This is a genomic window from Neisseria sp. 19428wB4_WF04 (genome assembly GCF_015235335.1).
In the GTDB taxonomy this organism is placed as follows: Bacteria; Pseudomonadota; Gammaproteobacteria; order Burkholderiales; family Neisseriaceae; genus Neisseria; species Neisseria musculi.
Window position 1 is genome coordinate 1 of record NZ_JADGLG010000017.1, and the last position, 41389, is coordinate 41389.

General features: G+C 56.6%; 30 protein-coding genes and 1 pseudogene. 15 read left to right on the forward strand and 16 right to left on the reverse strand.

Annotation, left to right across the window (positions count from 1 at the left end; genetic code table 11):
- Both IR141_RS05460 and IR141_RS05465 read right to left on the reverse strand, forming a co-directional pair.
- A pseudogene (locus IR141_RS05460) lies at nt 1-220 on the reverse strand (IS1595 family transposase); the annotation flags it as partial.
- Between the two features lie 210 nt (nt 221-430).
- Nucleotides 431-1021 (reverse strand): nucleoside triphosphate pyrophosphatase, encoded by a 591-nt coding sequence (locus IR141_RS05465; protein ID WP_135034642.1) that lies wholly within the window; start codon nt 1019-1021, stop codon nt 431-433.
- 51 nt (nt 1022-1072) lie between these two features.
- Here IR141_RS05465 and IR141_RS05470 point away from each other — a divergent pair, with 51 nt between their 5' ends.
- The 4 genes from IR141_RS05470 to plsX all read left to right on the forward strand — a co-directional run bounded on the left by IR141_RS05470 (nt 1073) and on the right by plsX (nt 3625).
- Nucleotides 1073-1576, forward strand: coding sequence for a DUF177 domain-containing protein (locus IR141_RS05470; RefSeq protein WP_135033320.1), 504 nt, complete (start codon nt 1073-1075; stop codon nt 1574-1576).
- A gap of 36 nt (nt 1577-1612) precedes the next feature.
- Nucleotides 1613-1789 carry a 50S ribosomal protein L32 gene (gene rpmF / locus IR141_RS05475; protein WP_135034643.1) on the forward strand — a complete coding sequence of 59 codons (177 nt, stop codon included), beginning with the start codon at nt 1613-1615 and terminating at the stop codon, nt 1787-1789.
- 178 nt (nt 1790-1967) lie between these two features.
- Nucleotides 1968-2495: a phosphoribosyltransferase gene (locus IR141_RS05480; protein WP_135034664.1), complete on the forward strand. Its 528-nt coding sequence runs from the start codon at nt 1968-1970 to the stop codon at nt 2493-2495.
- Nucleotides 2496-2560: 65 nt separating this feature from the next.
- Entirely contained in the window at nt 2561-3625 is a 1065-nt protein-coding gene (plsX, locus tag IR141_RS05485; protein ID WP_135034665.1) for a phosphate acyltransferase PlsX, read from the forward strand.
- 651 nt (nt 3626-4276) lie between these two features.
- On the opposite strand, the gene IR141_RS05490 is transcribed toward plsX, so the two are convergent.
- Both IR141_RS05490 and recJ read right to left on the reverse strand, forming a co-directional pair.
- Nucleotides 4277-4900, reverse strand: a complete 624-nt coding sequence (locus IR141_RS05490) for a nucleoside triphosphate pyrophosphatase (RefSeq protein ID WP_135034644.1) — start codon at nt 4898-4900, stop codon at nt 4277-4279.
- 451 nt (nt 4901-5351) lie between these two features.
- Nucleotides 5352-7073, reverse strand: coding sequence for a single-stranded-DNA-specific exonuclease RecJ (recJ, locus tag IR141_RS05495; RefSeq protein WP_135034645.1), 1722 nt, complete (start codon nt 7071-7073; stop codon nt 5352-5354).
- Nucleotides 7074-7382: 309 nt separating this feature from the next.
- On the opposite strand from recJ, the gene IR141_RS05500 reads away from it, so the two are divergent.
- From IR141_RS05500 to orn, 3 genes are all read left to right on the forward strand, one after another.
- Nucleotides 7383-7871 carry a GAF domain-containing protein gene (locus IR141_RS05500; RefSeq protein ID WP_135034646.1) on the forward strand — a complete coding sequence of 163 codons (489 nt, stop codon included), beginning with the start codon at nt 7383-7385 and terminating at the stop codon, nt 7869-7871.
- A gap of 735 nt (nt 7872-8606) precedes the next feature.
- Nucleotides 8607-8798 (forward strand): hypothetical protein, encoded by a 192-nt coding sequence (locus tag IR141_RS05505; protein ID WP_228068173.1) that lies wholly within the window; start codon nt 8607-8609, stop codon nt 8796-8798.
- A 298-nt stretch (nt 8799-9096) separates the two neighbouring features.
- Nucleotides 9097-9654 (forward strand): oligoribonuclease, encoded by a 558-nt coding sequence (gene orn, locus IR141_RS05510; RefSeq protein WP_135034647.1) that lies wholly within the window; start codon nt 9097-9099, stop codon nt 9652-9654.
- A gap of 724 nt (nt 9655-10378) precedes the next feature.
- On the opposite strand, the gene IR141_RS05515 is transcribed toward orn, so the two are convergent.
- Entirely contained in the window at nt 10379-11368 is a 990-nt protein-coding gene (locus IR141_RS05515; RefSeq protein WP_135034648.1) for a hypothetical protein, read from the reverse strand.
- 1448 nt (nt 11369-12816) lie between these two features.
- Between IR141_RS05515 and IR141_RS05520 the strand changes: the two genes are divergently transcribed.
- Nucleotides 12817-14064 (forward strand): M23 family metallopeptidase, encoded by a 1248-nt coding sequence (locus IR141_RS05520; RefSeq protein WP_228068174.1) that lies wholly within the window; start codon nt 12817-12819, stop codon nt 14062-14064.
- A 941-nt stretch (nt 14065-15005) separates the two neighbouring features.
- Here the strand turns inward: IR141_RS05520 and IR141_RS05525 are convergent.
- The 3 genes from IR141_RS05525 to pgi all read right to left on the reverse strand — a co-directional run bounded on the left by IR141_RS05525 (nt 15006) and on the right by pgi (nt 18495).
- Complete coding sequence (locus IR141_RS05525; RefSeq protein WP_135034649.1) at nt 15006-15686, reverse strand: OmpA family protein; 681 nt, start codon at nt 15684-15686, stop codon at nt 15006-15008.
- Between the two features lie 194 nt (nt 15687-15880).
- On the reverse strand, nt 15881-16735 hold the full coding sequence (locus IR141_RS05530; RefSeq protein WP_135034650.1) for a YoaK family protein: 855 nt from the start codon (nt 16733-16735) through the stop codon (nt 15881-15883).
- A 128-nt stretch (nt 16736-16863) separates the two neighbouring features.
- On the reverse strand, nt 16864-18495 hold the full coding sequence (gene pgi / locus IR141_RS05535; RefSeq protein WP_135034651.1) for a glucose-6-phosphate isomerase: 1632 nt from the start codon (nt 18493-18495) through the stop codon (nt 16864-16866).
- Nucleotides 18496-18943: 448 nt separating this feature from the next.
- Between pgi and IR141_RS05540 the strand changes: the two genes are divergently transcribed.
- Together IR141_RS05540 and IR141_RS05545 are read left to right on the forward strand one after the other, a co-directional pair.
- Nucleotides 18944-19996 carry a LacI family DNA-binding transcriptional regulator gene (locus tag IR141_RS05540; protein ID WP_135034652.1) on the forward strand — a complete coding sequence of 351 codons (1053 nt, stop codon included), beginning with the start codon at nt 18944-18946 and terminating at the stop codon, nt 19994-19996.
- 435 nt (nt 19997-20431) lie between these two features.
- Complete coding sequence (locus tag IR141_RS05545; protein WP_135034653.1) at nt 20432-21757, forward strand: MFS transporter; 1326 nt, start codon at nt 20432-20434, stop codon at nt 21755-21757.
- 564 nt (nt 21758-22321) lie between these two features.
- On the opposite strand, the gene secA is transcribed toward IR141_RS05545, so the two are convergent.
- Nucleotides 22322-25078 (reverse strand): preprotein translocase subunit SecA, encoded by a 2757-nt coding sequence (gene secA / locus IR141_RS05550; RefSeq protein WP_135034654.1) that lies wholly within the window; start codon nt 25076-25078, stop codon nt 22322-22324.
- A gap of 342 nt (nt 25079-25420) precedes the next feature.
- Between secA and IR141_RS05555 the strand changes: the two genes are divergently transcribed.
- The 4 genes from IR141_RS05555 to kdsA all read left to right on the forward strand — a co-directional run bounded on the left by IR141_RS05555 (nt 25421) and on the right by kdsA (nt 28821).
- Nucleotides 25421-25843 carry a DciA family protein gene (locus tag IR141_RS05555; RefSeq protein WP_135034655.1) on the forward strand — a complete coding sequence of 141 codons (423 nt, stop codon included), beginning with the start codon at nt 25421-25423 and terminating at the stop codon, nt 25841-25843.
- Between the two features lie 149 nt (nt 25844-25992).
- Nucleotides 25993-27138: an aminotransferase class V-fold PLP-dependent enzyme gene (locus tag IR141_RS05560; RefSeq protein WP_135034656.1), complete on the forward strand. Its 1146-nt coding sequence runs from the start codon at nt 25993-25995 to the stop codon at nt 27136-27138.
- Between the two features lie 397 nt (nt 27139-27535).
- A complete protein-coding gene (gene panD / locus IR141_RS05565) occupies nt 27536-27919 on the forward strand; it encodes an aspartate 1-decarboxylase (protein WP_135034657.1) in 384 nt (127 codons plus the stop codon).
- Nucleotides 27920-27978: 59 nt separating this feature from the next.
- Entirely contained in the window at nt 27979-28821 is an 843-nt protein-coding gene (kdsA, locus tag IR141_RS05570) for a 3-deoxy-8-phosphooctulonate synthase (protein WP_135034658.1), read from the forward strand.
- Nucleotides 28822-29129: 308 nt separating this feature from the next.
- Here kdsA and guaA read toward each other — a convergent pair whose 3' ends face one another.
- From guaA to recC, 5 genes are all read right to left on the reverse strand, one after another.
- On the reverse strand, nt 29130-30695 hold the full coding sequence (gene guaA / locus IR141_RS05575; protein WP_135034668.1) for a glutamine-hydrolyzing GMP synthase: 1566 nt from the start codon (nt 30693-30695) through the stop codon (nt 29130-29132).
- Nucleotides 30696-31123: 428 nt separating this feature from the next.
- Nucleotides 31124-32443, reverse strand: a complete 1320-nt coding sequence (locus IR141_RS05580; protein WP_368665549.1) for a glycerate kinase — start codon at nt 32441-32443, stop codon at nt 31124-31126.
- Nucleotides 32434-32571, reverse strand: a complete 138-nt coding sequence (locus tag IR141_RS05585) for a hypothetical protein (RefSeq protein WP_167743061.1) — start codon at nt 32569-32571, stop codon at nt 32434-32436. The genes IR141_RS05580 and IR141_RS05585 overlap by 10 nt, the downstream gene beginning before the upstream one ends.
- Nucleotides 32572-32603: 32 nt before the next feature.
- Nucleotides 32604-33980 carry a DEAD/DEAH box helicase gene (locus IR141_RS05590; RefSeq protein ID WP_135034659.1) on the reverse strand — a complete coding sequence of 459 codons (1377 nt, stop codon included), beginning with the start codon at nt 33978-33980 and terminating at the stop codon, nt 32604-32606.
- Between the two features lie 559 nt (nt 33981-34539).
- Nucleotides 34540-37749, reverse strand: a complete 3210-nt coding sequence (gene recC / locus IR141_RS05595) for an exodeoxyribonuclease V subunit gamma (RefSeq protein WP_135034660.1) — start codon at nt 37747-37749, stop codon at nt 34540-34542.
- A gap of 110 nt (nt 37750-37859) precedes the next feature.
- Between recC and IR141_RS05600 the strand changes: the two genes are divergently transcribed.
- Entirely contained in the window at nt 37860-38057 is a 198-nt protein-coding gene (locus tag IR141_RS05600; protein WP_135034661.1) for a hypothetical protein, read from the forward strand.
- Between the two features lie 45 nt (nt 38058-38102).
- On the opposite strand, the gene IR141_RS05605 is transcribed toward IR141_RS05600, so the two are convergent.
- The gene (locus tag IR141_RS05605) at nt 38103-39764 is read right to left on the reverse strand and encodes a sigma-54 dependent transcriptional regulator (protein WP_135034662.1); all 1662 of its coding nucleotides are present in this window, start codon (nt 39762-39764) and stop codon (nt 38103-38105) included.
- Nucleotides 39751-41343 (reverse strand): nitrogen regulation protein NR(II), encoded by a 1593-nt coding sequence (locus IR141_RS05610; protein WP_135034663.1) that lies wholly within the window; start codon nt 41341-41343, stop codon nt 39751-39753. The genes IR141_RS05605 and IR141_RS05610 overlap by 14 nt, the downstream gene beginning before the upstream one ends.
- Nucleotides 41344-41389 lie beyond the last annotated feature (46 nt).

The window sequence follows — 41389 nt, forward strand, 5'->3', positions numbered from 1 at the left end:
AATAGCTCTCATCCAATTCTATAGCGCCCTCAAAAACCTGATCTGCTTCCAAAGCCAAATGATGGCTGATAACAAGACGGATTTTACGGTAGAAGAGAATAGCCGTATTGGGCTGAATACCTAAGATATCGGCAGCAGAACGTGCGGTTACTTCCAATACAAAATATTCAAGCAGTTTTCTTTGCAGACTCTTCTTTAACTTACAGTGGGTTATCTTCATTTTGGCAGCCTGTCATGACTGCTAATCTACGTCAGCCCCAAAATATTTCAGACAGCTTAGCGTTAGGGCGAATGCGCTTGGTTTCCGGCGGCGTGCAGGGCGCAGGCGGTTCAGGTTCAGGCCGCCAGCCGTCTTGGTTGCCGCTTGGGCAACCGATAAACCGTTTTCCTTGCGCCGGTATGCAGTAATGCCGCAGGTTTGCGGTGGCCGCTAAACCACTGCCACGCCTTCTGCCGCCAAAAATTCCACCAGCTTGAAAACCGGCAGGCCGATCAGGGCGTTGGGGTCGGTGCTGTCGATCCGCTCCAGCAGCGCCGCGCCCAAACCTTCGCTTTTGGCCGCGCCGGCGCAATAGACGGCATCAGGTTCGTGCTCCAGATAGCGGCGGATTTGTCCGCTGCCCAGTTTGCGCATGGTAACCACGGTTTTATCGACATGGGTGTGCAAGCCGCCTGAAGCAGTGTTGAGCAGACAGAGCGCGCTGTAAAACACGATGCGCTGCCCGCTCGATTGCGCCAGCATCTGTTGTGCGTTTGCAACGCTCATCGGCTTGCTGAGCTGCAGACCGTTGCACCAAGCCACTTGGTCTGCGCCGATAATCAACGCCTGCGGAAATCTGCCGGCCAGCGAGCGGGCTTTGCCGACAGCTAAACGCAGGGCAGTTTGTTCTGCGGTTTCGCCGGGTATCGGCGTTTCATCGAAATCGGGACGGGCCGTCTGAAAAGAAACGCCCAAGCGTTGCAGTTGGGCTTGGCGGAACACCGAACCCGAGCCTAAAACAAGCGGCAGATTTGTATTCATATGTGTAAAAACATTGACGTTAAAGCAATGAAATTATATCATACCCCGTTTATGTCAGACCTTAATTTGATTGACCCTGCCGCTTTCGCCGCCGAAAAGCAGAGCCTTCAAGGCCGGTTTTTACTGAGCCGGTTGGACGAGCGCGTTTGGTCGCACGAATATTTTGCCGACAAGCAGGCCGAGGTGTGGTTTGCCCTCAAAGGCGGGCAAGACCGCTTCGGGCGGTTGTTTCTCGATTTGACCGTAACGGGCAGCGTGCCGCTGGTGTGCCAGCGTTGTATGCAGCCGATGCCGTTTGATTTCAACGAAGCCGGCCGTATCGTGTTATTCGACAGCGAAGCCGGTTTGGACGAAGCCATGCTCTCCGATGAGGATTTGGAGGGCATGGTGGCGGAAGAGACGCTTGATGTGCGCACTTTGGTGGAAGACCAAATCCTGATGGCTCTGCCGTTTTCTCCGCGTCATGAAAACTGCGCCCATGCCGTTGCCGGAGAGGTCAACCGAGACAAACCCAATCCGTTTGCCGTTTTGGCAGGGCTCAAAAGCAGCCGCTGACCCGGCTTTACCGTTTTATATTTTTAGGAGCTTGAAATGGCCGTTCAACAAAACAAAAAATCCCCTTCCCGCCGCGGTATGCACCGCTCGCACGATGCTTTGACCGCGCCCGCCCTGTCGGTTGACGGCGCAACCGGCGAAGTACACCGCCCCCACCATATTTCGCCCAACGGTATGTACCGTGGCCGCAAAGTGGTGAAAGCCAAAGGATAATCCGCTTTGCCCCAATGATGAACGAAAGCCAGAAGATTGCCGTCCAACCGCAATTGCTGGCTTTTTTGCGTTAAACACCGCAGGTTGGGTGCGTCAGTAAAAATCAGGCCGTCTGAAAGCCCGGTTATCTGAAACCTTCACAAAAAAGGTGGCCTGCGGCATTGCCGGTATTGATATGATGAAAAAGAAAGTCTGGTACACCTATGACGATATCCACCGCGTTATCGGGCAGCTTGCAGAAAAAATCAAGGCATCAGGGGTGCGTTACGATGCCATGATTGCCATCGGCGGCGGCGGTTTTATCCCCGCGCGGATTCTGCGCTGCTTTTTAGGCATTCCGATTTACGCCGTAACCACCGCATATTACGACAGTGATAGGCAGGGTCGGGCAACCGAGAGTGTGAAAAAAATCCAATGGCTTGATCCCGTTCCCGAAACCCTGCGCGGAAAAAACGTGTTGGTGGTGGACGAAGTGGACGACAGCCGCGTTACACTCGAATTTTGCCTAAACGAGTTGGAAAAAGAGCCGTTCGGCACGGTGGGCATTGCCGTGTTACATGAAAAAATCAAAGAAAAGCAAGGCAGGCTGCCTGGAAATATGCCTTATTTCAGTGGTTTGACCGTGCCTGATTGGTGGATTAACTATCCGTGGGATGCCGAGGATATCGATGAACACAACCGCCTGGCAGCGCAGGCCGCAGAGTAGGCGGCAGGTTTCGCGGCCGGATATCAGGCCGTCTGAAGCATTGATACAGCATGGAGAAACATATAATGATTACTTTGGCCGTTGATGCCATGGGCGGCGATGCCGGATTGAGCGTTACCGTTCCCGGTGCTGTGGCTTTTTTAAACCGGCAGAGCAACGTCAATCTGATTATGGTTGGAGACGAGGTGCCTTTGAAAGCCGCGCTGGCTGCCGCGCACGCGCCGATGGACCGCATTACCGTGCAACACGCCGCGCAAGTGGTGGAGATGGACGAAGCACCCCAGCTTGCCTTGAAAAACAAAAAAGATTCTTCGATGCGCATCGCCATCAACCAGGTGAAAGAGGGCTTGGCGCAGGCTGCCGTATCGGCGGGCAATACCGGCGCGCTGATGGCAACGGCACGTTTCGTGCTGAAAACCATTCCCGGCATCGAGCGGCCGGCGATTGCCAAATTTCTGCCGTCCTCCAGCGGCCACATGACCCTGATGTTGGATTTGGGGGCGAATGTCGATTGCACCGAGGAGCAATTGATGCAGTTTGCCGTTATCGGCAGCGAGCTTTATCAGGCGCTTTATCCGGCCGGCGGCCGTGCGCGCGTGGGTCTGCTGAATGTGGGCACCGAAGACATCAAAGGCACCGAAACCGTTAAGCGGGCTTTCGAACTGCTCAAAGCGGGCAATCTGAATTTTGTCGGCAACGTTGAGGGTAACGCGGTATTTTCAGGCAAGGTCGATGTGATTGTGGCCGATGGTTTCGTGGGGAATATCGTGCTGAAAACCATAGAGGGCGCAGTGAAATTTATGGGCGGAGCCATCAAGCAGGAATTTCAGGCCAATATGTTTACCAAAGCCGCCGCGTTGGTTTCGATGCCGGCATTGAAAGGCTTTAAAAACAAATTTGATCCCCGCCGCTTCAACGGCGCCATTTTTCTCGGTCTGCGCGGCGTGGTGGTCAAAAGCCACGGCGGCACCGATGCGGCCGGTTTTGCCTTCGCGCTGGAAGAGGCCTACCACGAAGCCCACGCAGACAGCTTAACCAAAATAGAGCAAGGTGTGGCCGCACAACTGGCGGTTATCATGGAGAAAAAGCCGGAAAACGAACAGGCAGCGATGGCGGACAATATCGGTTAGAGCGGTTTGCAGCATCCCGCCGGATAAAAAATCGGGCCGGCGCCATGCCGGCCTGTTTTTTTATCCGGCATCCGGGCGGCATCGGATCAGAGGCCGTCTGAACCTTTTTTAAAGGCCGCGCCGAAATACGCGGCCTGGGGCTTTTGTCAAAATCAAACCATGCTCCCGAAAACCTGAATCCCGTCATTCCTGCTTAGGAGGGGAATTCGGCATGGGAATAATAAATCATTTTATTTCAGTAGCTTATGAAATAAAGGCTGATAACGGCTCAAACATTTCAGACGGCCTTTTTAAGATATTTTTGCAAAAGTCCCGGACGGCTGTTACATCGGGGCAGATGCTTCGGCGGCACTCCGGTCCGATTTAAAATAATCACGGTTTCAGCCCGGCCGGGTTGTTCCATCCTCTGCAGACGGTATCCCGTTTTGTTTTTGCGGATTAACCGTATGGTTCGGCTGCAGAGCGTGCGTGCCGGTTAAAGGCGGTATCTGCGGCGGACAATACCGATGCTGCGAGGGCCGTCTGAATATCTTTTTCAGACGGCCTTCGGCCTTTGCCGAAATACCTTAATCATGAATGATGCCGTTTAAAAGGCCTTTTCACGATGCTTTTTCAGACGGCCGGGTTTATCTGTTTGGCAGATAAACGCGCTCAACCGGCGGATGCCTGCAGGCCGTCTGAAAAGGGCGGGGTGTTCAAACCCAGGCTTTTCAGAAGCGACACGGTTTCAAACACAGGCAGCCCCATCACGCCGGTAAAGCTGCCGCGCAGATTTTCCACAAACACTCCGCCCAGCCCTTGAATGCCGTAGGCGCCGGCCTTGTCCATTGGCTCGCCGCAGGCAATATAGGCAGCAATTTCGGCTTCGCTCAGGGTTTTGAAGGTAACATCGCTCTGCTGCAGCAGGGCATGGGTACTGCTTTGCCAATAAACGCATACGGCAGTCAATACCTGATGGGTGGTGCCGGAAAGCCGGCGCAACATATCGGCGGCATCGGCTATAGATTGCGGTTTGCCGAGAATGCGGTTGTGCAGGGCCACGGTGGTGTCGGCGCTTAACAGTGGGTATTCGGGAGCGAAAGGGCGTTGTGCCTGCCAATGGGCAACGGCAGCGGCGTTTTTTTCAAACGCCATTCGTGCCGTATAAGCGGCGGCGGCTTCGTGCAGATAAGGAGTTTCATCGGTTTCTGCGTGCAGGCGGGCAACGCGGTAGCCGAGGTTTTCGAGAATTTCCCGGCGGCGCGGGCTGCCGGAAGCGAGATAGATGGTGTTCATTTGCTTTACCTTTTACGGCACAGCCCTGCCTTACGGCACAGCCCTGCCGAAACAGTACGGCAGGAAAATAACGGTTGCGCTTTCTTTATAGTAACCCCGCTTATTTCTGCTGCGGCGTTGCTGCGCTTGGTTGGGAAAAGTAGTTTGCAGGCCGCCCAAACGGCGTATGGTTTATGCTGCCCAAGCCTGTGTCGGTGCGGAAATAAGGGGCACGATAAGTCTGAAATGCTTCAGACGGCCTTTATTTGGCTGTGCCTTGTGCCGGAAACAGAAGGGCACGATAAGTAGCGGGCTGCAACCTTCCCAAAACACTTAGGCCGTCTGAAAGGTTTCAATACTGCATTTGCGGCAATGGGTCGGCCAATAAACTTCTTGCGGAGTTGCAAGAGCGTCAGGCCGTTTGCAAACGGATGCGGCATTTGTTTTCAGACGGCCTTTCCATCAAGGCCGGCTAGGCCGCTTCCCAATAATCGATATAAAGCTGCAATTCAGTGTTGTTGCGCCATTCGTTGGCCACGGGGCGGTAAACCGTGCGCACGCGCGCGGGAATCTCTTCGGTGCAACGCCAAAACATGGCTTCAAATTCGCGGCCTTCTTTTTGCAGCCATGCTTTTTTGTGGTTCACGCCCATGGGCTGCTGGCGGACAACGGCAAATTCATCGGTGAAGCTCGGCGGTGCAAACCCCTGCCCCCACACATGGCGGGCGAGGTTTTGCGCCTGCTCGAGGGTGAGCTCGGCGGCGGGCAGGCTGCCGTCTGTGAGGTAGGTTTGCGACAAATCGTCTTCGCAAACCAGCCCGCGCACCACGTTTTCAAAGGCCGTCTGAAAAGCATCGATATCGTGTTCGCGTATGCTCAAACCCGCCGCCATGGCGTGCCCGCCGAACTTTAAAATCAAATCAGGGTGGCGTTTGCTCACCAAATCCAACGCATCGCGCAGGTGCAGGCCGGCAATGGAGCGGCCGGAGCCGCGCACTTCGCCGTTGCCGGCGGGGGCGAACACGATGGCGGGGCGGTAGAAGCGCTCTTTCAGACGGCCGGCAACAATGCCTATAACGCCCTGGTGGAAGTCGCTGCGGTAGGCCACCAGCGTGGTTTGGCCGGGGGGCAGCGCGGCGGGGCAGGCATCGAGCGCGTCTTGCAGCATCGATTGCTCGATTTCGCGCCGCTCGATGTTCAAGCCGTTTAGGCGGGCGGCGAGGGTTTGCGCTTCGGCATCACTCTCGGCCAGCAGGCAGGCGATGCCCACCGACATATCGTCCAACCTGCCGGCGGCATTGATGCGCGGCCCCAGTGCAAAGCCCATATCGAAAGGCTGTGCTTTGCGCCAGTCGCGCCGCGCCACTTCAAACAGGGCGCGGATACCGGGACGCATTTTGCCCGAACGCATACGCTTCAGCCCCTGCGATACGAGAATGCGGTTGTTGTGATCCAGCGGCACCACATCGGCCACCGTGCCCAGCGCCACCAAATCCAACAGTTCGCCCAAATTAGGCTCGGGCAGGCCGTCTGAAACAGAATGGGCGTGTTCAGACGGCTTAAACCAGCCGCGTCGGCGCAATTCGGCGCGCAGAGCCACCAACACATAAAAAATCACGCCCACGCCCGCCAGGCTTTTGCCGGCAAACGTGCAGCCTGCCTGGTTGGGATTGACGATGATGCAGTCGGGTGTGCGCTCGGCGGGCAGGTGGTGGTCGGTGATGACAACATCGATGCCCAATGCCTGCGCGCGCGCCACGCCGGCGAGGCTGGCGATGCCGTTGTCCACCGTTAAGATTAAATCCACATTTCGGGCGGCGGCGGTTTCAGACAGCTCGGGCGTGAGGCCGTAACCGTGTTCGAAACGGTTGGGCACGAGAAAATCCACCGTTGCACCCATTGCGCCCAAACCCTTCATGCCGACCGCGCAGGCAGTGGCGCCATCGGCATCGTAGTCGGCCACAATCAGGATTTTCTCGCGTCGCTGCATCGCATCGGCCAACCGCGCCGCCGCCGCCGTGCAGTTTTTCAGGCTTTGGTAGGGCAGCAGCGCGGCCAGTTTGTCGTCAAGCTCGGCCGGCGAAGCCACATCGCGCGCCGCGCACAGGCGCGCCAGCAAAGGGTCGGTGCCGGCTTCGATCAGGCTTTGGCAGATATTGGGGTTGAACGGGCGGGTTTGGATTTTGGCAGACATGAAACGGGAAAATGCGGGAAAAGCCCGTATTGTATCGTAAAACAAAATAAAAGCGGTACGGCATAGCCCCCGCCTGCATCAGAGCGTACGGGCAGGCTTGCCCTGCCCCGCCCCTGATTATCCGGCTGCCGCTATAGATGCGGGGATATGGGGCAGAGTGTTTCAGACGGCCGGCAGTTTTGAAAAAGGCGGCCGTCTGAAAAAAACAAGATGCGGCAAAGTTTGGCTGTTGATTGCAACCGTAATACTTGACCTGCCGCGCGGCTGTGCAACAATAGCGGCTGTTTTTTGACACAGGCAGCCCGCACCATGCACACCATTCAAACCGGCGGCACCACCAAAGTGGAAATTTATCAGGAAATCCTGCCGCAAATCGAAAGCCTGATTCGGGGCGAACCCGACCTGAGGGCCAATCTCGCCAACATCAGCGCGGTGTTGAAAGCATCGTTCGGCTGGCTGTGGGTGGGCTTTTATCTGGCCGACCACAACCGCCGCGAACTGGTGTTGGGGCCGTTTCAGGGGCCGCCGGCCTGCACGCGCATTGCCTACGGGCGCGGCGTGTGCGGCCGTGTTTGGGAAAAAGGCAGCACTATTGTGGTGGAAGACGTGAACCGTTACCCCGGCCATATCGCCTGCTCGGCACTGTCGCAATCCGAAATCGTTGTGCCCGTGTGGGACAAAACCCGCCGCCTGATGGCCGTGCTCGATGCTGATGCCGAAACCACGGGCTGTTTTAACGGCACCGATGCGCATTATCTGGGCAGGCTGGCCGAAATCGTCATGCGCTACCACGGCTGACGGGCCGCAGTTTCTATAAAAAGTAGATGTACCTTAGCGGGCATAAATATGCCGTCAGGCACACAGGCGCAAGCCCTTAGGGCTGTCTGAAAAAAGTTTTCAGACAGCCTGATAGCATAAACAACTATTGTTTTTTTTATCCGAGCCGCCAGTTTCTTCAAACACTCCGCAAAGAGGTTCTACTTGGTTTTTTAAAATCTGCTCATCATATTATTATGCTTTCGCTATATGCGCGTTTAACCCAACCATGCCTATCTAACTTCATCATGGACCTTTGTTCCGCTTTTCGTTTGTATTTTCTCGCCTTTTACACTTCTGCTGTTGTTCCTGTGTCGGGGCGGGCTGCCGGCTGTTATCGGGCGGAGGCAGTCCACAGCCAAAGCATAGGCTTTGGGCGCGAGGTTCTCAGTCGGAGCAGCACCAACCACAGTGACATCGGTACCCACAACATTTCCATCGGTAAAGGCCAAACAGGCGGATAGGCCTGATCTGTCTATACCGCCATACGCACCGAAACCGCGGAAGTCAACTCAGGCCGTTTGAACAGCCGCTTCGACCCGGAGCGGGCGCGGTGAGAGTTGGATGTGCAGCGGGTAACGCAGCAGTTCGGACAAAACATCGCCTATCTACAGGGTCAATCAACAGGTCAATTAGCTAAGCGCAAAAAAGCAGCTAGAAAATCAGCGGAGTCGACTATAACGATAAAGTACAGAAGCTGTAATGTAATACCTGAATGTGGGCATCAGCAGCATAGCCAGCGCATTGGCCGCCCCGGCTAACAGCGGTTTGAGCATTGCTGCAGCCGCACTTAACCCTATCGGTGCTTATGCTATAGGACAATACTTCAAAGACTTGGTACAGGAAAACCTGCTCAGCGGCAAAACCCCGACCGCCAAACTGACTGCCAAGAAACCGCCTGGATTCTGACACACGGCATTTTGGTCGCTGCCACTGTAAAAGCAGCAGATGCTTCAGGTGCGGCCGTTGCAACGGGCGGAGCGGAGACAGCGATCCGTATCTGTCGGAACGGCTGTACGGCACTTGCAATGTGGAGAAACTGAGTGCGGAGCAGAAAACCGTTTTAGATATTATTGCGCAACTGGTAGGTGCGGGCGCGGGAATGACCGCAGGGTAGCGGCCGTCTGAAAAACCGTTCAGACGGGCTTGCCGTAAAATTCTTGTATAATCATGTTTCGACAAAAACAGTAAACAGGCCGTCTGAAAAATGACTCAAAACGCAAATAATCTCTGTTGGCTTGATATGGAAATGACCGGGCTTAATCCCGATGCCGACCGCATCATCGAAGTGGCGATGATTATTACCGATCAAGATTTAAACGTGCTGGCGCAGTCGGAAGTGTATGCCGTGCACCAAAGCGATGAGCTGCTGGACAATATGGACGCATGGAACACCGCCACCCACGCGCGAACCGGCCTCACGCAGCGCGTGCGCGAATCGCGCTTGGGCGAAGCCGAGGTGGAGCAGCGGCTGTTGGATTTTATGAGCCGGTGGGTTCCTGAAAAAGCCACGCCGATGTGCGGCAACACCATTCATCAAGACCGCCGTTTTATGGTGCGCTATATGCCGCGCCTGGAAGCGTATTTCCATTACCGCAATCTCGATGTGTCCACCCTGAAAGAGCTCGCCCGCCGCTGGCATCCGGCCGTGTATAAAGGCGTGGTGAAAAAAGGCTCGCATCAGGCTTTGGACGATATTCTCGAAAGCATCGAAGAGATGCGCTATTACCGCGATAATTTTCTCAAACTGCCTGAGTCCGTCTGAAAAAGGTTGCGGCAAAATACGCCGGCCCGGGGCGTTTCCAAAATCAGGCATCATCAGCAGAGCGCAGAGCATCTCAAAAAAATGGGTTGCCGTTATCTTCGCGAAGGCAGAAATAACAAGGCATAGACTGTTGTAGAAAATCATACTTTTCGTGTTTGCCTGAAGCTTGTTTTGAGATTTTGGCGGGTGCCGAGAATGCCGCAGGGCAGGGCAAAACCGCGCCGTTGGTGAAAATAAAAACACTCAAAAACCACAAAATCATTATTTTGGCAAAACACAAGCCAACCCGCATAAAAGGCAGGCAACCCGGCCTTTTCAAGCCTCGCCCGCAGTGTGCGGCACACAACGGGGCAGGGTGAAGTGCCCGGCAATGCAGCATGGGTGGAACACGTTTCAACAGGGTTGTAAAACCTTGCTTTCGGGGCAAGGTTGGGTGCGGTATGGTTTTTTGCTGTTTTACAATATTTTCAGACGGCCTGATGCTTTTGCCAAAGATCAAAAACACTGCAAGAAGTCGGCCGCCGTTCCCGCAAAGACGGGGTGCGGGAGTTTGTTATCCAATTATTTGTTTAATCCATACTTGAATATTTCAACCCAAGTTCCCGCCTGCGCCGGAATAACGGTATTTAAGCTTTTTAGACGGCATTTCATTTAAGATATTTTTGCAAAGACCTCGGTCAAAGCGGGTTTTGCCGGAACCCCGGTTACACAAGCCTTGTTTTTGCTAGCCGCCTAAATTTCCTGCAAAGGTTTTCTTTTTCTTCCAAAACGCCCGCGCTGCTTTGGGGTTGAGCGTGAGGCTGCCGCCCTGAGGGCCGTCTGTGGCGATGGTGAGGCTGTTCAGACGGCCTTGCTGCAAAGCCTGCCACAATGGGGCAAACCAGCGTTGTTCCCAGCTTTCCAAAATCTCTTTATATGCCCACGCATCATCGGTATGCCGGGTAACGGCCAGGTCGTCTAAAAACAGCAGGCCGTCTGAAACGGGGCGGTTGTGCCTGCGCGTTGTTTCCATCCAGGCATCGAAATCATCAGGCGCACCGGTGCGGCTGCCCGGGTAAAACTGCGCCCACGGGCTGCTGCTGCCCAACAAAGGATTGCCGGCGCGGCTGCCCGCTATATCGCGCCACAGCCACACGCCGTTGACGGTAGGAACCCGTGCGGCGGCGCGCTTTGCATTGAGCGGGTGGGCGTGCAGCCACATTTGGATTTCGGTTTGCTTTTGCAGCCACACGCGGCTGCCGGTACCTTCGGCGCGGACAGAGTCATCGATTCTGCCGAGCACGTCTAAAACCGGTGCCGCCTGCCAGTCGGGCTGCGCGGGCAGGGCAACCAGCCACAGGTCGGGGCGTAGTGGGTGGAAGTGCCAGCCGTCGGTTTGCAAAAAACGGCTCAGGCCGAGGCAGAACGTTTCGGCTTCGTGTGCCTGAATTTGAATATCGCCGCCGCCGAGCATATCCATATGGTGCATTCCCATCTGCTGCCAAACCGGGCTGGCAAACACCGCCGCCTGCTCCGGGCCGATACCCAAAGCCGGTTTGGCACGCTCCAGAAGGCTGCCGTGCCATAAAAAACGGCCGTAAAATTCAGACGGCCGCGCGGGTGTTGCGGTATAGGAACCGAAACGCATCATTTTATTGAGCGAGGGCAAAACGGTTGCCGGCTGGGCGGCATCAGTGTTGCGGTTCAGGGCGGGGAGGGCTAAAGTAAGATGCATGGGGGAATTCATGTGCAGATAAAAGCTATGTATATTTTACGCTATTGTGCGGATTTTTCACGCAGCGAAACTTCGCCTTTAAAGCAGGGGGAGTGGTTTTGTGATACACTTCAAATGAGAAATCAAAAGATATAATTTTTGTGAAAATCAATGCAGTAGCAGAATCATGGCGGGAAATCCCGCCCGGCAATCAAGATAAGAGGCCTGGTATGACAAAGCCCTTGAGTATGTTTTTAAAGTCCTTGGCAGAAAGCAATGAGGCCGAGGCGGTATCCGATGCGCCTGTTTCGCGTCCGGCGAAACCCGAGCCTGTCCGGCATACCGATGCCGAAGCGGAGCGCAAGGTTGCGCCTGTAGAAAGCGCTGCCGCATTCGAACCCGTGCGGCCCGCGCGTGAAAAAACGGCGGCCCTTCCTTTTGAGGAAATGCCCGATTTGGTCAGCCCGGTGGTCGAGCCCGCGTTGTTGGCTGCCGAGCCGATGATGACCACACCGTTTGCGATGAAATCAGTGCCGGTGGAGCCTGTATTGGTGAAGCGCGGGGCGGTTGGTTATCAAGAAAAAGAAACGGCTAAAGAGCCTGCTGTTGGCGCGGCAGCAGAAAAAAATGCAGCGGCAGTTGCGGTTAAGGAAACCGTTGCGGCGCAATCCAAGATTCAGCCCCAAGCTATTGCGGCTGCTGTTTCCGCAAAAAAAATGGTGGCAACGGCAAAAATCACCATAAACCAACCGTTGTCGGGCTTGTATGCTCCCGCCCTCAATGTGAAGCCTTCGCTGTTTATCGAACAGAAACCGCAGATTGCGTCTGAAACCGTTGCGGCTGCAGCCATTGAAAATGCAGCGGAGCCAACCGTTCAGACGGCCTTTGAAACAACAGATGCGGCCAAAGCCGCTGCAGGTGCAGTTGTTACAGAAACCAATGTGCCGGTTGTTGAAACCGTTGCGGCAGAAGCGGCGCAGGCCGTTATTGCAGAAGTTGGAGGGCAACCCGCAATTGCCGCATTGGAGACAACAGAATCTGAAACCGTTGCGGCTGAAACGGAGCAAGCCGCCACTGTCGTGGAAGCTCGAAAAGCGGAAGCGGCGTTGATGGCGGGTGAAGCGGAGGAAATACCTGCTACTGCGATAAGCGTTGCCGAATCCGAAACCACCCTTTCCGTTTCGGAGCGCGCGGCAGAAAAATTGGCTGCTGCCGCTGCGGTTTACGCAGGGCAGAAAGCAGCAGCTTCGCGCAGCAAGATTGCTTTGCCGAAACTGCCAAAAATCACCGCGCCCAAAATCCGCATGCCGAAAGTATCGGTGCCGAAAACCACCCAATCAAGGGCGGCGTTCAAAACCGCAGTCAAACCCATCCGTTTGGCATTGTTGTCGATTTCAAGCGTGCCTGCCGTGGCCGCGGTGGGGCGTTTTTGGCAAAATAAACCTGTGCGCTGGTCGATTTTGGGGCTGATGCTGCCGGTTTCCGGCATGGTGGCGGCTTATGCTGTTAATGATCCGAAGCCCCGGCCCGAGCTTTACCGCGCCGAGCGCGTGATGGAAGAGCTGCCGCCGGTTTATGTGGAAAGCGGTACGTTCCAGGGCAGCTATTGGGCACAGGAAGCGGTGGAACCGGGCGATTCGCTCACCGATGTGTTGCAGCGCATGGGGGTGTCGGACGAAGAAATCCGCGAAGTGCTGGCGCGCAATTCGATTGACCGCAGCATGATCCAACTGCGCGCCGGGCAGTCGGTCAATGTGCGTTTCGATGCATCGGGCAACATCACCGATGTGCAGTTTTTCAACGACGACGACAACGGCTTCCGCGATTTGGTGGCCTTGGAAAAAGTAAACGGCAAGTGGCGCACTTCCACTTCTGCCGTTGAGATGGAAACCATGCCCACGCTGCGTGCGGTGCAGGTGCGCACTTCGGCGCGCGGCGCATTGGCGCAGGCCGGCGTGCCGGTGGAAGTGCGCGAATCGCTCAATGAGATTTTTCACGATATGGTGAATGTGGATGAGCTCACCAACGGCGATTCTATCCGCCTGCTGTATAACAGTATGTATTTCCGGGGTCAGGAAATGGCCACCGGCGATATTTTGGCGGCAGAGGTGGTGAAAAAAGGCAAAACCTACCAAGCCTATTATTACAGCCAGGGCAAGGGCGATGAAGAAAGCGGCAGCTATTACGACCAAAACGGCAAATCGCTGCGCCTGCATGAAGGCTTCAACGTGAAGCCGGTAGATTATGTGCGCATTTCTTCCCCCTACGGTGTGCGGCTGCACCCTGTTTTACGCACGGTGAAAATGCACACGGGCATCGATTATGCTGCCGCCACCGGTACACCCATCCGTGCCACGGCCGATGGCGAGCTGACCTTCAAAGGCTGGCAGGGCGGCTACGGCAACACCGTGATTTTGCAGCACAGCAACGGCATCGAAACCCTCTATGCCCACATGAGCGCGTTTTCGGCAGCACGCGGGCGGGTTAAGGCAGGCGAAGTTATCGGCTATGTGGGCAGCACAGGCCGCTCGACCGGTCCCCACCTGCATTATGAAGTACGCAAAAACGGCCAGCATATGAACCCCACAGCCATTGCATTGCCGACACCGAAACTCACCCCCGCCAATATGGCCGAGTTCCGCAAACAGCAGCAGGCACACACGGCCACTATGGCAGCGGTGCGCAATCTGCCAGTAACGGTAACACAGTTGGATTAGGCGCTGCTTGGGAGAAGCACCCACTAGGGTTGGGTTGCCAAGCGTATCTTGCGCAGAACGCCATACCGTGCTGTTCGTGAGGGGTGCCGGAAAACAGATTAAGGCCGAGACCTTTGCAAAATTCATTCAGGCCGTCTGAAAAGTGTTTTCAGACGGCTTTGTGTTTTTTTATGCCTCTGTGCATTGCCCCTTACTGCGCGGAGACGGCGGTATCGTTTTATTTTCTTGCCTTTGCCTTAAAAGCCATGCCGTGCAGCGGGTGCGGGTGTCGAACCTGTTTTCCAAGATGGGCAGCCGTTAAAAGAGGGATAATGTATTGGGTTTGAAAGGCCGTCTGAAAATATTTTCAGACGGCCTAGAATGATTCAGACGGCCTGAAATGTTGGGAAAGGCCGGGCTGTTTACAATTTTTATACCATACTGCTTGATTTGTGTCGGACATATCGGTTTTGTGATTTTGGGGTATGCTTAAACGCTATACGGTTTTCCCTTGTTTTTGCGCGTTCTAGACGGTTATTGCAAACCCACTTTATTTATTTTCGTTGCGGTGTTGCCGTGCTTAGTGCAAAGGAACGGTTCTGCCGCCCAAGCGGCAACAGGGTCGGTCTGTATGATGGTTATGCTGCGGCCGGCTGTTTTATGCCGAAAATAAAAGATGTCCACGATAGTGCAATCGCTTCCTGCCGAAAGTTAAAAAGAGTGCACCGTTTGGGGAGCGGGCATAGAATGCCGTTGCCGCCGTTATTGCGGCTGATGCGGGCAGGTGTTGGAGCCAATGCGCTGCTGAATATTGCCGGTTGCGGTTAAAAAAACAGGCTGTTTGAATCCAAACATAAGGCCGTCTGGAGTTTCAGACGGCCTTGTGTTTCAAACGGCCTGATATATTGCACCCCATGAAAAGGGGGTGCATTTTTACATGCTTGTGTATATCTGACCGATGTTTACTGTTGTTGTTGCGCGGCACGCACGGCGTTTTGGTCGGGGTTGATCAGGATTTCTACACGGCGGTTTTTGGCGCGGCCTTCGGCGGCGGCGTTAGACGCAACCGGCTGGCGCGAGCCGTAACCGATGGTGCTCAGGCGCGAAGCGGCTACGCCGCGCTGGTTCAGATAGGCAGCCACGGCTTGAGCGCGGCGTTTGGAGAGCGGTTCGTTGATGGCATCGGAGCCGGTGGTGTCGGTGTGGCCGGCCACGGTTAAGGTGGTGTCGGGATATTGCACCAGGGTTTCGGCCGCTTTGTTCAGCGCATCCATCGCATTGCCGCTCAGGGAGGCGCTGTTGGTGGCAAATGTTACGCTCTCGGGCATGACCAGTTTGATTTGGTTGCCTTGACGCTCCACTTCCACATTGGTGTTTGCCAGGCTCTCGCGCAGTTTTTTCTCTTGATAATCCATGTAGCCGCCGATGCCTGCACCGACTGCGCCGCAGGCCAGCGCAGAGTTGCGCGCGCCTTTGCCGCCGTGGGTCAGTGCGCCTACGATACCGCAGGCGGCTGCGCCGCCCAAGCCGTATATGGCGGTTTTGCTGGTTTTTTGCTGGCCGGTAACGGGGTCGGTTACGCAGCCTGCCAACATCATGGCCGAAGCGGCGGCCAATACGGTTAAGGATTTCAATGTTTTCATGGGTTTCCTTTCAAAATCATTCGATATGCGGCAAACCGGAGCGGGGTTTGCCATCGCGCAAACTATATAAGACATCGGCGCGGCACAACAGTTTGCTTAACTTGATATTACATTGCAGCAGCGGTTTGTTGCTTTTTGCGCGCCGCGAAGGCCGTCTGAATGCCCGAAGCGTATCTTTTACAACACAGTATCACTTATCTGCCGCGCCGGTGTTGCTGCAAACGGCGCACCAGCATCAGTTTGAGCCGCAGTTTTACATCGTAGCCTATCGAGCCGAACCCCAGCACAAACAATACTGCCGACACCGGCAGGGCGAAATAGTGGCCGACACTGTGATAACCCCATGCGCCGATCAGCCCGCCGGCCAAAAAGGCGGCCAGCAGCCCGGCCAGCAGTTTGGCTTTGGGTTTGTTGGTGTGGATATGCGGCAGTTTGGGGTTGTTGCTGCGGTTGTAATACAGCATTTTGGAAATTTCTATGCCCAAATCGGTTGCTGTGCCCGTCATGTGGGTTGAGCGGATGGAGCCGCCCGACAACACCGTTATCACGGTATTGTGCATACCCATGATAAAACACAGCAGCAGCATGGCGGCAACGGGCAGGCTGCCGCTGTGCCAGTCGGCCACAATGGCGCCCACGGCGCCGAACAACAGCAGATACACCGCTTCCAGCCACATCGAAAAGCCGAAGCCGCCGCGGAAACGCTGCCGCTTCGCCCACAGAATCACCCAGCTCGAATGCGCCGCCCCGCTAATAAAAAACACCATGCCGGCAAGGGCGGTGAGTGCCAAACGCCATTCGCCCAAATACGCCATGTCGGCTGCGTGGGACATTTCGCCGGTAACGTGCGAGGTGTAGCGTGCTACCGCAAAAAAGCCGCCTGCATTGATTGCGCCGGCCAGCAGTGCCATCAGATAGCCCAGCAGGCGGAAACGTGCATCGCTGATATTGTGTTCGTGCAGATAAGGTTTGTCGGCCTGCCAAAACGGCGGCGTGTGTTTGCGGCTGCGGCGCGGATAAGGTGAGGGGCGGGGGTGTCGGCTTTCCATGTTGATGCGGTATGCGGGCGGAGAGGGTATTGTACAAGGCCGTCTGAAAAATAAATGTTTTCAGACGGCCCAAGCATATTGTATTGCATAACGGTTGCTGAAAAACTTCAGTCTGCCGGAAAAGCAGCTTAAGGGTTGCAGCGGCGGTAAAACGCAATCAGCCCGTTGGTGGAGGAATCGTGGTGCAGCTCTTGCGCCAAGGCAAGCTCGGGCTCGATGTTTTTCGCCAGCGCCTTGCCGTATTCCACGCCCCATTGGTCGAATGAGTTGATGCCCCACACCACGCCTTGGGTAAAGATTTTGTGTTCATACATCGCAATCAGCATACCGAGGCGGAAGGGGTCGAGCGTTTCAAGCAGAATGCTGTTGCTGGGGCGGTTGCCGGGAAATTCTTTGTGTGCCGCCAGGCTGCTGCGCTCGGGTTCGGGCAGGTGGAGCAGTTCGGCAAGGGCTTCGTGTTGCGTTTTGCCGCGCATCAGGGCTTCGGTTTGGGCGAAGGCATTGGCAACGGTGAAACGGTGCTGGCGGCCGATTTTGTAGGGGGTGCGCATCGGCACGATGAAATCGGCGGGAACCAGCCGTGTGCCCTGGTGCAGCAATTGGAAGAAAGCGTGTTGGCAGTTTACGCCTTCTTCGCCGAACACGATGCCGCCGGTGTGATGTTCCACTTTGCCGCCGTGCAGGGTGCGGTGTTTGCCGTTGCTTTCCATATCGAGTTGCTGCAGATAGCCGGGCAGGCGGCGCAGGTTGTGGCTGTAGGGAACAACGGCCTGGCCGTGCGCGCCGCAGAAATTGCTGTACCAAATGCCGATTAAGGCCAGCAGGGCGGGAATATTGTGCCGCAGCGGCGTGTGGAAGAAATGCTCGTCCATGGCGTGTGCGCCGCTGAGAAATTTGCGGAAGTGGGTGCCGCCCACGGCCACCATCACGGGCAGGCCGATGGCCGACCACACAGAATAGCGGCCGCCTACCCAGTCAAACATGGCAAACACGTTGTCGGGCGGAATACCGAAGTTGTGCGCGGCTTCCACATTGCTGGAAATGGCGGCAAAGTGTCGGGCGATGTCGGCTTCGCGCAGGCCGCCATCGCGGAACCATGCGCGGGCGGCATGGGCATTGAGCAGGGTTTCGGGGGTGCCGAACGATTTGCTGGCCAAGCAGAAAACAGTGGTTTCGGCATGGAGCGGGGCAAGTATTTGAGCGATGTTGGCATCATCGGAGTTGGATACAAAATGCACGTGCACGTTTTTGTGAAAAGGCTGCAAAGCCTGCACAGCCAGTTGCGGGCCCAAATCGGAGCCGCCGATGCCGATGTGTACAAAATCGGTGATGCGCTTGCCGGTGGCGCCGGTGTGCACGCCGTTAATCAGGCTTTCGGCAAAGGCCAGCGCGCGGTCGAGCTCGCGGTGTATGGCGGGGATGACGTTTTCGCCGTCCACCAACACGGGGTCGGCATCGGCAGGCAGCCGCAGGGCGGTGTGCAGCACGGCGCGTTTTTCGCTGATGTTGATTTTGCCGCCGTGGCGCATGGCTTCGGCCTGCTGCGGCAGGCCGGCGGTTTCGGCCAGTTTGCAGAGCAGGTTCAGGGTTTCTTCGCTGATGCGGTTTTTGCTGTAGTCAAACAGCAGTCCGTGCAGGGTTTCGTGCATGGAGTCGAAACGTTGCGGGTCGGCAGCAAACAGGTCGCGCATATGGGTGCCGGCCATGTCGGCGCAGTGTGCCTGCAGATTTTGCCAGGCGGCAGACTGGGTGATGTTCATTGTTGTTCCTTTGCGGCTGGACTTTGCTGCCCGGACAGGCCGTCTGAAAGCGGGCTTGTAAAAAATACAGTATAGCGGAGAGTCTGTTTTCAAAACAAGGGATTAAATTTGGCAAAGTGTGGGAGTTCAAACATTGCAGGCAGCGGGCGGCCGTCTGAAAGTTTCCAGACGCTGCGCGCGTTGCCGAGGGGCGGCAATGGGCCTGCATCGGAAAGTGCATCGCCCGGTTAAATAAATTTAACACCAACAACCTGTTGTTGCTGAAAACGGTTGCAGTTGTGCGGAAAAATGAAAAGATAGATTGATTTTGCTCAATTTTGTGTATAAAAAAACGGTATGACACCGATGTCATCTGTGATATGCTTTGCGCCAGCCAAGCAAAACAGCGGATTTTTTATTTTTAAAGGATTCGGTAAAAAGGTTAAAGGTTTTAGAGGAAGCGGCAGATATGGTCACGATTTATGATGTTGCCGGGCTGGCAGGCGTGTCGCCCAAAACGGTCAGCCGCGTTTTAAACCGTGATGCGCCGGTGAGCGCGAAAACGCGTGCCGCCGTGGAGGCGGCGATAGCCCAACTGGGCTATATTCCTTCTTCGGCCGCGCGCATTATGCGCTCCAACCGCTCGGGGCTGGTGGGGGTGATTACCGGTGCGATTTCACGCAGCTACGACCGCTACAGCGGCGGCGGCCTGCCCGATATGTTTTTGGTGCAGGGCATACAGCGCACCATGGCCGAGGCGGGTAAAACCGTGATGATTGCCGACACCGGCAACCGTTTCGGGCAGGCCGAGGCTCTGATACGCACTTTTTTGGAGCACCGCGCCGAGGGTATTCTGTATGTGGCCGAGTTCCACCAAGAGGTGAATATGCCCGGGCTGAAGCCCGATTGCCCGCTGGTGTTGGTAAACTGTTTCGACAGGCAGGACACGCCGGCAGTGCTGCCCGATGATGCCCGGGGGCAATACGGCTTGGTGAAGCAGATTATTGCTTCGGGACACCGCCGCATTGCTTATCTGAGCCTGCAGCCGCAGGTGATTGCCAGCAAACTGCGCCGTGCGGGCTACCGCCGTGCGCTGGAAGAAGCGGGCATCGCTTATGATGCGGCATTGGATTTGGCGGGCTATCCGGATTACACCAACCGCAGCGAATCGCTGTTGGCGGCGGTGGAGAAACTGCTGAGGCTTCCCGATCCGCCTACGGTGCTGTGTTGCGGCAACGATGAGATGGCGGTGAGGCTGTACGGCATTTTGCGTTCGCGCGGTATCAAGGTGCCCGAAGAGATGTCGGTGGCAGGCTATGACGACCACCGCTCGATTGCCGAAACGCTGTTTCCGCCGCTCACTACCGCAGATCTGCCTTATACCGCAATGGGGGAGCGGGCCGCGCAAATGCTGCTCGATGCCGTGGCGGGCAAGGCTTTGCCGCCGCAGCCGGTTGTGGTGGGTGCCGGCACGGTGTGGCGGCAGTCGGTGATCAAACCCTGGGCAGGCAGAGTCGGATAAGGCCGGGTGTTGAGGCCGTCTGAAAAACGGCAGGCCGGCAAATAAAGTAGAACCGAATATCTGCAAAAATATTATTGGAAACCCTAATAAATAGGGAGAAATATTTTTATGGCGGATTTGCCTGACTGTGCTTTGATCTTGGTGCGCGTTGCCGTCAGGTTTGCCGCAGGGCGTGGAAAATGCGCTGATCCGCTTTCTGCCGCCACACCGGCAGAAAGCAGTGTTCAAGCATGGCCGCAGTTGCCGTTGACGGCAGCCGCGATGCTTTGAAACCATCATTCACAATAAGAATCGGAGCCGGGCCGTCTGAAACCGCATCATGGTGGATTGGGCGGGCAGCAGGGGCGATACCGGCAACCGCAACAAGGATTTGCTTTCACCACACACGCACGGGACAAACTTTCTCAGGTTTTCAATCAAAAGGAGTCTTCAGTTATGAGAATAGACCACCGTGTAGCCATGACGCTGCGCCAGATTGTGTTGATGAATTTCGGTTTTTTCGGCATTCAATACAGCTTCGGTTTGCAGCAGACGGCCATTAATCCGATTTTCAGCTTTCTTCAGGCCGACCCCGGCCAGCTGCCGCTTCTCAACATGGCAGGCCCCGTAACCGGCCTGCTGGTGCAGCCCCTTATCGGTGCGTTGAGCGACCGAACCTGGATAAACGGCTTGGGCCGCCGCCGCCCGTATTTCTTAATCGGCGCAGTCGGTTGCAGTATCTGCCTGTTTTTCTATCCCCACGTTACCGCGCTGTGGATGGCTGTGTTGATGTTGTGGCTGCTCGATATCAGCAACAATACTGCGATGGAACCCTACCGCGCGTTTATCGCCGACAAGCTGCCCGACAACCAGCAGCCTACCGGCTTTCTGATGCAGTCGGTGTTTACCGGTTTGGGCATCACGCTGGCCAATGTGTCGCTGTATTTCTTCCAGCAATGGATTACCGGCACTTCCGAATCCGGCATTCCCTACTGGGTGTACGGCTCGTTTTATATCGGTGCCGTCTGCTCCATCGGCTCGGTGTTGATTTCGGTGTTTTCCACCCCCGAAAACCGCCCCAGTGATGCAGAATTGGCAGAAATGCGCGCCAAACCGCGCGGTTTGATTCCTGCCGTTAAAGAAATCGCATCGGCCATTAAGGATATGCCCAAACCCCTGTGGCAGCTGGCTTTGGTTTATCTGTTTCAATGGTATGCCATGTTTATCTATTGGCAATACGTTACGCTGAGCATTGCAAAATCGGTGTGGGGTGCCACCCAGGCCGACAAGCAGGGCTTCGAGCAGGCTGTAGGTTGGACGGGTTTGGTAAACGGCTGGTATAACATTGTTACCTTTATTTCTGCCTTCGGCCTGATGGCTTTGGCCAGAAAATACAGCGCCAAGCAGGTTCATGCCCTGTGTTTGATTATGGCGGCCGTTGCCTTGCTGATTTTCCCGCACATCACCAATAAATACCTGCTGTTCCTGCCGATGATAGGCTTCGGTATCGCTTGGGCTTCGATTATGGGCGTACCGTTTTTGATTGCCGTGGCCGAAGTGCCGAAAGAGCGTTACGGCGTGTATATGGGCATCATCAATATGATGATTGTGATTCCGATGCTGATCGAAACCGTTACTTTCGGCCCGGTTTTCAATCATGTGTTGGGGGCCAACCCCACTAATGCGATGATGTGCGCCGGCGTGTTGCTGGGCTTGGCGGCGTTCTTCACTTTGAGGGTTAACACCAAACAACGCCCCGCTGAGTCGTCTATGATCGACTGATTGCGGCAAAGTGCAAACCAGACAAGGCTTGCAGTATGCTTTGGGCCGTCTGAAAAAACCTACCGCTATTTCTGCCTGAGTGGAAATGGCGGTAGGTTTTTTTCAGACGGCCGTGGTGAGGAAGATTTGGGTGCTTTTTACTTTTTCATTTTGTATGAAGGCTTATTTTGGAAATTTTCAGGTTTCTCAAGCATGCGGGAAAGCACTGCAGTGCCCTGTATCGTGAATATGCTTTAATTTCCGTTGCGGCTGTGTCTTGGCTGCAAAGATGATGATTGAAGCCAGTGAAGCGGCAACAGGCCCCGGCTCCGCACTATCCGCACTATCTGTATGAGTGGATCCAATATGGTTTTTGGCATACTCAAAAAATCATTAAATGGAGATTTCAGCAAAAAACAAAGGTTGAACGGTATAAATAAAGTGTAACAACCCGGTTTTTTCAACAGCAGGGTTGTTTATGTTTTTTATGCTGCGCGGGATGAATCCACGGCATAAAAAAACCTGCTTCATTAACGAAGCAGGTTTTTCTTGGGCAGGCTTTTTTCTGCCTGGGTGTTCAACCGTTCAACCCAGCTTGCCGTGGCAGTGTTTGTATTTCAGGCCGCTGCCGCAGGGGCAGAGATTGTTGCGGTGGACAACGCGGCCTTGTTTGGCGAGCGTTTCGGGGCTGAAGTCGTTGCCTGCCGGGTTGAAAGCCTCAGTGGCAAGGTTATCGCGGGATGCGCCCAAAACGTCCTCTATAGCGGGGGCGCCGGCGTGGATGGCCTGCACGGCGGCGGGCTCTTGTGGTTCGCTCTCGGTAATCATATCGTCTGCCTGCTCGATTTGCACTGAAGTCAAAAGCGAGGCAACGTTTTGTTTGATGCCGTTCCACAGGTGTTGGAACATGATAAAGGCTTCGCGCTTGTATTCCTGCTTGGGGTTTTTCTGGGCGTAACTGCGCAGGTGTATGCCCTGGCGCAGGTGATCCATGGCAGCAAGGTGTTCGCGCCAGTTGTTGTCGATAACCTGCAATAATACGTTGCGCTCGAAGTTGGCCATATTTTGTTTGCCGACCAGCTCGGTTTTGTCGGCATACTCTTTTTCCACTTGGGCAATCAGGCGTTCTTTAACGTCTTGGTTGTCGAGCGTGTTGTTTTCTTGGAGCCAGCCGCGCACATCGGCATGGATGCGGAACTCGCCTGCCAGCTGGGATTCGATGGCAGGGAGATCCCATTGTTCTTCCATGCTGTCGGGCGGCATATGGGTATCGACCAAGCCGCCGATGACTTCTTCGCGGATGCTCTTGGCCAAATCGCCCACATCTTGGTTGGTGAGAATTTCGTTGCGGTAGTGGTAGATCACTTTGCGTTGGTCGTTGGCAACATCGTCATATTCCAAAACCTGTTTGCGCATATCGAAGTTGCGCCCTTCCACTTTGCGTTGTGCGCCTTCGATTTGGCGGGTGAGCATGCCGTGTTCGATGGCAACACCGCGCTCGGGAGCCAGGCGGTTGAGAATGGCGGCGGCGCGGTCAAGGGCAAACAGGCGCAGCAACGGGTCTTCAAACGAGAGGTAAAAACGGCTGGAGCCGGGATCGCCCTGGCGCCCGGCGCGGCCGCGCAACTGGTTGTCGATACGGCGGCTTTCGTGGCGTTCGGTGCCGATGATATGCAGGCCGCCGGCGTTGATGACACGCCGGTGGTCGGCTTCCCAGCTGCTTTCCAGTTTGGAAATGCGGTTTTGTTTTTCTTCATCGCTGAGCGTTTCATCGGCGCGGATGGCATCGCTTTGGTGTTTGACGTTGCCGCCCAATACGATGTCGGTGCCGCGCCCGGCCATGTTGGTGGCTACGGTAATCATGCTGGGCTTGCCTGCCTGCGCCACAATCAGGGCTTCGCGCTCGTGTTCTTTGGCGTTGAGCACATTGTGCGGCAGACCGGCCTGGGTAAGCAGGCGCGATACCAGCTCAGAGTTTTCAATGCTGGTGGTGCCCACCAGCACGGGCTGGCCTTTGTCGAAACAGGCTTGGATATCATTGATAACGGCTTCGTATTTCTCTTCGGCGGTGCGGAAAATCTGGTCGTTGAAATCTTTGCGCTGCATCGGGCGGTTGGTGGGGATAATCACGGTTTCCAGCCCGTAAATGCTTTGGAACTCAAAAGCTTCGGTGTCGGCGGTGCCGGTCATGCCGGCGAGCTTTTTATACAGGCGGAAGTAGTTTTGGAAGGTGATTGATGCCAGTGTTTGGTTTTCGCGTTTGATTTCGACACCTTCTTTGGCTTCCACGGCCTGATGCAGGCCTTCCGACCAGCGGCGGCCCGACATCAGGCGGCCGGTGAATTCATCGACAATCACGATTTCGCCTTCCTGAACCACATAATGCTGGTCTTTGTGGAACAGGGTGTGGGCGCGCAGGGCGGCCGTTAAGTGGTGCATCAGCATGATGTTGGCGGCCGAGTAGAGCGAATCGCCTTCTTGCAGCAGCCCCATTTCGGTCAGGATGGCTTCGGCGTGTTCGTGGCCGGATTCGCTTAAAATCACCTGATGGGCTTTTTCATCCACCCAATAATCGCCCGCGCCTTCTTCGGTTTCTTGGCGGATAAGGCGTGCGGGAATTGTGTCCATCACTTGGTAGAGCCGCACGTTATCATCGGCCTGACCCGAAATAATCAGCGGTGTGCGTGCTTCATCGATGAGAATCGAATCGACTTCATCGACCACGGCAAAGTGTAAACCGCGCTGCACTTTGTCGTATTGGTCGGTTACCATGTTGTCGCGCAGATAGTCGAAGCCGAATTCGTTGTTGGTGCCGTAGGTGATGTCGGCGTTGTAGGCGGTTTGGCGGTAGAAAGGCTGCATATCGCTCACAATCACGCCCACGGTCAGGCCGAGAAAGTTATACAGCGGTTCCATAGTGCCCGCATCGCGCGCGGCCAGATAGTCGTTTACGGTAACCACGTGCACGCCTTTGCCTGCCAGCGCGTTGAGATAAACGGCAAGGGTGGCGACCAGCGTTTTGCCCTCGCCTGTGCGCATTTCGGCGATATTGCCATCGTGCAACACCATGGCACCGATCAGCTGCACATCGAAATGGCGCATATTCAATACACGGCGGCCGGCCTCGCGGCAAACGGCGAAGGCTTCGGGGAGAATGTCGTTCAAACTCTCGCCTTGGGCGAGGCGTTGTTTGAATTCGGCAGTTTTGGCTTGCAGCCCTTCATCGCTCAAAGCCTGCATTTCCGGCTCTAATTCGTTGATTTTGGCAACGGTTTTGCGGTATTGTTTGAGCAGGCGGTCGTTGCGGCTGCCAAATACTTTTTTGGCTAAGTTGGTAAGCATGAAATTTCCTGTGGCGCAATGCGTTTGCGGCATTGAGGCTGAAACAGACGGGTCGTAAAATTCAAACCCGAATTTTAACACAAGCCGTTTGGCAGGGTTGCAATGCCGTCTGAAATAACGGCAGTCCGGCCGAATTTCAACTTCTCTTTGGCTTTGCAGGCATTTTTGAGAAAACGTGTTATGGTTTTGCTGCCGCTTTTTTATGCCAAATTTTAGGGATATTATCGGCTATGTGTGAAAATTTCACTCCGAAGCGTTGGTGTGCGGCATAAAATGCTTCAGAATATACATGGCAGAAGATGTGTAACGGCCTTTGTTAAAACAACACTCAAGGTGGCGGTGATGGATTTGAACCGGTTGTGCGGGTGCGATGTGCATTTGCTGGCGCTGTTGGAGCGCGCGCGGCAATGGCGCCGGCTGGACGCGCAAGTCAGGCAGATGATGCCTGCCAACCTGCGTGCGCATTTTCAGACGGCCTGTGTGGAAAACGGCGTATTGGTTCTGCTGGCCGACAACAATATGGTTTCTTCGCGCCTGCGCATGATTGCCCCAAGCCTGCTGCCGCGTTTGCAGACGCTGCACTCCGATATCGGCAGCGTGCGCGTGAAGGTTTTGCCCAAAACGCCGCCAACGCCCCGCACCAACGGCTTGAAGCTGAGTGCGGCCGCGCTGGAAAGTTTCAGGCACTGCGCAGGGCGGTTGCAGCACCACCCCGATTTGGCGCAGGCATTGCAGCGGCTGGCAGAAAAGCACGGCAAAGATTAAAAAGCTGAAAAATTTAAAAAGGCCGTCTGAAAATATTTTCAGACGGCCTCCAACCTTTTACACACCATGCCGATAATGCTAACATCAAAAGCCGTTTCCCGGCCTTAGGCAAAGGCCGCAATCCGAGCAACCAAGAGGAGAAAAACATCATGAACACCCTGCCGCACCCCGAAATCGATTCAGACGGCCTGTTGGAATATTCGGTGGTTTACACCGACCGTGCGCTCAATCATATGTCGCAGAAATTTCAGACGGCCATGCGCTATATTTCGGCCACGCTGAAAAAAGTATATGGCGCGCAATACGCAGCCGTGGTTCCCGGCAGCGGCACGGCGGGCATGGAAGCCGTGGCGCGCCAGCTCGCGCGGGGGGAGAAATGCCTGATTATACGCAACGGCTTTTTCAGCTACCGCTGGACGCAGATTCTCGAAAAAGGCGCGATTGCCGCCGAGAGCAAAGTATTGTCCGCCCGCAGCCCCAATGCCGCCCAAGCGCCGTTTGCGCCCGCGCCGGTTGAAGAAGTGTGCGCCGAAATCGCCGCCGGCAGCCCCGCCGTGGTGTTTGCGCCGCATGTGGAAACTGCATCGGGCATCATGCTGCCCGATGACTATATCCGCCGGCTCTCCGAGGCGGTGCACGCCGTGGGCGGCCTGCTGGTGATTGACGGTATTGCTTCGGGCTGCATCTGGCTGGATATGGAAAAACTCGGTATCGATGTGTTGGTTTCCGCTCCGCAAAAAGGCTGGAGCGGCTCGCCCTGCTGCGGTTTGGTGATGCTGAATGAAGCCGCTTATCAAAAAGTGCAGCAAACCGAATCCGACAGCTTCGCGCTCGATTTGAAAAAATGGCTGCAAATCATGGCGGCATTTGAAAACGGCGGCCATGCCTACCATGCTACGCCGCCTACCGATGCGCTGATGAAGCTGCACGATGTGATGAAAGAAGCCGAAGCGGCGGGTTTCGGGCGTTTGCAGGCGGCGCAAACCGAGTTGGGCGCGAAAATCCGCGCGCTGTTGGCCGAGGCGGGCTATCCCAGTGTGGCTGCGGCAGGCTTTGAAGCTCCGGGCGTGGTGGTTTCCTATACCGACTGCCCCGATATTCAAAGCGGCAAAGCCTTTATTGAACAAGGTATGCAGATTGCCGCCGGCGTGCCGCTGCAATGCGGAGAGCCCGGCGGCTTCCAAACCTTCCGCCTCGGTCTGTTCGGCTTGGACAAACTGCAAAATATCGAGCGCACGGCGGCGGCGTTTGCGCGGGTGTTGGATAAGGTGCGGCCGGCGGGCGGGGCTGGGTGAAGGGCGGCCGGCATCGTGAGCCCTTTTCCCGGTATCGGGCAGACGGTGTGCGGTTTTCAGCGGCAAACACAGCGGTATTGGCGACCTCTTGTTCCTGTGCCGGTCAGGCAGGAATCAGGCCGTCTGAAACATTTTCAGAACATTCATGCCTTTTTTTTCCGGCTCCGGACAGGTTGGCTGTAGGGAGCCGGTTCTGCTGCCGCTTCGGCGGCTTGGCGAACCTTCTCTTCAGGCCGGGGGGAGGGCGGGGCAGCAGCAATGCCTAACGGAAATCAAGCGGGTTCGCCCAACGCTTGGCAGGGCGGCAGAAGGTGTACAATAACGCTTTTTTCAGACGGCCTGCCGTTTGCGACTGCCGCAGCCGTCTGAAACCGCTCAACCGCAAATGGAGACCTGAATGTTCCGCACCCTGCTCGGCGGCAAAATACACCGTGCCACCGTTACCGAAGCCGATTTAAACTATGTCGGCAGTATCACCATAGACCAAGACCTGCTCGATGCGGCGGGTATCTGCGTGCATGAAAAAGTGCAGATTGTCAATAACAACAACGGCGAACGCTTTGAAACCTACACCATTGCCGGCACGCGCGGCAGCGGCGTGGTATGCCTCAACGGTGCCGCCGCGCGGCTGGTGCAGAAAGGCGATATTGTGATTATCATGTCGTATGTAATGCTCTCCGAGCCGGAAATCGGCGCCCACGAGCCGAAAGTGGTGCTGGTGGACGAATGCAACACAATCCGCAAGGTTATCCGTTACGAACCGCCGCACACCGTTTTATAAATCATCAAAGGCCGTCTGAAAAAACGTTCAGACGGCCTTCAATCACTGAAAGACAAACCATGAACGTTAAAATCAACCACATCACCGTAGCCAACGATGCCCCGTTTACCCTGTTTGGCGGCATCAATGTGCTGGAAGACCTCGATTCCACCCTCAAAGCCTGCGAATATTATGTGAAAGTAACCGACAAACTCGGCATTCCCTATGTGTTCAAAGCTTCGTTCGACAAGGCCAACCGTTCTTCCATCCGTTCGTTTCGCGGCGTGGGGCTGGAAGAAGGGCTGAAAATCTTCGCCGCCGTGAAAAAAGAGTTCGGCGTGCCCGTGATTACCGATGTGCACGAACCGTGGCAGTGCGCGCCTGTGGCTGAAGTGTGCGATGTGATCCAACTGCCCGCCTTTCTCGCGCGCCAAACCGATTTGGTGGTGGCGATGGCGAAAACGGGCAGGGTGGTCAACGTGAAAAAACCGCAGTTTTTAAGCCCCGCGCAAATGAAAAACATTGTTGAGAAGTTCGCCGAAGCGGGCAACGGGCAAGTGATTTTGTGCGAACGCGGCACGCAGTTCGGCTATGATAATCTGGTGGTCGATATGCTCGGCTTCGGCGTGATGAAGCAAACCTGCGGCAACCTGCCGGTGATTTTTGACGTTACCCATTCGCTGCAGCAACGCGAAGCCGGTGCCGCTGCATCGGGCGGGCGGCGCAGCCAGGTGCTCGATTTGGCACTGGCCGGCATGGCCGCCCGCCTGGCCGGTCTGTTTCTCGAATCGCACGCCAACCCCGATGAAGCCAAGTGCGACGGCCCCAGCGCACTGCCGCTGGCGAAGCTCGAAGAGTTTCTGCTGCGCGTGAAAGCGGTGGACGAAACGGTGAAATCGTTTTCCGTGCTGGCGGTTGATTGAGCAGGACAACGCCGTTTGAATTTGAAAAGGCCGTCTGAAAAAGTTTTCAGACGGCCTTTGATAGCGGATTCATACATTTCCAACACAAGGCTGCAAAGGTGCGAACCATCAGTAAGTGAATCCGTGCAAAGCAATGCCGCATTGCCGCGCCCGCCGGGCCGTTGCCGCCTTGCTGTGCCGCCCGTTGCTCCGCTGCCTTGCCCCGCTTTGTTTTGTTTTGCCTTAACAGCATTGGGCCGGAGCTTCCGCATATGCTCAGGCCGTCTGAACATTTTTCAGACGGCCTGTTTTTATTTCAAACCGAAAGGTTATTCCCATTCGATTGTGGAAGGCGGCTTGCCGCTCACGTCATACACCACGCGGTTGATGCCGCGCACTTCGTTGATGATGCGGTTGGACACTTTGGCCAGCAGCGCATAGGGCAGCTCTGCCCAATGCGCGGTCATAAAGTCGCTGGTGATGACTGCGCGCAGGGCGGCCACATATTCGTAAGTGCGCCCGTCGCCCATCACGCCCACCGATTTCACCGGCAGAAACACGGCAAATGCCTGGCTGGTGAGGTCGTACCAGGAGGTGCCGTTTTCATCGAAGGTGTTGCGCAGTTCTTGAATGAAAATATCATCGGCGCAGCGCAGCAAATCGGCGTATTCTTTTTTGACTTCGCCCAAAATGCGCACGCCCAGCCCCGGGCCGGGAAACGGGTGGCGGTATACCATTTCGCGCGGCAGGCCGAGTGCCACGCCCAGCTCGCGCACTTCGTCTTTAAACAGGTCGCGCAGGGGCTCGAGCAGTTTCAGATTCATGTTTTCGGGCAGGCCGCCAACGTTGTGGTGGCTTTTGATGGCGTGTGCTTTTTGGGTTTTCGCGCCTGCGCTTTCGATTACATCGGGGTAGATTGTGCCCTGCGCCAGCCATTTGGCGTTGGTGCGTTTTTTGGCTTCGGCATCGAATATGGCGACAAACTCTGCGCCGATGATTTTGCGTTTCTGCTCGGGGTCGGTGATGCCGGCGAGTTTGTTCATAAACTGTTCGGCAGCGTCCACATGAATCACGTTTACGCCCAGGTTGCGGGCAAACATATCCATCACCATTCTGCCTTCGTTGAGCCGCAACAGGCCGTGATCGACAAACACGCAGGTGAGCTGGCTGCCGATGGCGCGGTGTATCAGCGCGGCGGCCACGCTGGAATCGACGCCGCCCGACAAGCCCAGAATCACTTCGTCTCGGCCCACCTGCCGGCGGATTTCGGCCACGGCTTCATCGATATAGTTGGGCATGGTCCAAGAGGGTTTCGCACCGGCGATGTCCAGCACAAAACGCTCGAGCAGTGCGCGGCCTTGTTTGGTGTGGGTAACTTCGGGGTGGAACTGGATGCCGTAGAATTGTTTTTCGGCGTGTTCCATCATGGCAATCGGGCAGCTCGGGGTGTCGCCGATGACCACGAAGCCTTCGGGCAGTTTCGACACTTTGTCGCCGTGGCTCATCCACACATCGAGCGTGTTGGCTTGGCCGTCTGCAAGGCCGCGCGTTAATTCGCAATCGATGGTTTTCACTTGCGCATAGCCGAATTCGCGCTGGTCGCCCGGCTGCACTTCGCCGCCCAGATGGTGCGCCATAAACTGCATGCCGTAGCAGATGCCGAGCACGGGCACGCCCAAATCGAAGATGCCGGTGTCGGCCTGATAATCTGAGTTGTAAACCGAGTTGGGGCCGCCTGAAAGAATAATGGCTTTGGGGTTGAAGGCTTTGATGTCGGCCAGGGGCATATCGTAAGAATGCAGCTCGCAGTAAACATGGGCTTCGCGCACGCGGCGGGCGATAAGCTGGGTAACTTGTGAGCCGAAATCGAGAATCAGGATTTTGTCTTGGTTCATGATGGTCTTTGATGGGAATGTGAAACGGCGGGTTAAACGGCAGGCCGTCTGAAAAACGGGGTATTGTATCATGTTCCGATTTCGGAACAGCACGGCCTCGGGGTGGATACGGAGCCGGCGGGGCAATGCCGTGTGCTTTGCGGCAAAGCCCGAGGCCTGGGCAAAATTCATTCAGGCCGTCTGAAAGATTCCACTATCGTCATTCCCGCGCAGGCGGGAATCCGGCTTTAAAACCATCAAGTTTTTTATTTCAATAACTTGCAAAAAACGATAGGGTTCCCGCCTGCGCGGGAATGACGGGGCTTAAGCATTTCAGACGGCATCAACGGTATTTTTGTAAAGTTTAAAGCCCGCCGTTTTAAAACAACGGCGGCATCGGCTGCCTTTGCCGCACTGCCTGCGGTTTGCCGCCCGGTGTTTATGGCGGATTAGCGGTGCGGTTGATGCAGGCGTATCAGGCGGGCGATATTTTGTGCGGCGGAAACCAAGTTGGCGTATCCGCCGGCGAGGGTTTCGGGCAGCGCGGCAGCTTGGCGGATAATCGGAAACACCGCATCGATACCGTGTTCGTACACCACTTCGTAATCTTCGCGCAAACTGCCGGCAACCGCGATCACGGGTTTGTGAAACCGCTTGGCGGTGCGCGCCACACCCACCGGCGTTTTGCCGGCAATGCTTTGGGCGTCTATGCGGCCTTCGCCGGTAATCACCCAGTCGGCATCGCGCACCTGCTGGGCAAGTTTGACCGCGTCTATCACAATTTCCACCCCGGCTTTCAACTGCACGTTAGGCAGGGTCAATAAGCCGCCGCCCATGCCGCCGGCTGCGCCTGAACCGGCGGGGGAGGCGATGTCGAGATGTAAATCGCGTTGGATAATGTCGGCATAATGCCGTAGATTTTGGTCTAAAACCGCAATCATTTCGGGCGTTGCGCCTTTTTGCGGCCCGAAAACGGCAGATGCGCCGCGCCCGCCGCACAAGGGGTTGTTTACATCGCAGGCTATCTCAAACGCCGTATGATGCAAACGGTGGTCCAGCTGCGAAAAATCCACCCGCGCAATATCCGCCAAACTGCCGCCTGCCAAACCTGCGGGAATCAAGCAGCCTGACCGGTCGAAAAAGCGCGCACCCAAAGCCTGCAGCATACCGGCGCCGCCATCGTTGGTTGCGCTGCCGCCGATGCCTAAAATGATTTTGCCTGCGCCCGAATCCAAGGCGGCCAGAATCAGCTCGCCCGTGCCGTAGGAAGTGGCGGCCAAAGGGTTTCTTTGCCCGTTTGGAACCAAATGCAAGCCCGATGCCGCCGCCATTTCGATAAAGGCAGTCTGCCCGTTGCCCGATATGCCGAAAAATGCCGCCGTGCGGTTGCCGCAGGGGGCGGTTACTTCGGCGGCTGCAAGCTTGCCCTGTGTGGCATCCACCAGTGATTGAACCGTGCCTTCGCCGCCGTCTGCCATGGGGATTTTAACGTATTGCGCGTGGGGGAAAACGGTTTTCAAGCCCGTTTCAAGGGCGTTTGCCGCTTCGGCTGCACTCAGGCTTTCTTTAAACGAATCGGGGGCAATCACGATTTTCATTAGGTTTGTCCTGTTCTTGTTTTCGGGTTTGAGGCCGTCTGAAAGCGGGTGTTTCAGACGGCAGATGAATCGGGGACAATCACGATTTTCATTAGGTTTGTCCTGTTCTTGTTTTCGGGTTTGAGGCCGTCTGAAAGCGGGTGTTTCAGACGGCAGATGAATCAGGGGCAATCACGGTTTTCATGATGTATCCTGTTTTCGTTTTCAGGTTTGAGGCCGTCTGAAAGCAGATATTTTTCAGACGGCCTGGGCGGGAGCGGGCATAACGCAGGTTTGGCCAACCCGGCGCGCAGGAGCAAATGCTCCGTGCTTTGCTGCGCCTGTGTGCGGTTTATGCGCCGTAGTTAGGTTGCAGCAGGGCGCATGTCTGCCGTTCGCGGCGGCTGCGGCGGGCGCGGCCGGCAATTTTGCCGCAGGCGGCGCCGGGGTCGTTGCGGGCGGCAGGGCTTTCGCTGCGGTTGTCGCTGCGGGAGCGGGTGTCGCGGTTTTTCTGCTCGCGTAAACGGTGTCCGCGTTCGCGGTCGGTGCGCGGTGCGGCTGCGCTGTTTTGCTGCCACCAGCTCGGTTCGAAGCCCTCGATACGCTCCACTTCCACTTGGATGCGGGTGAGCTCTTTGATGGCTTCAAACATGTTCTGCTCGTGTTCGTCCATCAGCGAAATCGCCACGCCGTCCGAGCCTGCGCGGCCGGTGCGGCCGATACGGTGCACATAATCTTCGGGCTGGGTGGGCATTTCGTAATTGATCACAAAGGGCAGCTCGGCGATGTCGAGCCCGCGCGCGGCCACATCGGTGGCCACCAACACACGCAATGTGCCTTCTTTGAATGCGCCCAGGGTTTCGAGGCGGGTTTGCTGCGATTTGTCGCCGTGCAGGGCTTGGGCGGAAAGGTTGCGGCGCTGCAAATCGCGGGTAACCTGATCAACACTTTGTTTGGTTTTGCAGAACACGATAACCTGGTTCATATGTAAATCGACAATCAGGCGCTCGAGCAGGTTGCGCTTGCGGGCGGTATCCACAGCAATCACGTGTTGTTCTACATTGGCGCTGGCAGCGTTTTGGGCGGCCACTTCCACCTGTTCGGGGTGGTGCATGAAATCCTGAGCCAGCTTGCGGATGGGCGGGGAAAACGTGGCCGAAAACAGTAGGGTTTGGCGTTGTTTGGGCAGCATCTGCATGATGTTGCGGATATCATCGATAAAGCCCATATCGAGCATACGGTCGGCCTCATCGAGCACCACGATTTCCACTTTGTTGAAATGGATGTTTTTCTGCTTCACATGATCGAGCAGGCGGCCGACAGTGGCCACCACGATTTCGCAGCCTGCGCGCAGCTCGGCGGTTTGTTTGTCCATATTCACGCCGCCGAAAAGCACGGTGTGGCGCAGCGGCAGGTTTTTGATGTAGCCCTGCACGTTTTGGTCGATTTGGTCGGCCAGCTCGCGCGTGGGGGTCAGCACCAGCATACGCACGGGGTGCATGGCCGGCGAGGTGCTGGGGGTGGCGTAGCGTTTCAGACGCTCGAGGCCGGGCAGCATAAAGGCGGCGGTTTTGCCGGTGCCGGTTTGGGCGGCGGCCAGAAGGTCGTGTCCGGCCAGAGCTTTGGGAATGGCGGCCGCCTGAATCGGGGTGGGCGTTTCGTAGCCCTGCTCGGTGAGGGCGGCAACGATTTCGCTGCCTAAGCCGAGTGATGAAAAGCTTGGGTTCATAATGCTTGCTCTCGTTTCAGACGGCCTGCGGCAGGCGGAGAGCCGTCTGAAAAAATATCGGGGAAAAATAAGGCAGGGCGGTGCGCCTGCCTTGACGGATATGCGGTTTCTGGTGAGCCTGCTTTATTCCCGCTGCGGCGTTGCTGCGTTTCGCGCCGGGATAACGGTTTTGCAGGCCGCGCAAGCGCCGGCAGAATCGGTTGGTATGGTTTGCCCTGCGGCCGGGCTGCTTTGCCGGAAATGAAGCGGGTTCATTCTTAATGGCATAGCGGGCTGCATTCAAATTGATGCGGCGTTGTTTTGCCCCAGCCCGGGGAGGTGGTTTTGCAGGCCGCTCGGCAGCGGAACCGGTTGCATACCGCGCGGTCTGCTGCTTTATCCCGGTGGTTCAATCCGCTCTATTATGCCACAAATCGGGTGGCGGGGTGGCCGCGGCCTGTGCGGTTGCGGGAGTGTCTGCCTTGACTCCGATAAGGCGGAAACAAACGGTTTGGCCGGATGGCGTATCCGCTTATGGTGGCGCGCTCCGGCAAAAAACGGCAGCAGCCCGGTTCAGGGCTTATTCTGTGTTTGCTGCTGCGGCGTATTTCAACAGCGGCGCCAGCAGGTGTTCGGCCATGTTCCAAAACAGCGGGGTTTCTATCGGCGGGGTGTCATCGTTGCCGAACACCAGGGCGATTTCGGTGTAGCTTTGCTGCCCTTTGCTGCTTTTGTTGCCGTAATAGGCATCTTGAGCGGCTTTGGCGGCGTTTTCGGCACTTTTGTTTTGAGCCAGCTCCTGCGCCGCGTTCAGGGTGGTGCGGGCGAAAAACGGCAGCGGGCGGGTTTGGCCGAGACGGTAATAGTCCAGCCATTGCCGCAATAGTGCGCGTGCCTGCTGCTGCGGAATTTCCGACAGGGTTTCGGGCCGGTGTGCCGAGAGCAGGTGGGTTTGGTGGTTTTGGGGTTCAGACGGCCTCACGGCGCAGAAAATCAGGTGTTCGAGTAAGATGGCGATGCGTTCGGGGGCGTTGGGGGCTTCGTTGAGAAAGTAAATCTGTCCGTGCCGGTGGAGGTGGTTGAGGCTGCCCGAGAGGGTGGTGCCGCCGAGTTGGAGCGTGTAGGCAGGGGCAGGCAGTTTGGGGCTGGATACCAGCGTGTTGTCGAGCGACTTGGCGGCCGTCTGAAAACTGCGCTGCCACAATGCGCCCAATTCTCCGGCGGGCAGCAGGCTTTCGGCCTGCAGGCGGGTTTCGGTTTGTTGGAAGTTTTCGTTGTGCCGGCGGGCGGCGGTGTAGGCGGCGGTGATGGCGGCGGCCTGTTGAGGCTCGAACGGTTCGGCGGCATCCCAGGCTTGGCTGCGGTAGGGTTCGCGCCAGTTGAGGGTGTGCCGCAGCCAGCTTTTCACGGGGTTTTTCCAAAAGCCGGTAAATTCGTGGTGGCTGACGGCGCAGGCGGTTTTTTCGGCTTCGCCGAGCGTTTTGCCGAAAAAGGGGGTGGGTGTTCCGGCGGGGGTGTTCAGGGCGGCGGCATAGTCGCTGCGGGTGCTTCTCAGGCCGTCTGAACGGGGAGGATTGGTGAAATAGCTGCGCGAAAACGGTTGCAGGGGGTGGTGTTCCACTTGGTTTTCGTGCCGGCGGCGGCCTCTCATGGCGGCTAGGGTGTCGGAGAGTTCGTTGAGCAGGGCGGAGGGCGCCAGCTCCTGATTGTTGCGGATGTCGCGCCCTACATACGATAAATACAGGATTTCGCGCGCGCTCATAACGGCTTCGAGAAAAAGATAGCGGTCATCGTCGCGGCGGGCACGGTCGCCTTTTTGGGGGTGGTGGGCGATGAGGTCGAAGGCGGAGGCTTTGGTGTTGCGGGGGAAGCTGCCATCGTTGAGGCCGAGCAGGCAGATAACTTTGAACGGCAGGCTGCGCATCGGCACCATGCTGCAAAAGGTAATGCCGCCGCGCAGAAAGCCGGCCTGGCTTTCGCTGTCGAGAAAGCGGCCGATGTGGCGGATGGCGGTGTGTTGCGGCAGGGGGCTGTCAAAACCTGCCAGTGCGGCTTCTGCCTGCCAGCGGGCGAGCGACTGGCTCAGCTGCTGCCAGGCGTATTGGCCGCCGCTGTCGGGGGCGGTGAGTGCAGAGAGCAGGCTGCGTATGCGCTCGACCCATACGGTTACGGTGGCGGGGTGCTGCCATTCGCGCCCGGCGGCGGAGAGTGTGCGCACGAAGGCGGCGAAGCGGCCGAACACGGCAGTTTGGGCAGGGTTGCCGTGCCATGCGCTGATGTTGTGCCAAAGCGGGTTGCCGTTTTCGGGCAGCAGCCAGCCCAGTGCCAGCCGTTCCAAGCCTTGCTGCCAGGTAAAGAGATTGTCGCGGCTGCCGCGCATTTCGTTGTCCAGCCCCCAATGTATGTTGAGGGCGGCGATGGTGTCGTGCAGCAGCGGCAGGTCGTCGCGCGCCAGCCCGAAGCGTTGCCGCACCAAATCGTTTTCCAGCAGGGGCAGCAGCAGATCGACTTCAAAGCGGCTCTCCAGCAGCGCGAGCGTTTGCGAGAGTGCTTGAAAGAGCGGCAGGAGCCGGCTGGTTTTAACGTCTGAAACCGAATAGGGCAGTGCCTGCGCTCCGGGTTGTTCCTGCCCGAACACGGCTTCGATAAACGGGCTGTAGGGTTCGATATCGGGGGTGAGTACGGCAATGTCGTGCGGCTGCCACTCGGGGTGTTCGGCCAGCAGGGCGAGCAGGCGGTTTTTCAGAATCTGTAATTCGCGCAGGGGGCTGTGGGCGGAAACCATCTGGATGGAGCGGTCGTTTCCGGCTGTGCCGGGATAACAGCTTTCAGACGGCATGGTTAAGGTTTGGATATCGTGTTGCAAACAGCGCAGCAGGGTGGGCGCGGCCGTCTGAAAAGGTTCATCATCGAATGCGGGTATTTCGTGTTTGGGCATTTCGGCTAATGCATCGAAAAAGTCGCGCCCCTGTTTGCCCAATGAGGCCAAAAGCGGGTGGCCGGCCTGACTCAGGTCGATACCGCCTTCCTGCTGCAACACCTGCGCGGCTTCAATGACGTTGCCCCAATAGGCGCTGCTGGGATTGAGGGCGAAAATATGTACATCGCAATGCTCGGAAAGTGTCTGCAAAAGTTGCAGATACATCGGCGCCATGGTGGCGATGCCGAACACGCAGTAGCGCTCGGGCAGCCTGCTTTTGTCGAGTGCGCCGAGAAGCTGCTGCCATAAGGCAACGCGGTGGAGGGGTGGTGTGCTGCCGTTGTCGAGGTGCCGCCACAGTGCTGCCTGCCAACCCTCGGCACTGCCCAAACCCAGGGTTTTGCCTTGCTGCCAGGCATCTATCCATTGGGGGCGGTACACGAGATATTGGTCGAAAATATCGGCCAGCTGCCCCGCCAGTTGGTAGGCTGCCGAAATGCCGCTGCCCAAATAGCTTTGCAGCGCACCGCGCGCGCTTTGGTATTCGGCGGCCGTCTGAAAATGCCGGCTTTGAAACAGGCCGAGCAAGCGCCAACGCATCACTTCGGGTGAAAACGGGCTGAGCACGGGCACGCCCGGTATGAATTCGCGCATCAGCCGCCAGGCCAGCGCGGCGGGCAGGCTGAAGCGCAGATTGGCGGCCACGCCGGTTTCGCGTGCCAGATAAGTGTTGAGATAGCGGCGCATCCCCTGGCTCTGCACCACGATTTCTTCTTCGGCCAGCGGGTCGGCAGGCGGCTGCAGGCGGCGGACCCGGTCGAACAGGGCGGCCAGGTCTTCTAAACGGTTGGATTGGTAAAGATAAAGCATGATGCGTTTTCGGTGGGCAGAAGAGATGATTATGAATGAAGAGCGGCCGTCTGAAAACGGTTTCAGACGGCCCTGCTGAGGCCGGGTAAAACGGTGGCAGGCGTTGCGGTATGTATATGGCAGATCCGCTGCATTTTCGGTATGGAGCCGATTCTGTTGCCGCTTCGGCGGCTGATAAAATCGTTCTCTTTGGACTGGGGCGCAGTAACGCTGTGGCGGAAATGAAGCGGGTTCGCGATAGTGAAACAAGACAGAACGATACGGCGTTGGTTGGCCCGGCTTCAAAAGGAGACTTCATCTGCCGCTGAAACGGCGGCAGAGCCGGTTGTGCGGCCTGCGCCGCCTTGTGGGCTTCAGTTGATATCGAGGCGCTCCATGCGGTAGCGCATCGAGCGGAAGCTGATGCCCAACAGCTTGGCGGCCTGGGTGCGGTTGAAGCGGGTTTGCTGCAGAGCCATCTCTATGATTTCGCGCTCTACACGGTCGAGATAATCCTGAATCTGCATCTGGCCGGGCACAAAGCGGGGCAGCCCGTTGTTTTCTGCACGTTCGGGCGCGGGGAAATCGGACTCGCCGGCCGGGGCGGAGGCCGTGTGGGCCGTGTCGGGCAATAGGGCAGGGGTGTGGCCGGTGTTGATTTGGAGGTCGTCAAACTGGATAAGCTGCCCAACCGTGAGGGCGACTGCGCGCTCGAGTATGTTTTCCAACTCGCGGAAATTACCCGGATAGCTGTAATGCAGCAGGGCATCTTGCGCTTTGGGGCTGAGTTTGTAGGTTTCGCTGCCGCTGCGGTGTTTGTAGAGCAGGTGCATAATCAGACCGCCCAAATCTTCGCGCATTTCGCGCAGCGGCGGCATATTCAGCGATACCACGTTGAGGCGGTAGTATAAGTCTTGCCGGAACGCGCCGCTTTCTACCAGTGCTTCGAGGTTTTTGTGGGTGGCGCACACAATGCGCACATCGACAAACGTTTCGCGCGGGTCGCCGATGCGGCGCACGGCTTTTTCCTGAATGGCGCGCAGCAGCTTCACCTGCATGGCCAGCGGCAGGTCGGCCACTTCATCGAGAAACAGCGTGCCGCCGTCGGCGTGTTGGAAAAAACCCAGGCGGTCGGCATCGGCGCCGGTGAAGCTGCCTTTTTTGTAGCCGAAAAATTCGCTTTCCATCAGGTTTTCGGGAATCGCGCCGCAGTTTACGGCGATAAACGGTTTGCCGGAGCGTTCGGAGAGTTCGTGTATGGTGCGCGCGGCCTGCTCCTTGCCTGTGCCCGATTCGCCCGAGATGTAAACGGGAACGCCGCTTTTGGCCAAACGCCGTATCAGGTGGCGCACTTCCACCATCTGCGGCGACATACCCAGCAGGCGGGGCATATCGGAATCGCCGCCCAAATCGGTTTCGGCGAACGCGCGCGCAGTCAGCCCGCCGCTGGCAAAACGGTCTTTCAGCGAGCGCAGCCCTTCGGGCACGCCGGCGTTGCGGGTGAGGGCGGAAACGGGTTTGCGCGCGGCGGCGGGCGCGGTTTGGGGGGGCGGCATACGCGGCGGGTTAGGGGCGGCCGCAGGCGGTTTGGCAAAGGCGGGTGAAGGTTGGGGAGCGGGTTCGGCAGCTTTGGGCGGAGTGTGGTTTTCAGACGGCTCGTTGATTTTGACGGCTGATTTCACCAGCGAGCGCAGCTGCGATAAGGTGATCGGTTTTTGCAGATAGTCGAATGCGCCGGCGCGCAGGGCTTCGACTGCCTGGTCGGCGTTGCCGAATGCGGTAATCACGGCCACCGGGGTGTCGAGTGCCAATTCGTTGATATATTGCACCACTTCCAGGCCGGAGCCGTCGGGCATACGCATATCGGTCAGCACCAGCGAATAATCGTTGTTGTCAAGCTTGTCTTTAGCGTCTTCTACGCCCACGGCGGTTTGTACCCGCAGCCCCATTTTCATCAGGGTCATTTCCATCAGGTCGCGGATATCGGCTTCATCGTCCACCACTAATACGGGGTCTTGCAGGTTATGGTTGCTCATCGGTTTCTTTCGGTAAAATCAGTTCGAATCCGTTCATTTCGGGGTGGTAGTGCAGTTGGCCCAAGTTGGCGTGTGCCAGTTCGCGCGCCACATAAAGCCCCAGCCCGGTGCCTTGTTTGTCGGTGGTGAAAAAGGGCTCGAACAGATGGTTGCGCACTTCGGGCGGCACACCGGTGCCGTTGTCGGCCACCACAATCGAAATATGGATGCGGCCGCTGGGTTTGATTAATACGGTGATGGCGTGCTGGTCTTGGCGGCTGTGCCGCCAGGCATTGTTGCACAGGTTCCACATAATCTGCTGCAGGTGCATGGGGTCGGCCAGCACACTCAGGCTGCTGCCTTCCATATTCATGCGCAGGCAGCCTACTGCATCGGGGTTGTTGAGGGTGAATTCCTGTTTGAATGCCAGCCAGAATTTCATCAGGTTTACCGGCTCGCGGCTGACGCTGTCGCGTTTGTTGATTAATGAAACGTCTTCCAGCATTTTGTCGATGCGTTGGATATTGGTGTCGATGATGCTGTGCAGTTTGGCTTTGGTGGCATCGGTGCCGCCTTCATCGTGCAGCAGGTCGCTGGCGTGGCGTATGGCCGACATGGGGTTGCGGATTTCGTGGGCGAGGTTGGCGGTGAGCTGGCCCAGGGAAGCCAGTTTGGTGGCCAGCGCTTCGGCGGCCACTTCGCGCAGCGAGCGCACAAACAGCATCAGCAGCTCGGTTTTTTCCTGAATCAGCGGCACCGCGCGAACGTGCATGGAATGCTGGAAAATATGGATATCGGTTTCAAAGTTTTTATCGGGTTGGTATTGCCAGCGTGAAACCAGCTCGGCAAACACGGTTTCCTGTTTGTCGGCCTGAAGGCCGGGGAAATAGGTTTTTGCCTGGCGGTTAAACAGCCACACGCGCTGCGAAGCATCGATAACAATCACGGCTTCCTGCACACGGTTGAGCACCAAACGGTTGAGACCGCTCACGCGGCGGTAGGCAAGCTGGTGTTTTTCGGCCGACTCCGTAGCCGCTTGCAGGTAGGTAGCAGAAAACGCGGTTAAGGCGGCCACCAGATAGCAGGCACCTGCGAGCAGCGCGGCAGAAACGATGGATCGGCTGTCCCACTCCAGGGGGGGGAATGTGATTTGGTCGGACAAAAACATACTCAGCAGAATCAGCAGGAAGGCATAGCTGGCGTAGAGCATGGGATAGCGGCCGTGGCTGAGCAGGCACGAGGTGGCGATAAAGGGCAGCACGAGAATCCCGAAGCCCGAGTCTATGCCGCCGGTGATAAAGGTGAGCATCAACATCATGCTGATATCGACTACTGCGCTGGCGTTGGGTAAATCGAGCGACTGCAACTGCCAGTCGGGTTTGAAGATGGTGAGCAGAATCAATGCTGCGTAAACCGCCGCCCAGGTGTAAAACTCAAGCGGCGGGAACAGGTTTTTGGTTTCGTTGCCCGAATACACACTGACCAAGTGGAACACCAGCAGCGAAAGCACGATGGCGATACGGGCGATGTTGATCAGGCCGGGAATGCGCTCGTTCAGCGTTTCCCGGTCGTGTGTGAAGAATAATCTGTTTACGCTCATGTAATGTATGGTCTGTCGTATTGTTGTTTTTGGGCGGGCGGGCAGG

Excerpts from the sequence above, each read along its gene's own strand:
- IR141_RS05465 (WP_135034642.1), bottom strand. The coding sequence starts at position 1,021 with ATGAATACAAATCTGCCGCTTGTTTTAGGCTCGGGTTCGGTGTTCCGC.
- IR141_RS05470 (WP_135033320.1), top strand. The coding sequence starts at position 1,073 with ATGTCAGACCTTAATTTGATTGACCCTGCCGCTTTCGCCGCCGAAAAG.
- rpmF (WP_135034643.1), top strand. The coding sequence starts at position 1,613 with ATGGCCGTTCAACAAAACAAAAAATCCCCTTCCCGCCGCGGTATGCAC.
- IR141_RS05480 (WP_135034664.1), top strand. The coding sequence starts at position 1,968 with ATGAAAAAGAAAGTCTGGTACACCTATGACGATATCCACCGCGTTATC.
- plsX (WP_135034665.1), top strand. The coding sequence starts at position 2,561 with ATGATTACTTTGGCCGTTGATGCCATGGGCGGCGATGCCGGATTGAGC.
- IR141_RS05490 (WP_135034644.1), bottom strand. The coding sequence starts at position 4,900 with ATGAACACCATCTATCTCGCTTCCGGCAGCCCGCGCCGCCGGGAAATT.
- recJ (WP_135034645.1), bottom strand. The coding sequence starts at position 7,073 with ATGTCTGCCAAAATCCAAACCCGCCCGTTCAACCCCAATATCTGCCAA.
- IR141_RS05500 (WP_135034646.1), top strand. The coding sequence starts at position 7,383 with ATGCACACCATTCAAACCGGCGGCACCACCAAAGTGGAAATTTATCAG.
- orn (WP_135034647.1), top strand. The coding sequence starts at position 9,097 with ATGACTCAAAACGCAAATAATCTCTGTTGGCTTGATATGGAAATGACC.
- IR141_RS05515 (WP_135034648.1), bottom strand. The coding sequence starts at position 11,368 with ATGCATCTTACTTTAGCCCTCCCCGCCCTGAACCGCAACACTGATGCC.
- IR141_RS05520 (WP_228068174.1), top strand. The coding sequence starts at position 12,817 with ATGCTGCCGGTTTCCGGCATGGTGGCGGCTTATGCTGTTAATGATCCG.
- IR141_RS05525 (WP_135034649.1), bottom strand. The coding sequence starts at position 15,686 with ATGAAAACATTGAAATCCTTAACCGTATTGGCCGCCGCTTCGGCCATG.
- IR141_RS05530 (WP_135034650.1), bottom strand. The coding sequence starts at position 16,735 with ATGGAAAGCCGACACCCCCGCCCCTCACCTTATCCGCGCCGCAGCCGC.
- pgi (WP_135034651.1), bottom strand. The coding sequence starts at position 18,495 with ATGAACATCACCCAGTCTGCCGCCTGGCAAAATCTGCAGGCACACTGC.
- IR141_RS05540 (WP_135034652.1), top strand. The coding sequence starts at position 18,944 with ATGGTCACGATTTATGATGTTGCCGGGCTGGCAGGCGTGTCGCCCAAA.
- IR141_RS05545 (WP_135034653.1), top strand. The coding sequence starts at position 20,432 with ATGAGAATAGACCACCGTGTAGCCATGACGCTGCGCCAGATTGTGTTG.
- secA (WP_135034654.1), bottom strand. The coding sequence starts at position 25,078 with ATGCTTACCAACTTAGCCAAAAAAGTATTTGGCAGCCGCAACGACCGC.
- IR141_RS05555 (WP_135034655.1), top strand. The coding sequence starts at position 25,421 with ATGGATTTGAACCGGTTGTGCGGGTGCGATGTGCATTTGCTGGCGCTG.
- IR141_RS05560 (WP_135034656.1), top strand. The coding sequence starts at position 25,993 with ATGAACACCCTGCCGCACCCCGAAATCGATTCAGACGGCCTGTTGGAA.
- panD (WP_135034657.1), top strand. The coding sequence starts at position 27,536 with ATGTTCCGCACCCTGCTCGGCGGCAAAATACACCGTGCCACCGTTACC.
- kdsA (WP_135034658.1), top strand. The coding sequence starts at position 27,979 with ATGAACGTTAAAATCAACCACATCACCGTAGCCAACGATGCCCCGTTT.
- guaA (WP_135034668.1), bottom strand. The coding sequence starts at position 30,695 with ATGAACCAAGACAAAATCCTGATTCTCGATTTCGGCTCACAAGTTACC.
- IR141_RS05590 (WP_135034659.1), bottom strand. The coding sequence starts at position 33,980 with ATGAACCCAAGCTTTTCATCACTCGGCTTAGGCAGCGAAATCGTTGCC.
- recC (WP_135034660.1), bottom strand. The coding sequence starts at position 37,749 with ATGCTTTATCTTTACCAATCCAACCGTTTAGAAGACCTGGCCGCCCTG.
- IR141_RS05600 (WP_135034661.1), top strand. The coding sequence starts at position 37,860 with ATGTATATGGCAGATCCGCTGCATTTTCGGTATGGAGCCGATTCTGTT.
- IR141_RS05605 (WP_135034662.1), bottom strand. The coding sequence starts at position 39,764 with ATGAGCAACCATAACCTGCAAGACCCCGTATTAGTGGTGGACGATGAA.
- IR141_RS05610 (WP_135034663.1), bottom strand. The coding sequence starts at position 41,343 with ATGAGCGTAAACAGATTATTCTTCACACACGACCGGGAAACGCTGAAC.